Source organism: Pseudomonas sp. NPDC096950 (genome assembly GCF_044762525.1).
Lineage (GTDB): Bacteria > Pseudomonadota > Gammaproteobacteria > Pseudomonadales > Pseudomonadaceae > Aquipseudomonas.
Genome location: NZ_JBIWEL010000031.1, coordinates 33554 through 80226 on the forward strand (window position 1 = coordinate 33554; position 46673 = coordinate 80226).

Sequence of the window (46673 nt, forward strand, 5' to 3'; positions counted from 1 at the left end):
TTATTGAGGATATGAATGGTGTGGTGCGCGGCAAGCGCATTGAAAGCACCAGCCTCCACAAGGTTTACGAGAAAGGCATCAACCTGCCGGCCTCTCTATTTGCTCTGGATATCAATGGCTCGACGGTGGAAAGCACCGGCCTGGGCCTGGACATCGGCGATGCTGACCGAATCTGCTATCCAATCCCTGACACCCTGTGCAATGAGCCATGGCAGAAGCGCCCTACCGCGCAACTGCTGATGACCATGCACGAACTCGAAGGTGAACCTTTCTTCGCGGATCCCCGTGAAGTACTGCGTCAAGTTGTTGCCAAGTTCGACGAGATGGGCCTGACTATTTGCGCCGCATTCGAACTGGAGTTCTACCTGATCGACCAGGAGAACGTGAACGGCCGTCCACAGCCACCGCGCTCGCCGATCTCCGGCAAACGCCCGCATTCGACACAGGTCTACCTGATCGACGACCTCGACGAATACGTCGACTGCCTCCAGGACATTCTGGAAGGTGCGAAAGAGCAAGGCATCCCGGCCGACGCCATCGTCAAGGAAAGTGCCCCGGCGCAGTTCGAAGTGAACCTGCACCACGTGGCCGACCCGATCAAGGCCTGCGACTACGCAGTACTGCTCAAGCGCCTGATCAAGAACATCGCCTACGACCATGAGATGGACACCACCTTCATGGCCAAGCCTTACCCAGGCCAGGCGGGTAACGGGTTGCATGTCCACATCTCGATTCTCGACCGCGACGGCAAGAATATTTTTGCCAGCGAGGATCCCGAGCAGAACGCCGCACTGCGTCACGCGATCGGCGGTGTGCTCGAGACCCTACCGGCGCAGATGGCTTTCCTCTGCCCGAACGTCAACTCCTACCGTCGTTTCGGCGCACAGTTCTACGTGCCGAACTCGCCGTGCTGGGGCCTGGACAACCGTACCGTGGCGATTCGCGTCCCGACCGGTTCTTCCGATGCCGTGCGTATCGAACACCGCGTTGCCGGTGCCGATGCCAACCCGTACCTGCTGATGGCTTCGGTCCTGGCAGGCGTGCATCACGGCCTGACCAACAAGATCGAGCCGGGCGCGCCCGTGGAAGGCAACTCCTACGAGCAGAACGAGCAAAGCCTGCCGAACAACCTGCGCGATGCATTGCGTGAGCTGGACGACAGCGAAGTCATGGCCAAGTACATCGATCCGAAATACATCGATATCTTCGTGGCCTGTAAGGAAAGTGAGCTGGAGGAGTTCGAACACTCCATCTCCGACCTTGAGTACAACTGGTATCTGCATACCGTTTAAGCGGTTGCGGTAAAAAGGAACGCCGTGGGCTGATAAAGCCTGCGGCGTTTTTTTGTGCCTTCATTCTGTTGGACCGAGGTGACTGCTTCGCGAGCAGGCTCGCTCCCACAGGGGAAGGCATTTCAAATGTGGGAGCGAGCCTGCTCGCGAAGGCGTCCGACAAGACAACATCAAACCCTCCTCGTACAATGCCCCCTGCCCCGCAGGAGACGCCAATGACCCGCCCCGCCCCTATCCGCAAACCCCGCGCACGCAGCCAGGCGCGGATCGATTCGATCCTCGATGCCGCCCGCACCTTGCTGGCCGCCGAGGGCGTGGCCAGCCTGTCGATCTACAGCGTCGCCGAGCGCGCAGAGATCCCGCCGTCCTCGGTCTACCACTTCTTCGCCAGCGTCCCGGCCCTGCTCGAAGGGCTGACGGCGGATGTCCACGCCGCGTTCCGCGCCTGCCTGCAAGCACCCATCGATCACGACGCGCTCCACGACTGGCGCGACCTGTCGCGGCTGGTCGAGCAACGCATGCTCGATATCTATGACGAAGACGCCGCCGCCCGCCAATTGATCCTTGCGCAACACGGCCTGACCGAAGTGACCCAGGCCGACCGTCAACACGACCTCGAACTGGGTGATCTGATGCACACGCTGTTCGACCACCACTTCGAACTGCCGAGGCTGCCGATGGACGTCGACGTGTTTGCGTTGGCCATGGAATTGGGCGACCGCGTCTATGCACGTTCGGTGCAGCAGCACGGGCAGATCACGCCGCGCATGGCTGAGGAAGGGATGCGGGTGTTTGATGCGTATCTGGGGCTGTATCTGCCGCCCTACCTGCCAAAGCGCACCCTTTCGGCCTGAATTCTTTGCGGGCTTCACTGGCCTCTTCGCGAGCAAGCCCGCTCCCACAGTGGATCTTCAGTGAACATAGAATTTGTGTTCGGCACAAATCCCCTGTGGGAGCGGGCTTGCTCGCGAAGGCCGCACCGCCAAACTCACTGAATCACACGCATAAAAAACCCCGAAGGGCTAAACCCTCCGGGGTTGTCGTTGGCGCACGCCCTTACAACTTGGCGATCGACACCTCGGTGGATTTCACGAAGGCGATCACTTCGCTGCCGACCACCAGCTCCAGTTCTTTCACCGAACGGGTGGTGATCACCGAGGTCACGATGCCGGATGCAGTCTGAACGTCGATTTCCGACAGCACGTCACCCAGCACGATTTCCTTGATCGAGCCTTTGAACTGGTTACGAACGTTGATGGCTTTGATAGTCATGATGTTGATTCCTGTCAGTTGAGGTGAGGCGTGAGTTATTGAGCCCAACGCAGTTGCGTAGGCAATGGTGAAACGGGTTCGGGTTCCGGCGGTTGGCCGGGCAGTGACAGCACGCGATTGAGGACTTCGGTTTCCAGCGCCGCCAGCCGATGGGAGCCGCGGACTCGAGGACGCGGCAGTTCCACTTGCAGGTCGAGGCCGACTTCGCCGTCTTCGATCAGGATCACCCGATCGGCAATCGCCACCGCTTCACTGACGTCATGGGTCACCAGCAACACGGTGAAGCCGTGCTGTTGCCAGAGCCGCTCGATCAGTTGCTGCATTTCAATTCGGGTCAGGGCATCCAGGGCGCCCAAGGGTTCGTCCAGCAGCAGCAAGCGCGGTTGGTGGATCAGCGCGCGAGCCAGGGCCACACGTTGCTTCTGCCCACCGGACAGCGCGGCTGGCCACTCATTCGCGCGATCTGCCAGGCCCACCGACTCCAGCGCTTCCAGAGCTTGTGGCCGCCAGTTGCCCTTGAGCCCGAGGCCGACGTTGTCGATGACCTTCTTCCACGGCAGCAGACGCGCTTCCTGGAACATCAATCGCGTGTCTTCCCGGGCATCGCTCAGCGGCGCGGAACCGGCGAGCAATTCGCCGCCCGTGGGTTTGTCGAGGCCGGCGAGCAAGCGCAGCAAGGTACTTTTGCCACAGCCGCTGCGACCAACCACGGCCACGAATTGCCCGGCCGGAATGTGCAGGTCGATCTCGCGCAGCACTTGCCGCGAGCCAAAGGTCTTTTGCAGCTTGCGCACCGCCAGCGGAATTCCGCGCAGCAGGCGTGGAGGTTGTTGAGCGGTCATGCGGCACCTCCTTTAACGACCTGATACGCCGGATGCCAGCGCAGCCACACACGTTCCAGTCCACGGGCCGCGAGGTCTGCCAGTTTGCCGAGCACCGCGTACAACAGAATCGCCAGCACCACCACGTCGGTCTGCAAGAACTCCCGGGCATTCATCGCCAGGTAGCCGATGCCGGAACTGGCGGAAATGGTTTCCGCCACGATCAGCGTGAGCCACATGAACCCGAGGGCGAAGCGCACACCGACCAGAATCGAAGGCAGCGCCCCCGGCAAAATCACCTGGCGGAACAGGCTGAAACCGGACAAGCCATAACTGCGCGCCATCTCCACCAATGCCGGATCGACGTTGCGGATGCCGTGATAAGTGTTCAGGTAGATCGGGAACAATGTGCCCAACGCCACCAGGAAAATCTTCGCCGACTCATCGATGCCGAACCACAGGATCACCAGCGGAATCAGCGCCAGGTGCGGCACGTTGCGGATCATCTGCACCGAACTGTCGAGCAGGCGTTCGCCCCATTTCGACAGGCCGGTGATGAAACCCAAGGCCAGGCCGATGCCGCCGCCGATGGAGAAACCGAGCGCCGCACGCCAGCCGCTGATGGCCAGGTGAGTCCAGATTTCGCCGCTGCGCACCAGGCTTACGCCAGCCTCGATCACCGCAATCGGCGCCGGCAGAATCCGTGTCGACAACCAGCCCGCCGACACCGACAACTGCCACACCGCCAGCAACAGGACCGGCAACGCCCAAGGCGCGAGGTTGTGGATAATTCTTTTCATGGCGGCGCCTCAGCTCTGGGACGCGGCTTTGGGAAGAATGTCGTTGGCCACCATCTCGCCGAACGGGCTGACGAAGTTCGCGCCTTGTGGCTGTTCCGGACGTTGCACGTCAATGTGCGGGAACAGCAACTCGGCCACCCGATACGCCTCTTCCAGGTGTGGATAACCGGAGAAGATGAACGTGTCGATGCCCAGGTCGGCGTATTCCTTCATGCGTGCGGCCACGGTCGGACCGTCGCCCACCAGCGCCGTACCGGCACCGCCACGCACCAGGCCGACACCGGCCCACAGGTTGGGGCTGACTTCCAGATTGTCGCGACTGCCGCCGTGCAGTGCGGCCATGCGTTGCTGGCCGACCGAATCGAAACGCGACAGCGAAGCCTGGGCCCGAGCGATGGTTTCATCGTCCACATGGGAGATCAGTCGATCCGCCGCTGCCCAGGCTTCTTCGTTGGTTTCACGCACGATCACATGCAGGCGAATGCCGAAGCGCACGGTGCGACCGAACTTCGCGGCTTTGGCGCGCACTTGTTCAATTTTCTCGGCGACGGCGGCCGGTGGTTCACCCCAGGTCAGAACCATCTCGACCTGTTCGGCGGCCAGGTCTTGCGCCGCTTCCGAAGAACCACCGAAGTACAACGGCGGACGTGGTTGCTGGACCGGCGGATAAAGCAACTTCGCGCCTTTCACGCTGATGTGCTGACCGTCGTAATCCACGGTTTCGCCTTCCAGCACCCGGCGCCAGATGCGGGTGAATTCCACCGAGGCTTGATAGCGCTCTTCGTGGCTGAGGAACAAACCGTCGCCGGCCAATTCATCCGGATCACCACCGGTTACCAGGTTGAACAGCGCACGACCGCCGGACAAACGATCCAGGGTCGCCGCCTGCCGCGCCGCGACCGTCGGGGAAATGATCCCGGGGCGCAGGGCAACGAGGAATTTCAAACGCTGGGTCACCGGGATCAGCGACGCGGCCACCAGCCACGAGTCTTCGCAGGAGCGACCGGTGGGAATCAACACCCCGCCGAAACCCAGGCGATCCGCTGCTTGGGCGATTTGTTGCAGGTAACCGTGGTCAACGGCGCGAGCGCCTTCGGCGGTGCCAAGGTAATGGCCGTCGCCGTGGGTAGGCAGGAACCAGAAAATATTAAGGCTCATGGAGTGGTCTCCTTAGGAATTCGAATTACTGCGCTTTGGCAACGGCCGCCGGTGGCGTCCAGATCACGTCTTTGATGCTGAGCGGCTTCGGAATCAGCTTGAGCTGGTAGAAGCTGTCGGCGATTTTCTGTTGGGCGGCGACCACTTCAGGCGTGAGGAACAGCGCGCCGTAGCCCTGGCGTTTTACCGAGGTCAGGGTGATGTCCGCCGGCAGGCCGAGCAGTGGCGAAACCTGTTTGGTCACGTCTTCCGGGTTGGCTTTGGACCATTCGCCGACGGCGCGCACTTCATCGACGAGGGTCTTGATCACCTCGGGATTTTTCTGCGCGTAAGGCTTGGTCGCCAGGTAGAACTGATGGTTATCGACGATGCCTTGGCCATCACGCAGGGTGCGTGCTTGCAGTTGCTGTTCGGCGGCAGCCTGGTACGGGTCCCAGATCACCCAAGCATCGACACTGCCACGCTCGAACGCGGCGCGGGCATCGGCGGGCGGCAGGAATACGGTCTGGATGTCGGTGTATTTGAGGCCGGCATCTTCCAGCGCACGGACCAGCAGGTAGTGCACGTTGGAGCCTTTGTTCAGGACGACTTTCTTGCCCTTGAGGTCCGCGACGGATTTGATCGTCGAGTCCTTCGGCACCAGGATCGCTTCGCTGTGCGGCGCTGGCGGTTCGTAGGCGACGTAGAGCAGATCGGCACCGGCGGCTTGCGCGAAGACCGGCGGTGTTTCACCGGTGACGCCGAAGTCGATCGAGCCGACGTTCAGGCCTTCGAGCAGTTGCGGGCCGCCGGGGAACTCTGTCCATTGCACGTCCACGCCTTGGGCGGCGAGGCGTTTTTCCAGCGTGCCCTTGGCCTTGAGCAGCACCAGGGTGCCGTACTTTTGATAGCCGATGCGCAATGTCTCGGCTTGTGCTTGGGAAATAACGCCGAAGGACACAGCCGCCACAAACAGAGCGACCAGACCACGACGCAAAATGACAGTGCGCATAGCGCTCTCCTATTTGCTGTTGGGTTTTGGCTGCACCTGCTTGGCCGTTGGCGGCTGAGTAAGGTGAGTACTTCGAATTCAGATGTGGCTTGAGTGGTGGCTTAGATGCTCCAGCGCGCACTCAGCAAACGTTCGTTCAACAGGTGCGGGTCGATCGGCTTGGGCCGTCGTGCCATGGCGCTGAAAAACAGCTCCAGCGATTCATTCAGTCGTTGTTCCAGCTCCGGCGCCAATTGCGCCTGGGCACTGCCTTCGCCGTAGGCAATCTGGCTGTCCACAGCGAAAATCCCGTGGAGCATCTCCTGGGCTTTCAATGCCGACAGCACCGGTTTGAGCGCGTAATCCACCGCCAGCATGTGGGCGATGCTGCCGCCAGTGGCCATGGGCAACACCACCTTGTGGGCCAGGGCGCGCTCGGGCAGCAAGTCCAGTACGGTTTTCAACGCGCCGGAAAACGACGCCTTGTAGACCGGCGTGGCAATCAGCAGGCCGTCGGCGTTTTCAATCTGTTGCAACAGGTCGATCACCTTCGGACTGTCGAAGCGTGCATGCAGCAAGTCTTCGGCCGGGAAGTCCCGTACCTGATAACTCACCACTTCCACCCCTTGTTCTTGCAACCAGCGCTGCGAACGCTCCAGCAACACCCCGGAACGAGAGCGTTGGCTGGGGCTGCCACCGAGTGAGACGACCAGCATTCAGGTGATTCCTTGAGCGGTGTGGGCGATTCGCAATGTGCGATCTCGCGTCGATGGAGTGACCTTAACAGGTGATTTATATATCCATAAATCATATTTATTCATTTGGTTATTCTTTGTAGGTCTATGCGAATCATCATATCCCGGACAAAAAAATAGGCCGTAAGAACGGCCTGAAATCCCCTGCTTTGTGGATGCGTTTCAAATCTGAATTTTGCGATGTTTGCCAAGGCCCCTTCGCGAGCAGGCTCGCTCCCACATTTGTAATGCATTCCATTGTGGGAGCGAGCCTGCTCGCGAAGGCGGCATCAGCCACGCCGCAATGCATGGTTTAACGATTCGGCTGCGGCGTCAGGCGCAGGTACGGCTTCACCGCGCGATAACCCTTCGGAAAGCGTTTCTTGATTTCGTCTTCGTCCTTGAGCGACGGCACGATCACTACTTCGTCACCGTCCTGCCAGTTGGCCGGGGTGGCCACTTTGTAGTTGTCGGTGAGTTGCAGCGAGTCGATCACCCGCAGGATTTCATGGAAGTTGCGACCGGTGCTGGCCGGGTAGGTGATGGTCAGCCGAACCTTCTTGTTCGGGTCGATCACGAAAAGTGAGCGCACGGTCAAGGTGTCGTTGGCGTTCGGGTGAATCAGGTCGTACAGGTCTGAAACCTTGCGATCGGCGTCGGCCAGGATCGGGAAGTTGACGAGGGTGTTCTGGGTTTCGTTGATGTCTTCGATCCACTTGTGGTGCGAGTCCACCGGGTCGACCGACAGCGCGATGGCTTTGACGCCACGGTTGGAAAATTCATCCTTGAGCTTGGCGGTGAAGCCCAGTTCGGTGGTGCACACCGGAGTGAAGTCCGCCGGGTGGGAAAACAGCACGCCCCAGCTATCGCCCAGCCATTCGTGGAAACGGATGGTGCCGGCGCTGGAATCCTGTTCGAAATCGGGGGCGATATCGCCAAGTCTGAGGCTCATGGTGCTGCTCCTGGTGAGTGCTTGTTGAGCTCAACTGTGCCTGCATTCCGATTGAATTAAAAAGAATAAATATCGATTTATTTAGATCATAAATGAATATTAAAGATCTGTTCACTGGACCTGCCCGGCCATCGCGACGAACATCGCCCACAAGGTTCGAGAAGGCCTTGAGTAGCTGCAAAAGAGGGGCAATTTCAGGGCGGGATTACGGGGGTGACTCCGCCTTGAAAACGCAAAAGCCCCGCCCGGCGAGGTGCCGGGCGGGGCTTTATTTACGCAGGCTGACTGGAGCGCGCTATTACAACAGCGGGATCGAGTAGCTGACGATCAGACGGTTTTCGTCTTGGTCGCGCTGGCCTGGGATGTCGTTGCGCCACATGGCGTTTTTCCACATGAAGCCCAGGTTTTTCAGCGGGCCTTCCGGCACAACGTAAGCCAGGGTCAGGTCGCGTTCCCACTCGGAACGGCCGTTGCCCGAAACACCACCACCGGCAGTCACGGTGTCGATGTTGTCGCCACGCAGGTAAACAACACCAGCGGTTGCGCCTGGCAGGCCAACTTTGGCGAAGTCATACGAGTAGCGTGCTTGCCAGGTTTTCTCGCCGGCACGGCCGAACTTCTGGATTTGCATGTCGGTGATAGTGTAGTTCGACGAACCGTCGCCCTGGTTCAGCCAAGGGAAGTCGCTGCTGCCGTTGCTGACCTGGTAACCGCCACCGAAGGTGTGACCGGCCACCGAGTACAGGAACAGGCCGCTGTACAGGTTGTTGTCGACTTTACCGCGACCGCTTGCAGCACCCGAGTAGTTACCGCTGCTGTAGTAGGCAGGGGTATTACCGTTGGCGCCGTCGTCACGGCTGTTGAAGTAACGCAAGTCAGACTTCAGCACGCCCGGGCCGATAGCCCAGTTGTGAACCAGACCCAGGAAGTGTTGCTTGTAGAAATCTTCCAGGTTGCCGTAGTAGTACTGGGCAGTCAGGTCTTTGGTGATTTTGTAGTCACCGCCGCCGTAGATGAACTTGTTGCTGTCGCGACCGCTGATGGTCGGGCTGTTCGCGCCGCCAATGGACAGTTGCTCGTTGTTGCTGGAGTTACGACCTTTCACGGATTCGATCTGACCGCCAACCAGCGTCAGGTCTTTGATATCACCGGAAGTGATCTGGCCACCCTGCCAGGTTTGTGGCAACAGACGACCGTCGTTGGTCACGATAACCGGGTTCTTTGGCTGCAGAGTGCCCAGCTTCAGTTCGGTCTGGGAGATCTTGGCTTTGGCAGTCAGGCCCAAGCTGGAGAAGTTATCAACCGCTTCGCCGTTAGACTTGCTTGGGAAAACCGTGCCGCCGTACGAAGTAGCGGTAGCGCCGTTGGTGCCGCCGCCCGAATCCAGGCGAATACCCAGCAGGCCGATGGCGTCGATACCGAAGCCGACGGTGCCTTGGGTGTAGCCGGAGATGAAGCGCAGGTCAAAGCCTTGGCCCCATTCTTCGTTCTTGCTTTGAACGCCAGCGTTCTTGTTGGCAGTGGTGCCAGCAGCGCTGTCACGGTTATCGGTGTTGATGTAGAAGTTACGCAGACCCAAGGTAGCCTTGCTGTCTTCGATGAACCCCGCGGCGCCTGCCTGCTGCGCCAAAACCCCTACGGCCACAGCCAGGGCCAAGGTGGACTTATTCATGTTTCGCTCCTCTCGTTTCTAATTCTTGTGTTCCTGGTCCCGGGTCGAATGCCCTGGATCCTAAGATGCGCGATTAGCGCCAGACCGTGACTGACAAGTCAATCGTAACCTTGTGTGTCTACGACCAAGGTCTAATCGCCGTGATTTGGTCCCTGCAGGGTAATGAATTCCTCATAAACCCAAAAAGAATTATTTCATTCTTTTTCATACCGCAATGGAATATAGCCCGACACTGCAAAACCGCACCGAGATATCCCGTATCGGCTCATAAGCTAATTACTAAATGGTATTTGTTGGCCTTTTTTTAGATCGATTAGCTTTGACGCATCTTACATACGTCAATCCCTATCGAAAAGGCGACGCCATCATGGCCAAACGCGCACTATCCAGTCAAATTGTTACAGTTTGTGTATCGGTTTTATTTTCTTTTGGTGCTCAGGCGGCCAACCTCACGGTGGGTTATCAAACCGGTATCGACCCGAGCAAAGTCCCCCAGTCTGATGGCGTTTACGAGAAAACCATTGGCCAGAAAATCGACTGGCGCCGGTTCAACAGTGGCCCGGAAGTCGTCACCGCCATTGCCTCCGGCGACGTGCAGATTGGCAACCTCGGCTCGAGTCCCCTCGCCGCAGCCGCTTCGCGCAACCTGCCGATCGTGGCCTTCATCGTGTCGGCCCAGATCAACGCCGCCGAAGCCTTGGTGGTCCGCAACGGCAGCGGCATCGATAAACCGGAAGATCTGATCGGCAAGACCATTGCCACGCCTTTCGTTTCAACGTCCCACTACAGCCTGCTCGGCGCGCTGAAGCACTGGGGCCTGGATGCCTCGAAAGTCAAAGTGGTGAACCTGCAACCGGCGGAAATCGCCGCGGCCTGGAAGCGTGGCGACATCGACGGCGCGTTTGTCTGGTCGCCGGCCCTGGGGGAAATTCGCAAGACCGGCAAGACCTTGACCGATGCCGCACAGGTTGGCCAATGGGGTGCGCCGACCTTTGAAGTCTGGGTCGCTCGCAAGGATTACGCCGAGAAGCATCCGGAGGTGGTGGCCAAATTCGCCAAGGTCACCCTGGACTCCTTCGCTGACTATGCCGCCCATAAAGAGAGCTGGACCGCCGACTCGGTGCCTGTACAGAAAATCGCCAAATTGACCGGTGCCAATGCCGTCGATGTACCGGAGTTGCTGGCCGGCTCGACCTTCCCGGACGCGAAAGCCCAACAGACCACCGCGCTGTTGGACGGCGGCACGGCCAAGGCGATTGGCGAGACGGCGAAGTTCTTGAAGGAGCAAGGCAAAGTAGAGACGGTACTGCCGGATTATTCGCCGTATGTGAGCGCGAAGTTCGTCACGGAGTAACACCGCCTTCCTGTGACGATCGTTCCCACGCTCTGCGTGGGAATGCAGCCCGGAACGCTCCGCGTTCCATCCGAACCCGAACGCGGAGCGTCCGTAGAGGCATTCCCACGCAGAGCGTGGGAACGATCGATTACAGGGTTTTTTCGAAGATCTTCGAATTACGCTGATAGTTGTACAGCGACGCCCGCGCCGACGGCAGGCGCTCGACGCTGCTTGGCTCGAAACCACGCTCGCGGAACCAGTGCGCGGTCCGGGTCGTCAGCACGAACAAAGTTTTCAACCCTTGGGCTCGGGCGCGGGTTTCGATGCGCTCGAGCAATTCATCGCCGCGCCCGCCATGGCGATATTCCGGGTTCACCGCCAGACAAGCCAACTCCCCGGCATCCGAATCGGCAATCTGATACAGCGCCGCGCACGCGATGATCATGCCTTCGCGCTCGACCACGCTGAACTGCTCGATCTCGCGCTCCAGCACTTCCCGGGAACGACGCACCAGAATCCCCTGCTCTTCCAGCGGGCTGATCAGATCCAGCAAACCGCCGACGTCTTCAATCGCCGCTTCACGCACCAGTTCGAATTGTTCCTGGGCCACCAACGTACCGCCACCGTCACGGGTGAACAGTTCGGTCAGCAGCGCGCCGTCTTCGGCGTAGCTGACGATATGGCTGCGCGCCACGCCGCCACGGCAGGCTTCAGCCGCCGCATCCAGCAGCTCGCCCTGATAGTTGCTGCCCAGGCGTTGCAGATGCGCCGGCACTTGTTGCGGACGCAACTCGCGGACCAGACGACCGTTTTCGTCGATCAAGCCCAGGTCGGCGCCGAACAGCAGCAATTTGTCGGCACCGAGGTCGATGGCCGCGCGGGTGGCGACGTCTTCACAGGCGAGGTTGAAAATCTCACCGGTCGGCGAGTAACCCAGCGGCGACAACAGCACGATGGAGCGCTCGTCCAGCAAGCGATTGATACCTTTGCGATCAACCCGGCGCACTTCGCCGGTGTGGTGATAGTCGACACCTTCCAGCACACCGATCGGCCGCGCCGTCACCAGGTTGCCGCTGGCTACCCTCAGGCGCGAGCCCTGCATTGGAGACGAGGCCATGTCCATGGACAGCCGCGCTTCGATGGCGATGCGCAATTGGCCGACCGCGTCGATCACGCATTCCAGGGTCGCGGCATCGGTGATGCGCATGCCGTGGTGGTAATGCGGGATCAGGCCGCGCGCAGCGAGGCGGGTTTCAATTTGCGGACGGGAACCGTGAACCAACACCAGTCGCACGCCGAGGCTGTGCAACAGCACCAGGTCGTGGACGATATTGCCGAAGTTCGGATGCTCCACACCGTCGCCGGGCAGCATGACGACGAACGTGCAATCGCGGTGGGCATTGATATAAGGAGACGCGTGACGAAGCCAATTAACGTATTCGGGCATGAACCTGGGCCTGTAATAAATAGCAGCCAAAAAATGGGTGAACCATAAAACGCACAACGGGCTGGTGGTTATCGTCGGAACAGGCTTGGCGACACGCGAGCTCTCCTCATGAATACGGGTTGGGGCACTGGCAATTTATACCGTTCAGTCAGTCAACACACAAAGCCCTGTGGGAGCGGGCTTGCTCGCGAAGAGGCCAGACCAGTCAACATTGATGCTGAATGTAAGACCGCCTTCGCGAGCAAGCCCGCTCCCACATGGGGTTTCGCTTAGCTGGCTGGCATCGAGACTTTGGCCGGTGTCAGGCAGTAATGTTCAATCAATTGACGTAATAGATGCACGGTAGGCTGCAAACGTGACATTTCGAGGTATTCCCCCGGTTGGTGAGCGCAAGCGATGTCGCCCGGGCCGAGCACCAGTGTTTCGCAGCCAAGGCGCTGAAGATAAGGCGCTTCCGTGCCGAACGCCACTGCTTCGGCGCGATGACCGGTGAGCTTTTCCGCGACCAGGACCAATTCCGCGTCCTCGGCTTGCTCGAACGGCGGCACTTCGGGGAACAGCGGCGCGTAATCGATCTTCACCTGATGCCGTTCGGCAACCGGTTTGAGCCTTGCCAGAATTTCCGCACGCAGGACTTTGGGGTCCATGCCCGGCAACGGCCGCAGGTCGAATTCCAGCGAACACTGGCCGCAGATGCGGTTGGGGTTGTCGCCACCATGAATGCAGCCGAAATTCATCGTCGGGGTCGGCACGCCAAACTGCGGATTGCGGAATTCGCGCTGCCACAACAGACGCAAGCCACGCAGTTCGCCGATGGCATCGTGCATGGCTTCGAGAGCGCTATGGCCCAGGCGCGGATCCGAGGAATGGCCGCTCTGCCCTAGGATGTCGATGCGCTCCATCATGATGCCTTTGTGCATGCGGATCGGCTTGAGCCCGGTCGGCTCGCCGATCACCGCCGCCCGGCCCAGCGGACGCCCGGCTTCGGCCAAGGCGCGAGCCCCAGACATCGAGCTCTCTTCGTCGCAAGTGGCGAGGATCAGCAACGGTTGCTTGAACGGCTGGTCGAGCAACGGGATGACCGCTTCGATGGCCAGGGCGAAAAAGCCCTTCATGTCGCAACTGCCGAGGCCCACCCAGCGGCCGTCAACTTCGGTCAGCTTCAAAGGATCGGTCTGCCACAACGCGCCATCGAACGGCACGGTATCGCTGTGCCCGGCCAGCACCAGGCCGCCAGGGCCCGAACCGAAGCTGGCGAGCAAATTGAATTTGCCGGGGCTGACCTGCTGGATATCGCAGGCAAAACCCAAATCGCCGAGCCAGGTCGCCAGCAAATCGATCACCGGCCGGTTGGTCTGATCGAGGCTCGGCTGGGTACAGCTGACGGACGGCGCAGCGATCAGCGCAGCGAACTGATCTTTCATGGACGGCAAAGGCATCGCTGACTCCAAATCCCGAATTGAGGTCCATCATAGAACCATCCGGTGACAGGAATAAACCGCCACGGACCCTATCGCGAACGAGTCCTGTACACTGCACGACCTTGGCAGCCACACATTCCCCCGGCTGCGCTCCCGATCCTGGATTTTCCGGCCATGCAGAAAGAAACCGAAATCAAACTCCGCGTCAGCCGCGAAACCCTCGCCGCCCTGCGCGAGCACCCGCTCCTGAAAAAACGCAACAAAAGTGGCTGGGAACGCCGTGAGTTGATGAACCAGTACTTCGACACGCCTGAGCGCGACCTGGCCCGCGCCAAGGTTGCCCTGCGCCTGCGCCGCGATGGCGAAGAAGTGATTCAGACCCTCAAGACCCGTGGCCAGAGCGTTGCCGGTCTGTCCGAGCGTAACGAATACGATTGGAACCTGCCCAAAGCCAAGCTCGACGTGAAGAAACTCGACGGCGAATGCTGGCCTGAAGAGCTGGCCGAGCTGGACAAGAAAACCCTGAAAGCCATCTTCACCACCGATTTCGTGCGTGAACGCGCGGAAATCGCCTGGGGCCGCGGCAAGACCAAAGTGGTCATCGAAGCGGCGCTGGACTTCGGTCACGTCGTAGTCGGCAAGCAGAAAGAAGAAATCTGCGAACTGGAACTGGAACTGCGCGAAGGCGAACCCGGCGCCCTGCTGGAACTGGCCGCCGAACTGGCCGCGACCCTGCCCCTGATGCCGTGTGACATCAGCAAGGCCGAGCGCGGTTACCGTTTGTACGACGCCAACAGCTACTCGCTGAGCCTGCCGGCGCCGCAGATCACCGCCGAAATGCCACTGGACGACGCTTTCGCCGCCCTGAGCTGGCACTTGCTGGGCAGCAGCCAGCGTCTGGCTGAACAGTATCGCTTCAATGGCCACTGGCGTTTGCTGCAGGACTGGGTCGAAAACCTCGGTGAACTGCGCGCGCTGTTGAGCAGCCTCGGCCAAGCCGCACCGCGTCAGTCGACTCACGATTTGCGGATTGCGCTGGACGCCTTGCTGGAAGACTGGCGTCCGCTGGTCCAGGCTGGCCTGGACGACGAAGACGTGCGCAAAGCCGCGCCGGAGCAGTTCCTTGAAGAACTCGAAGACCCGCGTTGGGGCCTGTTCTCGCTGAACACGTCGCGCTGGTTGTTGGCCCGCACCTGGGCTGCCGACCGCAACGTGCGTGGCAACCGCCAGGGCGCGGCGCAATTGGCCAACTGGTTGCCGCGCCTGCTGGGCGAGGAAGCCACGTCGCTGCAATTGCAACGCTACCAGCAACAGCCGGAAGACCTGGCCGAGCAACTGCCGCGCATCGAACGCATCCAGGCCTGGATGCACCACGCCCGCGGCGTGCTGGACATCCCGGAAATGGATCGCCTGTACGGCGAACTGAACAAACTGGCGCAACTGGCCAACGAGCCGATCACCGACGAAGCCCTGGATGCGCGTAAGCAGCAGGCTATCGCCGTGTATCAGAATCGTGCCTGGAAAATGTTGCTGCGCATGTAACACCGCCTTCGTGAGCAAGCCCGCTCCCACATTGGAATGCATTCCCCTGTGGGAGCGGGCTTGCTCGCGAAGAGGCCCGCACGGTCACCGCAAAACCTCAGACCGGCAAACTCGTCGTGGACTTGATCTCCGACAACGCCACAATCGAATTCACCTCCTGAATCCCCGGCACCATCGACAGCTTCTCAAAGAAGAACCGCTCATACGCCTCGATGTCCGCCGTAACGATCCGCAGCAAAAAATCCACCGACCCCATCAGCACATAACACTCCAGCACTTCAGGAAAGCCGCGAATCGCCTCGGTGAACTCGGTGAAGTTCGAACGCCCGTGGGCGTTGAGTTTGATCTCGGCAAAAATCTGCGTGTTCAGGCCGATTTTCTTGCGATCGAGCAACGTCACCTGCCCGCGAATGATCCCCTCCTCCTTCATCCGCTGGATCCGCCGCCAGCACGGCGACTGCGACAGCCCGACCTGTTCGGCGATCTGCGCGCTGGAAAGCGAAGCGTCCTCTTGCAGCAACGCGAGAATCTTGCGGTCATAGCCATCCAGCTCGGCATGCATAGAAAAACCCTTGATTGATCACTTGTTGAATCAAACGATTCGATAAATCGGCAATACGATCGATCATAGCCAAGAAATGCCCGGCACCGAATGTAAAAATTCCTCCAATGATTTTGGAGAACGACCATGCCGCATCTAGAAGCCGTGAACACCCCAACGACCCGCGCCGATGCCTGGAACGCCAGCAATGCCCATTGCCGCGTGCAATACCAACTGCTGGCCGAGGCCGAACCGGATTTGCTGTGCCGCGCACTCAACCTGTTCGCCTTGCAGTTCCTGACCCCGGAGCAGGTCAACGTGCAGCGCATGGATGATCTGTTGTCGATCGACATCGTGATCGACGGCCTGAGCTGGCACCGCGCCGCCGTGATCGCGGAAAAACTTCGTAACCTGATCAGCGTCTGCTCGGTGAACCTGCAAAGTGCCGAGGCGACTTGGGATGAGCAGGCTCAAGCGGCCGGCTGAAAGAACTGGAAACGGCTTCGTCGGGTAGTGGCCCAACGGTCAGCGGCTCCGCGACTATCCTTTGCACACTGCGGTCTAGATCGCTGTTTGCAGGATTGTTCAAAAGGAACCCGCATGTCCGTTCAACTTGCCACACAGGACCGCTGGCTGGATCTCAATGATTTGCTGCGAGAACTGGTCGCCCAAGGCTTTATCAACCAGGATTGCGCCGAACTCGCGCTCAACGCCCGACGCCGGCACGCCGCCAATGGCCAGTTGCACCCGTTGGAGTTTATTGCCAGCCAACACCTCGACGACCTCAGCCGTCCCGGCAAACACCTGGACCTGGAAAGCCTGACCCTGTGGCTGTCGCAACAGGCCGGCCAACCTTATTTGCGCATCGATCCGCTGAAGATCAACGTCGCGGCCATCACGCCGTTGATGTCCTACGCCTTCGCCCAGCGCCACAAGATTCTCGCCGTCTCCATCGACCGCGACGCCGTGACCGTGGCCAGCGCCCAGCCTTACGTCACGGGTTGGGAAGCCGATCTGACCCACGTATTGAAGCTGCCGATCAAACGCGTAGTGGCCAACCCGGCGGACATCCAGCGCTTCAGCGTGGAGTTTTTCCGCCTGGCCAAATCGGTCACCGGCGCCACCAACGCGGATCAACAGACCAGCACCCTGGGCAACTTCGAACAACTGCTCAACCTCGGCGCCAGCGACCAGGAGCCGGACGCCAACGACGCGCACATCGTCAACATCGTCGACTGGCTGTTCCAGTACGCGTTCCAGCAGCGCGCCAGTGATATCCACATCGAACCGCGTCGCGAGCAAGGTACCGTGCGGTTTCGCATCGACGGCGTGCTGCACAACGTCTATCAATTCCCGCCCCAGGTGACCATGGCCATCGTCAGTCGCCTGAAAAGCCTGGGCCGGATGAACGTCGCCGAAAAACGCAAACCCCAGGACGGCCGGGTCAAGACCAAGACCCCGGACGGCGGCGAAGTCGAACTGCGGCTGTCGACCTTGCCCACCGCGTTTGGCGAAAAAATGGTCATGCGGATCTTCGACCCGGAAGTGCTGCTCAAGGACTTTGATCAACTGGGCTTCTCCGCCGACGACCTGCGCCGCTGGCAAGACATGACCCGCCAGCCCAACGGCATCATCCTGGTGACGGGGCCGACCGGTTCGGGCAAGACCACCACGCTCTATACCACCTTGAAAAAACTGGCGACGCCGGAGGTGAACCTCTGCACCATCGAGGACCCGATCGAAATGGTCGAGCCGGCCTTCAACCAGATGCAGGTCCAGCACAACATCGACCTGACCTTCGCCGCCGGGGTGCGCGCGTTGATGCGGCAAGACCCGGACATCATCATGATCGGCGAGATCCGCGACCTCGAAACCGCCGAAATGGCGATCCAGGCCGCGCTCACCGGTCACCTTGTGCTCTCGACCCTGCACACCAACGACGCACCGAGCGCCATCAGCCGCCTATTGGAACTCGGCGTGCCGCATTACCTGATCAAGGCCACGGTGCTCGGGGTCATGGCCCAGCGTCTGGTCCGCACCTTGTGTCCGCACTGCAAGGCACCGCTGACCCTCGGCGAAGACGATTGGCAAACCCTGACCCGGCCCTGGCAGGCACCACTGCCGAACAACGCCCACCGCGCTATCGGCTGCCTGGAATGCCGCGACACCGGCTATCGCGGCCGCGCCGGGGTCTACGAAATCATGCAACTGACGGACAGCGTCAAAGCGCTTATCACTCCCGATACCGACCTGCTGGCGATACGACGCCAGGCGTTCAAGGAAGGCATGCGCAGCTTGCGATTGTCCGGGGCGCAGAAAGTGGCGGCGGGGCTGACGACGATTGAGGAGGTATTGCGGGTAACGCCGCAGAGCGAGCAGAAATGAAACCTTTTATGTCTCCTGATGATGCAAGGGGCGACTAACCGGTTCTGCTGGCCGACCTGCGCCGCTACACTCCTGCCATCGCCAATACATCAACAGGGAATCGTTATGCAGATCGGTAGTGTGCTTTTACTCTTCGTCGGGCTGGTCGTCGCCATTCTGTTCATGGGTTTCAAGGTCGTGCCGCAGGGCTATCAGTGGACAGTCGAGCGTTTCGGGCGCTACACCAACACCCTCAAGCCGGGCCTGAACATCATCATTCCGGTGATGGACCGCATCGGTCGCAAGATCAACGTGATGGAAAGCGTGCTGGATATTCCGCCCCAGGAAGTCATCACCGCCGATAACGCCACGGTGCAAATCGATGCGGTGTGTTTCTTCCAGGTGGTCAACACCGCCCAAGCCGCTTACGAGGTGAACAACCTCGAGCACGCCGTGCGTAACCTGCTGCAAACCAATATCCGTACCGTGCTTGGCTCCATGGAGCTGGACGCGATGCTCAGCCAGCGCGACAACATCAACGAAAAACTGCTGCGCACGGTGGATGAAGCCACGGCACCGTGGGGCATCAAGATCACCCGGATCGAAATCAAGGACATCAGCCCGCCAGCGGACTTGATGGCCGCGATGTCCGGCCAGATGAAAGCCGAGCGGATCAAGCGTGCGCAAATCCTCGAAGCCGAAGGCTTGCGGGCCGCCGCGATCCTCACCGCCGAAGGCAAGAAGCAGGCGCAGATCCTGGAGGCCGAAGGTGGTCGCCAGGCCGCTTTCCTTGAAGCCGAAGCCCGGGAACGTCAGGCCGAAGCCGAAGCCAAGGCGACTCAGGTGGTGTCCGAAGCCATTGCTGGCGGCAACGTGCAGGCGGTTAACTACTTCGTTGCGCAGAAGTACATCGATGCCTTGGGCAAACTGGCCTCGGCCAACAACAGCAAAGTGATCCTGATGCCGCTGGAGGCCAGCTCGATGATCGGCGCTGTCGGCGGCATCGGCGAAATCGTCAAGGCCACGTTCGATAACAAGAAAGCCTGAGGCGCGCCATGTGGGCATTCCTGCAACATCTGTCGTTCTGGGACTGGCTGGCGTTCGGCACAGTGTTGCTGATTCTTGAAGTGTTCGGCGCCGGCGGCTATTTGCTGTGGATCGGCATGGCGGCGGCAGCGGTTGGCGTGCTGACCTTTGTACTGCCCGGCCTGTCCTGGGAGCTGCAATTCCTGCTGTTCGGCCTGCTCTCGATCGCCACCGCGCTGTACTGGTGGCGACGCCAGCGCAGTGCCGTGCGAGAGAGCGACCAGCCGAACCTGAATTTGCGCGGCCAGGAACTGATCGGTAAAACCTTTGTGGTGCATGAGGCGATTGTCGACGGTCGCGGCAAGATAAAAGTCGCCGATGGCGTGTGGATGGCGCGCGGGCCAGACGCCGCGCTGGGTAGCCGGGTTCGGGTGGTCAGTCAGCAAGGGGCGATTCTGCTGGTGGAACCGGCTGACTGAGCGGTCATGGAACTCGATTGGGTAAATGACGATCCAACCCCGTAGTTAACCCCCAGTGGAGTCACCCATCATGCGTCTCAAACTTGCTGTCGCTACCCTTGCCTTGCTGTCTCTCCCCGTTGGTTCAGCAATGGCCGACAGCTTTTGGCGTAACGTCATTTCCTCCGGCGCAACCACCGGTTCGACCTACCTGACGTTCAAGGATCACAAACTGATCGTCGCGGCCCAGGACGATGCCGGCAGCTTCGTCGCCAGTGACGGCGGCATCCGCGGCCCTTACCTGGAAGCTGCAATGCAGAAAGTCCGCGCCGACAACCCGGGCCTGCAAGCCACGGACATGGAACTGGCGAATGCGATCCTGGCGAAGAATGCCGTCGCTTCGGACTAAGCCTCACAGATGTAGAAATGCCGCTCATATGAGCGGCATTTTTTATGGGCCAGAAAAACTGCAGTGCACTTTCCTACAACGGTGAATGCCAAAACCCCGGCAGCTAGTCGAGGATTCGTCGGCTGACTGAGGGCGGCTCTGATATCAGCGCCCGGTGTGTGAACCCAAACTTTGTCGATTTGAATTTTCCACACAAGCGAATCGACACCCATGAATAAAACCACCCTGTCTTTACTGCTGCTGGCAGTGGCGTTCAGCAACGTGTCCCATGCCGAAGGCCCGTACGGCTCGGTAAAACTCCAGAGTGTCCAGCAAGACCTGGGAAACTCCCTGCTCACCAGTCCAAGGGTCAGTCATCGAATCGTCAGCCCGGACAGCAACAAGGACGTCGGTGGCTCCGTGGCGCTGGGCTATGGGTTCAAGGGCGATTGGCGTCTGGAAGCGGAATACAGCATCAAGCAGGATTCGGAGTTCAAGAGTCACTGGGCGCCGTTCAATGCCAACGTCAACAACATGCAAGTCTCATCCAAGCGCCTGATGCTCAACGGCTACAAGGACTTCCCGCTGAACGCCTACCTGTCGTTGTACGCGATGGCCGGTGTAGGCGTGGCGAACATCAATTCCGAAGGGTATCAATCCAACCCTTCGCGCCGGTTCGCCAACAACAGCCAGAACAATTTCGCTTATGCCCTCGGGGTTGGAGCAGACCTTAAGCTCAATCAACAAATCACCCTAGGCACTGGTTACCGCTATGTCGATATGGGCGACATTGAAACCGGCAACAACACCTTCGCCAACCGCATCAATGCCCGGGACGAACAACTCAAGGGCAAGTTGCGGGAGCAGAATCTGTACGTCGAGGCGCGGATGGCGTTCTGATTTTTGGAGCCGCGTAAAAACCTACTGTGGGAGCGGGCTTGCTCGCGAAGGGGCCGTGCCAGTCAACACATAGACCGACTGACACACCGCTTTCGCGAGCAAGCCCGCTCCCACATTGGTCAGGTGTTGCCCGGTAGATCAGCGGTAATCATCCACCGGCACACACGCGCAAAACAGGTTGCGGTCGCCGTAGACGTTATCCACACGGTTCACCGCCGGCCAATATTTATGGGCCTTGGTGTGCGCGTCCGGCGTCACCGCTTGCTCGATACTGTACGGCCGCTCCCACACCCCGATGATGTCGGCCAAGGTATGTGGCGCGCGTTTCAGCGGGTTGTCCTCGGCGTCCCAGTTACCGTTTTGCACTTCGGTAATTTCCGCGCGAATACTCAGCATCGCACCGATAAAACGGTCCAGTTCAGCCTTGGATTCGCTCTCCGTAGGTTCGACCATCAACGTCCCCGGCACCGGGAATGACATGGTCGGCGCGTGGAAACCGTAATCCATCAGGCGCTTGGCCACGTCCTCTTCGCTGATGCCGGTCAACACCTTGAGCGGCCGCAGATCGAGGATGCATTCGTGGGCCACCCGCTCGTTGCGCCCGGTGTAGAGCACCGGAAAGGCGCCGGACAAATGCTGCGCCAGGTAATTCGCCGCCAGAATCGCCACCTCGCTGGCATCCGCCAGTTGCGGCCCCATCATGGCGATGTACATCCAGCTGATCGGTAAAATGCTCGCACTGCCCCACGGCGCAGCGCTGACCGCGCCGTTCTGCGGTTGCGGGCCGTCAATCGGCACCACCGGGTGATTGGCCACGAACGGCGCCAAATGCGCACGCACGCCAATCGGCCCCATGCCAGGCCCGCCGCCACCGTGGGGAATGCAAAACGTCTTGTGCAAGTTCATGTGGGATACATCGGCACCGATGTCCGCTGGCCGCGCCAAACCCACCTGGGCGTTGAGGTTGGCACCATCCATATAAACCTGGCCGCCGTGGCTGTGGATAACTTCACAGATTTCGCTGATGCCTTCCTCATACACACCGTGAGTCGAAGGATAAGTCGCCATCAAGCAGGCGAGTTTGTCCCCTGCCGCCGAGGCTTTGTCCTTCAAGTCATCCAGATCGACATTACCCGCCTCATCGCACTCGACGATCACCACCCGCATCCCGGCCATTTGCGCTGAGGCCGGGTTGGTGCCGTGGGCCGAGGATGGAATCAAACAGATATCCCGGGCGCCTTCATGGCGGCTTTCGTGATATTTGCGGATCGCCAGCAACCCGGCGTATTCGCCTTGGGCGCCGGAGTTCGGCTGCATGCAGATTGCATCGAAACCGGTGATCGCGCAGAGCCAACGTTCCAGTTCCTCGATCATCAGCCCATAACCCACCGCCTGCTCTTTCGGTACGAACGGGTGCAGGTTGGCGAATTGTGGCCAGGTGATCGGGATCATCTCGCTGGTGGCGTTGAGTTTCATGGTGCAGGAGCCCAGCGGGATCATCGACTGGTTCAGCGCCAGGTCCTTGTTCTCCAGTTGTTTGAGGTAACGCAGCATCTCGGTTTCGCTGTGATGGGCGCTGAATACGGGATGACGTAGATAAGGCGAGGATCGCAGCAAGCCGTCAGGAATGCCGGAAACCAGGGTTTCGGCGTCGAGTTCATCGACGTTGAGCCCATGATCCGCACCAAGGAACACATCGAACAGCTTCGCCACGGTGCTTTCGTCACACGTCTCATCCAGGCTCAAGCCCAGTTGCCCGCGCCCGAGAATGCGCAAATTGATCTGCGCCGCCCGGGCGCTTTCGATGATCGCTGTTTGAGCACCGCCAACTTCAAGGGTCAGGGTGTCGAAGAACTGTTGGTTGAGGCGGGAAATGCCATGGCGCTCCAGGCCGGCGGCGAGGATGCAGGTCAGCCGATGCACTCGCTGGGCAATCCGTTTCAACCCTTCCGGGCCGTGATAGACCGCGTAGAAACTGGCGATATTGGCCAGCAACACTTGGGCGGTGCAGATGTTCGAGTTGGCCTTCTCCCGGCGGATATGTTGCTCGCGGGTTTGCAGGGCCATGCGCAGGGCGACGTTGCCGCGGGCATCTTTCGACACGCCGATGATCCGGCCCGGAATCGCCCGTTTGTACTCATCGCGACTGGCAAAAAACGCCGCGTGGGGCCCGCCATAACCCATGGGGACGCCGAAACGTTGGGATGAACCGAACACCACGTCAGCGCCCAATTCCCCCGGAGGCGTCAGCAACAACAGGCTCAGCAGATCGGTCGCGACGCAGGCCAGCGCTTGCTGGGCATGCAGGTGATCGATCAATGGCCGCAGATCGCGGATCTCGCCGTGGGTGTCGGGGTACTGCAGCAAGGCGCCGAATACCTGGTGCTGTTTCAAGTTATCCACAGCGTCGATGATCAACTCAAAACCGAAGCCTTCGGCCCGGGTCTGGACCACGGAAATGGTCTGTGGATGGCAATTCTCATCGACGAAAAACAGATTGCTCTTGGACTTGGCGACCCGTTTGGCCAGGGCCATGGCTTCCGCCGCCGCCGTGGCTTCATCCAGCAGCGAGGCGTTGGCCAGTTCCAGGCCTGTGAGGTCGATGGTCAGTTGCTGGAAGTTGAGCAGCGCTTCGAGCCGGCCCTGGGCAATCTCCGGTTGATAAGGCGTATACGCGGTGTACCAACCGGGATTTTCCAGCACGTTGCGCAGGATCACGGCTGGCGTGAGGGTGCCGTGATAACCCATGCCGATCAGGCTGGTCCAGACCTGATTCTGCTCGGCATAGCCGCGCAGTTTGGCCAGTGCGGCTTCTTCGTCGAGGGCTGGCGGCAGGTCCAGTTCGCGGTTGAGGCGAATGCCCGGCGGCACGGTCTGCTCGATCAATTCGACCCGACTGCCAAGACCGAGGCTGTCGAGCATCGCCTGCTGCTCGGCGGCATCGGGGCCCAAGTGGCGGCGCAGGAAGACATTCGGATCGCGTAACTGGCTCAAGGACGGCAACTGGGACATGACGGGCTCTCTCTTGACTGGCGCTCAACGTCGATGCAACACGGTCAAACCAGCATAGCAGCCGATACCCGAGCGGATGGCGTGGCGCCTTCGGACAATCCCGAGCATCATGTTCGGCGCCTACTTAACGTCCGCTATCGGGTGTCTATTGTTTATGAGCCAACTGCCATTTCTGCCGTTTTCCAAGCCCGTCATCGATGAAGCCACGATTGCCGCGGTCGGCGACGTGCTGCGTTCGGGCTGGATCACCAGCGGCCCCAAGGTCCAGGCCTTTGAAGCGCAACTCTCGGAATTCTTCGGCGGGCGCCCGGTGCGCACGTTCAACTCCGGCACCTGCACCATGGAAATCGCCCTGCGCATTGCCGGTATCGGGTCGGGAGATGAAGTGATCACCACGCCGATTTCCTGGGTCGCCACCGCCAACGTGATTCTGGAAGTCGGCGCCACCCCGGTGTTTGCGGATATCGACCCGGTCACCCGCAACATCGATCTGGACAAGCTGGAAGCCGCGATCACGCCGCGCACCAAGGCGATCATTCCGGTGTACCTCGCCGGGTTGCCGCTGGACATGCATCGGCTGTATGCGATCGCCAAAAAACACGGTTTGCGGATTGTCGAAGACGCCGCCCAAGCCTTGGGTTCGAGCTGGAACGGTCAACGCATCGGCGCCACCGGTGATTTCGTGTCGTTCAGTTTCCAGGCGAACAAGAACGTCACCTCCTCGGAGGGCGGTTGCCTGGTGCTGAACACGCCTGAAGAAGTGCGACTGGCGGAGAAGTACCGTTTGCAGGGCGTCACCCGAAATGGTTTCGATGGACTGGACGTGGATGTGCTGGGCGGCAAGTTCAACATGACCGATGTCGCGGCGGCGATTGGCCTGGGACAATTTGCGCATATCGAGGCGATCACGGCTCATCGGCGTGAGCTGGCGCGGCACTATTTCGCGTGTTTCGGTGCGGATTTCGAAGCGCAGTACGGTGCGCAATTGCCTCCGGCGGATTTCGAGAACAGCAACTGGCACTTGTTCCAACTGGTGCTGCCAGAACGCAAGGACGGCCAACCGGCGCGGGCTACGTTCATGGAGCAGATGCAGGCACTGGGTATTGGCATCGGCTATCACTACCCGCCGATCCACCTGCTGAGTCTTTACCGCGAGCGCGGTTTCAAGGAAGGCCTGTTTCCGGTGGCCGAACGGGTCGGTCGCCTGATTGTTTCGTTGCCGATGTTTACCACCATGAACAAGGCGGATGTCGAGCGGTCGGTGCAGGCGGTCAAATCGGTGCTGAAGCTATAAACACCTGTGGGAGCGAGCCTGCTCGCGAAGGCGGTGTGTCAGTCAACATCTACATCGACTGATACTGCGCTTTCGCGAGCAGGCTCGCTCCCACATGGGGGTTTTGCAGGGCGGAGGTTATTCGCCGATAGCGGCTTTGTAGCCTGCCGCATCCAGCAGTTTGTCCAGCTCAGCCGGGTTGCTTGGCTTGAGTTTGAAGATCCAGGCACCGTACGGGTCGGTGTTCAGCGCTTCAGGCGAACCGCTCAGGTCTTCGTTGATCGCGATCACTTCACCGCCAATCGGCGAGTAGATGTCGGACGCGGCTTTAACCGACTCAACCACACCGGATTGATCGCCGGCAGCAAACACTTTGCCGACTTCGGTCAGTTCAACGAACACCACGTCGCCCAAGGCTTCCTGAGCGTGATCGCTGATGCCCACGGTGACGGTGCCATCGGCTTCCAGACGCGCCCATTCGTGACTTTCGGCAAAACGCAGGTCGGCAGGGATATCGCTCATGTTCTGTGTCCTCAAGAAAAATGTCAGCGGTCGTTGCCCGCCAGAAAAGGTTTAGATCAAGGTTTTGCCATGGCGTACGAAGGTCGGTTTGACCACTCGGACCGGGTACCACTTGCCACGGATTTCCACTTCTGCGCGGTCGGCGGTCGCCATCGGCACGCGCGCCAGTGCAATCGACTTGCTAAGCGTAGGAGAGAAACTACCACTGGTGATCTCCCCTTCGCCAACATTGGCGATGCGGACCACTTGATGAGCGCGCAAAACCCCGCGCTCTTCAAGGACCAGACCGACCAGTTTGTGCTGTACGCCGCCGGCCTTCTCGGCTTCCAGGGCCGCACGCCCGATGAACTGGCGCGTAGCCGGCTCCCAGGCAATGCTCCAGGCCATATTGGAGGCCAGCGGTGAGACATCTTGATGAATGTCTTGCCCGTAGAGGTTCATTCCGGCCTCGACGCGCAAGGTATCCCGGGCGCCAAGACCGATGGGCGAAATGCCGGCGCCCACCAGATCGTTGAAGAAACCCGGCGCCTGACTGGCCGGCAGCACGATTTCCAGGCCATCTTCGCCGGTGTAACCGGTGCGCGCGATAAACCAGTCGCCGTCGAACTGACCTTCGAAAGGTTTGAGCATCTGAATGAGGTTGCCACGGGACTGCGTGACCAGCTCGGCGATCTTATGCCGGGCGTGGGGACCTTGAATGGCCAGCATCGCCAACTCGGAGCGCTCAAGCAGGCGCACATCGAAGCCGTCGAGATGAGCCTGCATCCAGGCCAGGTCCTGATCCCGGGTAGAGGCGTTGACCACCAGCCGATAGCCGTCTTCGAGACGGTAGACGAGCATGTCGTCGACGATACCGCCGCGCTCGTTGAGCATGGTGCTGTACAAGGCACGGCCAGAGCTGTGCAAGCGTTCGACGTCATTGGCCAGCAAGTGCTGGAGCCAGGCCTTGGCCTGGGGGCCGTCGACATCGATCACGGTCATGTGGGATACATCGAAAACCCCGCAATCGCGACGCACCTGGTGGTGTTCCTCGACCTGCGAGCCGTAATGCAGTGGCATATCCCAACCGCCAAAATCGACCATCTTCGCGCCGAGGGCGAGATGAAGGTCATACAGAGGCGTACGCTGTCCCATGGGTTTCTCCTTCCGGGCGTGGCGAAGGTGCGGACAAGCACTGCACGGGTTGAAAGCCTTGAAATAGAAGGCCTTCAGCCGATTTCAGCTACCTGATCTGTCAGACGGACCGCACCGAATGCCGCGCATTGTAGCCGCAAGGTGTAGGACTGGCACCTAGGCGTTTCGATGCGCCGAACGTCGAATCAATCCGATGACCGGTAACAGTCCGACCAAAACCAGGGTCAGGGCCGGCAACGATGCCCTCGCCCACTCCCCTTCGCTGGTCATTTCAAAGATGCGAACCGCCAGCGTGTCCCAGCCAAACGGGCGCATCAGCAGGGTCGCGGGCATTTCCTTGAGCACATCGACGAACACCAGCAACGCCGCGCTCAAGGTGCCCGGCAGCAAAAGCGGCAGATACACTTTGAAAAACAGTCGTGGCCCACTGACGCCAAGGCTACGTGCCGCTTCGGGCAAAGAAGGCCGTATTCGCGCCAGGCTGCTTTCCAGCGGCCCATAAGCCACCGCGATGAAACGCACCAGATAAGCCAATATCAGCGCTGACAGACTGCCCAGCAGCAATGGCTTGCCCGCACCGCCGAGCCAGCCCGACAGCGGAACGACCAGTTCGCGATCGAGGTAACTGAAGGCCAACATGATCGACACTGCCAGCACCGAGCCGGGCAAGGCGTAACCGAGGTTGGCCAGGCTGACACCGGAGCGGATCGCCCGGGTCGGCGCGAGGCGTCGGGCAAATGCCAGCAACAGGGCCACGCTGACGGTAATCAGCGCGGCCATACCGCCGAGGTACAGGGTATGGACGATCAGCCCGGCGTAACGCTCATCCAGATCGAAGCGCCCGCGCTGCCAGAACCACACCAGCAGTTGCAGCATCGGAATCACGAAGGCGCAGGCGAACACCAGACCGCACCAACTCATCGCCGCCAACGCCTTGATGCCGCGCAGGTGATACAACGCCTTGACCCGTGGTCGCTCGTTGCTCGCCCGATTGGCGCCACGGGCACGGCGCTCACCGTACAACACGACCATCACCACCAGCAGCAACAGGCTGGCCAGTTGCGCGGCGGTCGAGAGGCTGAAGAAGCCGTACCAGGTCTTGTAGATGGCGGTGGTGAACGTGTCGAAGTTGAACACCGACACCGTGCCGAAATCCGCCAGGGTCTCCATCAACGCCAACGCCACACCGGCGCCAATGGCCGGGCGCGCCATGGGCAATGCCACGCGCCCGAACGCTTGCCACGGCGATTGCCCAAGGACTCGGGCGGCTTCCATCAGACCTTTGCCTTGGGCCAGGAATGCGGTGCGCGCCAACAGGTAAACGTAGGGGTAGAACACCAGCACCAGCACGAGGATCACGCCACCGGTGGAGCGCACTCGCGGCAATCGCAGCCCGCTGCCGAACCATTCGCGCATCAGGGTTTGCACGGGACCGGCGAAATCCAGCAGGCCGACGAAGACAAACGCCAGCACGTACGCTGGAATCGCGAACGGCAGCATCAACGCCCAGTCCAACCAGCGTCGGCCGGGGAATTCGCAGAGGCTGGTGAGCCAGGCCAGGCTAACGCCCAACAGCGTCACGCCGACACCGACACCCAGCACCAGGGTCAGGGTGTTGCCCAGCAGGCGTGGCATCTGGGTGTCCCAAAGGTGGGACCAGATTTGTTGATCGATGGTTTGCCAAGAGAAAAACAGCACGCTCAGGGGCAGCAGGACCAGCGCGGCGATGGCGAAGACCAGAGGGTACCAGCGGCGTTGGACGGGGTGGGCCAAGGCAAAAACTCTCGTTTTAAATGATTGTGCCCACGCTCTGCGTGGGCACACATCTTGTGACGCTCCGCGTCACGCTTCGATGCGGAGCGTCGGTGGATGCATTCCCACGCAGAGCGTGGGAACGATCAATACCGCCGAACTCAGTTCCAACCCGCCCGATCCATCATGCGGATCGCTTCCGCCTGACGCTTGCCGGCAATTTCCACCGGCAAGGTATCGGCGACAAACTTGCCCCAGCTCGCCACTTCCGCCGATGGTTGCACCGCCGGGTTGGCCGGGAATTCCTGGTTCACATCGGCGAAGATCTTCTGCGCTCCCGGCGTGGTCATCCATTCCACCAAGGCCTTGGCCGCTTCCGGATGCGGCGCATGCTTGGTCAGGCCGATACCCGACAGGTTGACGTGCACGCCACGGTCGCCCTGGTTCGGCCAGAACAGCTTCACCGCCAGGTCCGGCTTCTGCTTGTGCAGACGGCCGTAGTAGTAGGTGTTGACGATGCCGACGTCGCACTGCCCGGCGTTGATCGCTTCCAGCACCGCGATGTCATCGGAGAACACATCGGTGGACAGGTTGCTCACCCAGCCCTTGAGGATCTGTTCGGTTTTATCCGCGCCGTGAACTTCGATCATGGTGGCGGTCAGCGACTGGTTGTAGACCTTCTTCGCCGTGCGCAGGCACAGGCGACCTTCCCATTGCTTGTCGGCCAGGCCTTCGTAAGTGGTCAGCTCACCCGGCTTCACGCGATCCGTGGAATAGGCGATGGTCCGCGCCCGCAGGCTCAGGCCGGTCCAGGCGTGGGATGCGGCGCGATACTGCAAAGGAATGTTGGCGTCGATGGTCTTGGAAGTGAACGGCTGGAGGATGCCCATCTGCTCGGCCTGCCAGAGGTTGCCGGCATCGACGGTGAGCAGCAGGTCGGCGGTGGCGTTTTCGCCCTCGGCCTTGATGCGCTGCATCAGCGGCGCTTCCTTGTCGGTGATGAACTTCACCTGCACACCGGTTTTCGCGGTGTAGGCATCGAAGACTGGCTTGATCAGCTCGTCGATACGCGAGGAGTAAACCACCACCTCATCGGCGGCCTGGGCGGCGGTGCTGCCGATCAGGGTCAGGGCCAGTGCAGTCAATAGACGCTTCGGTGCCAACATGGGAGCGGTCTCGATTGAAAAATGAGGCCAAATGATAAGGACTCACATTTGCCAGCTCAATCGAACAGTTTGCGGAGGAGTTACCAGATGTTGCACAGCCAGACATTGAGGGTGGATGTGCCGCCGTCCTCGCGGGCAAGCCCGCTCCCACAAGTGATTCTCAGTGTTCACAAAACCAGTGTGGGAGCGGGCTTGCCTGCGAAGAGGCCATTAGCCACACCGCAAATCTCAAGCCTTGGCCAACGCCGGCAAATCCCCGGTCAACCCCAGCGCCTCGCGCACAAACAACGCCTTGGCCTCCGGCAGTTGCTCGACGATCTTCAACCCGGCATTGCGCAACCAGCGCACCGGCAGCGGATCGGCCTGGAACAGGCGCTCGAAACCTTCCATCGCCGCCATCAACGCCAGGTTGTGCGGCATGCGCCGACGCTCGTAGCGGCTGAGGACTTTCACATCCGCCAAACGCTCGCCGCGTTCCGCCGCTTGCAGCAACACTTCAGCCAGCACCGCCGCATCGAGGAAACCCAGGTTCACGCCCTGCCCGGCCAGCGGGTGGATGGTGTGCGCCGCATCGCCGATCAGCGCCAGGCCTTCAGCCACATAACGCTTGGCATGGCGCTGCCGCAGTGGCACGCACAATCGCGGATCAGCGCTGAGCACCGTACCCAGACGGCCCTCGAAGGCTCGCTCCAGTTCGCGGCAGAAACCTTCGTCATCCAGCACCATCAGGCGTTCGGCTTCACTCGGCGTAGTGGACCAGACGATCGAACACCAATCCTGCTGACCGTCCCGTTCCAGCGGCAAAAATGCCAGCGGACCGTTATCGGTAAACCGCTGCCAAGCGGTCATTTGATGGGGGTTGGAACTGCGCACGCTGGTCACAATGGCGTGGTGCATATAGTCCCACTCACGGGTCGCAATACCGGTCAGGCGCCGCACCGCCGAGTTGGCACCGTCCGCCGCGATCACCAGTGGCGCGCGCAAGGTGCGGCCATCGGCCAGAGTCAGCAGCCAGTCATCGCCGGAGCGGCGCATCTGCTCCAGGCGCGCATTGGCCAGCAGGCCGAGATCGCAGTCGTGCAAGCGATCCAGCAAAGCGTCCTGCACCACGCGGTTCTCGACGATATGCCCCAGCACATCGGCGTGCACACTGGCCGCCGAAAAATGAATTTGCCCGGTGCCGCTACCGTCCCAGACGTGCATGTCGGTGTAGGGGCTGCTGCGCCGATTGGCGATGCCGTCCCACACACCGAGGCGTTCAAGAATGCGCTGGCTGGCGGCCGATAAGGCACTCACCCGCGGCTCGAAAGTCGCTTGAGCGTCGAAGGGTTTGACGCTCATGGGGCTGCCGTCCAGCAGCAGGACTTCCAGCCCACTGTCCTGCAACGCCAGCGCCAGGGCGCTGCCGACCATTCCGGCCCCGACAATCAGCAGATCTGCGCGCATTTCCATGCTTTAAGCCTGTCTCGCTTGCGGCTTGAGCCGCACGTAAAGGGTTTTCCCGACCCGCGCCACCAAGGTGCCGGCGCCGTCGTGAATATCGACCTGCAACTGCGGCAGGTATTTTTCGCCACTTGCCGTCTGCCGGCGGATCTCGTCGAGCAAGGTTTCGTCGATGTTGAAGCGGGCGAACACCGGGCCTTTGCCCGGTGCAATGAAATCGATGTCGGCGGCCTTGTCCCAGACGATGTACCGGTGCCCGAGGTTTTCCATCAGCATCAGCATGTAGAACGGATCGACCATCGAATACAGGCTGCCACCGAACTGGGTGCCGACGTAATTGCGGTTGTACCAGCCCAGGCCCATGGACACCTTGATGTCCCGGAAGTCATCGCTGATGTGCCGAACCCGCACCCCGGCGCCGAGGTACGGCGGGTAGAACGTCATGACCCAGCGCATCAACCGCGCCTTGCCGAATTTTGCAGTCAGCCACTTAAGCATCCGGGCGAGTACCCAAACCCATGGCCTGGCGGGCGAACCAGCGTTTGGCCGGCGGCAACAGGTCGAGGCCGAGCAGGCCAATATTGCGGCCCAGGGACACCAGCGGCTGGGTGCTGCCGAACAGGCGCGTGACCTGATCGGAGAAGCCCACGGTCAGGTTCTGATCCATGCGTTGGCGCTCGCGATAAGCCTGCAACGTCGCAAAGTCGTCGGGCGAGGTTTCGCTGGCCAACAACGCATCGGCCAAGGCCTGAGCATCGCGCAAGGACAGGTTGAAACCCTGCCCCGCAATCGGATGCAGGCTGTGGGCGGCGTTGCCGAGAATCGCCAGGTGCGGACGCACCTGCTCTTCGGCCTCGATCAAAGTCAGCGGGTACAAGTGCCGCGCGCCGACCTGTTTCAACGTGCCGAGACGATAACCGAACACACCCTGCAACTCGCTGAGGAAGCTCTTTTCATCGAGGGCCGCCAGCCGTTGCGCGTCCATGCCCAGTCGGGTCCAGACCAAGGCGCAACGGTTGTCCGGCAATGGCAACAACGCCATCGGGCCGTCATCGGTGAAACGTTCGAACGCCATGCCGTTATGGGCTTCGCTCGGTGTGATGTTGGCGATCAGCGCGCTCTGGTTGTACGGGCGCTTCTTGATGCCGATCCCCAGTTGCTCGCGCAGGCCGGAACGGCCGCCATCGGCGAGTACCGCAAGGTCGCATTCCAGGGTGGTTTCATCGTTGAGGGTCAGGCGATACCCATCGGTCAGCGGCTCCATGCGGACGACTTCCGCCGGGCAACGCCAGCTGACCACATCCTTGTCCAGGCCTTGCCAGAGACATTGACCAAGCCAGGCGTTTTCCACCACATAACCGAGAGCAGGAACGCCCTCTTCCATCGCCGACAGTCGCGCCGTGGAAAAACGTCCACGGTCGGATACATGAATCTGCTTGATCGGCTCGGCGCGGCGGGAGATTTCCTGCCACACGCCCAACCGTTGATAAATCTGCCGGGCGCCATAGGACAGCGCCGAAGAACGGGCGTCGTAGCTCGGTTGATAGGTGTCGCCGGGGGCGAACGGCTCGATCAGCACGATCTTCCAGCCCCGGGCCTTGGCCCCAGCCTGCAACGCCAACGCCAGACTGGCGCCGACCAGGCCGCCACCGATGATTGCCAGATTGACTCGACTCATGCCGCTTGTGTCCGTGCTTGCGCCATCAAGGCCTCGATCTCGGCGACCGTTTTCGGCACGCCTTTCGTCAGGATTTCACAACCGGTCTTGGTCACTACCACGTCGTCCTCGATACGCACGCCGATGCCGCGCCATTTCTTCGCCACGTTCTGATTATCCGGGGAGATGTAGATCCCCGGCTCAACCGTCAGCGCCATACCGACTTCCAGCACGCGCCATTCGCCGCCGACCTTGTACTCGCCGACGTCATGCACATCCATGCCCAGCCAATGGCCGGCGCGGTGCATGTAAAACGCCTTATAGGCTTCGCTGGCGATCAACTCGTCGACGTCGCCCTGCAACAGGCCCAACTTCACCAGCCCGGCGGTAATCACCCGGACCGTGGCTTCGTGCGCCTGATTCCAATGCTTGTTCGGGGCAATCTCCGCAAACGCTGCTTCTTGCGACGCCAGCACCAACTCGTAGATCGCTTTCTGCTCCGCTGAATACTTGCCGTTGACCGGCCAGGTGCGGGTGATGTCGCTGGCGTAGCAATCGATCTCGCAACCGGCATCGATCAGCACCAGGTCGCCATCCTTGAGCACCGCGTCATTTTGCTGGTAATGCAGGATGCAGCTGTTGCGCCCCGAGGCGACGATCGAACCATACGCCGGCATCTTCGCCCCGCCCTTGCGGAACTCGTAATCGAGCTCGGCTTCCAGGCTGAATTCATGCAACCCGGCACGGCTGGCCTGCATCGCGCGGATATGCGCCTGGGCGGAAATCCGTGCGGCTTCGCGCATCACCTTCACTTCTGCCGCCGATTTATACAGGCGCATGTCGTGAAGCAGATGATCCAGGGCAACGAATTCGTTCGGCGGCTGGGCGCCGAGGTGCGCTTTAGAGCGGATCACATTGATCCAGTCCATCAGGTGCCGGTCAAATTCCGGATTGCTGCCCATGGCCGAATACACCCGGTCGCGCCCTTCGATCAGGCCCGGCAGGATGTCGTCGATGTCGGTGATGGGGAACGCGTCGTCGGCGCCAAAGTCGCGGATCGCGCCTTCCTGGCCGGCGCGCAGACCGTCCCACAATTCCCGTTCGGCGTTGCGTTCGCGGCAAAACAGCAGGTATTCGCCGTGCTCACGGCCGGGCATCAGAACGATGACGGCTTGAGGCTCGGGGAAACCGCTGAGGTACTGGAAGTCGCTGTCCTGGCGGTAGACGTGCTCGACGTCGCGGTTGCGGATGGCCACCGCGGCGGCGGGCAGGATCGCGATGCTGTTGGGTTCCATCTGCGCCATCAAGGCCTTGCGGCGACGACTGTATTCCGATTTCGGGATATGAATCATGGGCAGATGGCGTTCCCTGGCAGGCGATTAATGCAACGACGGTTTGGCAGCAGCCGGCTCGGCAGGTTTCTTGGTTTCGGTGAACAGCAGCAGCGGCGCGACGCGCAGGTACTCCATGACTTCCATGTAGTCGCTTTCGCCGTCGTCGGATTCTTCCAGAGCGTCTTGCACCTGGGCGATGGCGGCCAGATCCTGCAGGACCTCGGTCGCTTCAGTGCTCAGGGCGTTGTCGCGGTAGGTCAGACCGAAACCGGCGAGGAAGCCCTGGCACCATTGGCCCAGTGCGGCAGCGCGATCGGCCAGCGGTGCGTCGTCGGTTGGCAGCAGCAGGACGACGGTCATGTCGTCGCCGGTCAACTCACCCTTGACCATCTCTTGCAGGCCGATCAGGGCGTTGCGAACGTTGTCTTGTGGCTCGCCTTCGAGCAGCTCGCCGGCATCGGACAGCCAGCTGTCGGCTTCGAAGCCGGCACCGGCGCAACTGCGGCCGAGCAACAGGCCATGCAGTTCGGCAGGCGAGACGTTATGACCGCTGGAAGTCAGCAGGGTGGCGAAGGCTTGGTACGGGGAATTCTGAATGGGCATGGGCAGCTAGGCGCCAGACGGCGCTATGTCTAGAATGAAGGCCTTGTATCCTACATCGACAGACTCGCCAAGACTATTAAAGGCTGTCCGCCAGCTATCACCCATCAGACTCAATCTCAGTGGACACAATGGAAGACACCGATCTGCAAGCGCTGATGGCGAGACTCGAGCTGCTAATTAGCCGAGTCGAGCAACTAAAGAGCCAAAATGGACTCCTATTAGCTCAGGAAAAGACCTGGCGCGAGGAACGCGCTCACCTCATTGAAAAAAACGAAATCGCCCGGCGTAAGGTCGAGTCGATGATTTCGCGCCTCAAGGCCCTGGAGCAAGACTCATGAGTTCAAGCAATAGCGTAACCGTGCAGATCCTCGACAAAGAATATTCGATCATTTGCCCCCAGGAAGAGCGCAGCAACCTGGTGAGTGCCGCCCGTTACCTGGACGGCAAGATGCGCGAAATCCGCAGCAGCGGCAAAGTCATCGGTGCCGATCGCATCGCCGTGATGGCCGCGCTGAACATCACCCACGACCTGTTGCACAAGGAAGAACGCCCGGACGTACAGGCCAGCGGTTCGACCCGTGAGCAGGTTCGCGACTTGCTCGATCGTGTCGATCTGGTGCTCGCGACCGATCCGGACGTCACCAAGGGCTGAAACACGAAACCGCTTGGGGTATACTCGCGTCACTCCCTGGGGTGCTTGCCAGTTGACCACGTCCCTGAGCCGATTCGCACTACCCTGGAGGCTGCACGTTGGGCTGGTGTGCATGTCCGCTAGACGGAAAGCCTTAAAGCCTACTGCATCTTCCACCTTGAACTTTCGGGTTCAAGGGCTAAGTCAGCAGCGGTTCATCCGGGGAGCCTGATTCCAGTCCGATGCCGGTTTAAATACCGGCATCGGCTTTTTTACGGGTACGCTTTGTGTATTCGTCCTGCCGAAGCTGAATCCATGACCGAACCTGCGCTGCTGCCCCGCCCGCAACTTCGACGCATGCTGCGCAAGGCCCGCCGCGCACTGACACCCAGTCAGCAACGCCAGGCCGCTCGCGGGTTATACAAGCAATTGGCCCAGCACCCGCTGTTTCGCCGCGCCAGACATATCTCTCTTTATCTGCCCACCGACGGTGAAATCGACCCGCGTCTGCTGTTGCGTGCCGCGCAACGACGGGGCAAGGCGACTTATCTGCCGGTTTTAAGCGCCTGGCCGCGAACCAAAATGGTGTTCCAGCACATTCGCCCCGGCGAAAAACTCAAACCCAACCGCTTCCGCATTCTCGAACCACGGGCCAACCTTGCCCGGCAACGCAAAGTATGGGCGCTGGACCTGGTGTTGTTGCCATTGGTAGGTTTTGATGACGTCGGCGGACGCCTGGGAATGGGCGGTGGTTTCTACGACCGGAGCCTGGCGTATCTGGCGCGGCGCAAAACCTGGCGCAGGCCGACGTTATTGGGGCTGGCCCATGAATGTCAGAAGGTCGAACGATTGGCTCAAGCGAGCTGGGATGTGCCGTTGCAAGGAACGGTGACCGACAAGGCGTGGTATTTCGCAGGCTAGACGCCACCGGGATCAGCGGCGTCCGGAAGAGGTTCAGCGCTTGAAGGCTGACGGCTGTTGTTGCTGCGCGATCTCGATCGGCGCGTCGGTCTTGTTACTCCACAAGCTTTGGGCATAGCCAGTGGTCACGACGCCGAGGCCGAACAAAATAACCAAAATCCATAGTAAATCCGGTTTGCGTTTCATCGATTGCCCCCCAAAGGCACATCAACACGATGACAGCAGCGGTTTCCGTTGTAGGCCGTGCAGCAGCGTCAAGCTTAGAAGGCCGGCATTTTGCGACAACGTGAACCGACACGCAAACACTGGCGTCAACCGACTGTCGGTTTGTCATAAAATTGCCCGACAACTTGCCCACCCACCTCGCAAGGAGCAAAAACCATGGCTTATTGGCTGATGAAATCCGAGCCCGACGAGCTCTCGATCAAAGACCTCGAGAAGCTTGGAAAAGCGCGCTGGGACGGGGTTCGCAACCAGGCGCGTAATTTCCTGCGGGCGATGGCGGTAGGCGATGAGTTCTTCTTTTATCACTCCAGCTGCCCGGAGCCGGGGATTGCCGGGATCGGCAAGATTGTCGAAGCGGCCTATCCAGACCCGACGGCACTAGAGCCTGAGAGTCATTACTACGACCAGAAGGCCAGTCCCGAGAAAAATGCCTGGACCGCGATTGATGTCGCGCATGTCGAGACGTTTGCCAAGGTGCTGAAGCTGGATTATTTGAAGCAGCAGACGGCGCTGGCGGAAATGCCATTGGTGCAGAAAGGGTCGCGGTTGTCGGTGATGCCGGTGACCGCCGAGCAGTGGGCGGCGGTGATTGCGTTAAGGCCTTGAGCCTTGCATCGACTGGGTAAATGCCTTCGCGAGCAAGCCCGCTCCCACAGGGATTGCGCAGATTCCCTGTGGGAGCGGGCTTGCTCGCGAAGAGGCCCGCCCGGACAACGAATGCCTTACTGAATGATCAGGTTGTTAAACAACAAATCCTCAACCACCGGCTTGCCGGTTTCGTCATTCATCACTTGCTGGGTCTGCTTCAACGCTTCCTGACGCAGCTTTTCCTTGCCCTCGACGCTGTTCATCGCCTCGGTGGTCTGCTGGGTGAACAACGCCACCAGTTGATTGCGAATCAACGGTTCATTGGCCTTCACCAGTTTGGTCGCTTCCTCGCCGGTGACCCGCAACGCCACGTCAGCCTTGAAGACTTTCAACTTCGGCGTGCCATCCAACCCGTAGTTGCCCACGAACGGCGGGCTCAGGGTCAGGTAGCTGACTTTCGGGGCTTCGCCTTCTTTGGCGGCTTCTTCGGCCATCGCTGCCATGGGCAGAGACAGGGCCAGCATCAACATGATCCACGCTTTCACAATTCGCTCCTTATCCGGTTTGCGGCCTAGCATATCGACCCGCCGCGCAAGCACAAGCTTATGGCTGGTTATCAGGGCCGGGCATGCTCGTTGACCCAACGACTCACACACCTACACTTATCGGCCATCACTCCCAAAGGAATAGCCCTGATGAAAGCCGTGCTATGCAAAGCCTTCGGCCCCGCCGAATCGCTGGTGCTGGAAGACGTTGCCAGTCCTGTCGCGAAGAAGAACGAAATCCTGCTGGACGTGCACGCCGCCGGGGTCAATTTCCCGGACACGCTGATCATCGAGGGCAAATACCAGTTCAAGCCGCCCTTTCCGTTTTCCCCGGGCGGCGAAGCGGCGGGTGTGGTCAGCGCGGTGGGCGAAAAGGTCAGCCACCTCAAGGTCGGTGACCGGGTCATGGCCCTGACCGGTTGGGGCAGCTTCGCCGAGCAAGTCGCGGTGCCAGGCTACAACGTGCTGCCGATCCCGCCATCGATGGACTTCAACACCGCCGCCGCTTTCAGCATGACCTACGGCACCTCGATGCATGCCCTCAAGCAACGGGCCAACCTGCAACCGGGCGAAACCCTGCTGGTGCTCGGCGCATCCGGCGGTGTTGGCCTGGCCGCCGTGGAAATCGGCAAAGCCATGGGCGCCCGGGTGATCGCCGCTGCCAGCAGCGCTGAAAAACTCGCCGTGGCCAAGGCCGCCGGCGCTGATGAACTGATCAACTACAGCGAAACCAGCCTCAAGGACGAAATCAAACGCCTGACCGACGGCCAGGGCGCCGACGTGATCTACGACCCGGTCGGCGGCGACCTGTTCGACCAGGCCGTCCGCGCCATCGCCTGGAACGGTCGCCTACTGGTGGTGGGCTTCGCCAGCGGACGCATCCCGGAATTCCCGGTGAACCTCGCGTTGCTCAAAGGCGCAGCGGTGGTCGGCGTGTTCTGGGGCTCGTTCGCCCAGCGCCAACCCCAGGACAACGCGGCGAACTTCCAGCAATTGTTTGGCTGGTTTGCCGAAGGCAAGCTGAAGCCGCTGGTGTCGCAGGTGTATCCGCTGAGTAATGCGGCCCAGGCGATCAATGATCTTGGCCAGCGCAAGGCTGTGGGCAAGGTTGTGGTTCAGGTTCGCTGAGCCTGACGAAACGATCCGGCCCGTAGACGCTATTGGCCGGATCGCTTCTTCTTTATATGAAGGATACTTCCGCAAACACCGTGCTATTTCGAGCCGCGAGCCGCACGAAGCCCTATCGGTAACCTTTCCCACACCGCCCTTCACTTATACCTGAGCGACATGTTCATAAAGGAACACACGATCTCCAACATTTCCGCTGTTTTGCCAATGCGAACCGGTGCTATTTTCGGTAACGAAACTGTAACATTCGCATCCGCAGTCAAAACAAGAAATTTGGAGCTCTTGAATGTTTGCTTTCTTTCGACCTGCCGCACATCAGGCTCCCCTGCCTGAAGAAAAAATAGACAGCACCTACCGACGCCTTCGCTGGCAGATCTTCGCCGGGATTTTCATTGGCTACGCGGGTTACTACCTGCTGCGCAAGAACTTCACCCTGGCGTTCCCCGACCTGATTGCCCAAGGCTATACAAAGGGTCAACTGGGTGTGGCGATGTCGGCAATTGCGATTGCCTACGGTCTGTCCAAGTTCCTGATGGGCATCGTGTCCGACCGTTCCAACCCGCGTTACTTCCTGCCCTTTGGCCTCGTGGTGTCTGCCGGGGTGATGTTCGTTTTCGGTTTCGCACCGTGGGCGACGTCCAGCGTAACCATGATGTTCATCCTGTTGTTCATCAACGGCTGGGCGCAAGGCATGGGCTGGCCACCGAGCGGGCGGACCATGGTGCACTGGTGGTCGCAGAAAGAACGCGGTGGCGTGGTGTCGGTCTGGAACACCGCGCATAACGTTGGCGGCGGCTTGATCGGCCCGTTGGCGATTCTCGGCATGGGCTGGTTCAACGACTGGCACAGCAAGTTCTATGTACCGGCCGCCGTTGCGCTGCTGGTCGCCGTGTTTGCCTTCATTGTGATGCGCGACACCCCGCAATCGACTGGCCTGCCGCCGATCGAGAAGTACAAGAACGATTACCCGGAAGGCTACGACGCCAGCCACGAAGAAGAATTCAGCGCCAAGGACATCTTCGTCAAATACGTGCTGCGCAACAAAATGCTCTGGTTCATCGCCCTGGCCAACGTCTTCGTCTACTTGCTGCGCTACGGCATCCTGGACTGGGCACCGACCTACCTCAAGGAGGTCAAGCACTTCGACTTCGACAAGACCTCGTGGGCTTACTTCCTGTACGAGTGGGCAGGCATTCCCGGCACGCTGCTGTGCGGCTGGATGTCGGACAAGGTCTTCCGTGGCAACCGTGGCCTGACCGGCATGGTGTTCATGGCGTTGGTGACCGTTGCAACGATCGTGTATTGGCTGAATCCGCCAGGTAACCCGATGATCGACATGATCTCGCTGTTCGCGATCGGCTTCCTGATCTACGGCCCGGTGATGCTGGTGGGCTTGCAAGCGCTGGAACTGGTACCGAAGAAGGCCGCCGGCACCGCCGCTGGTTTTACCGGTCTGTTTGGTTACTTGGGTGGTTCAGTCGCGGCCAGTGCACTGATGGGCTACACCGTGGACTATTTCGGCTGGGATGGCGGCTTCATCCTGCTGGTGGCCGCTTGCTTGCTGGCGATGGCATTCCTTGCACCCACTCTGGGGCACAAGCAAGTCGTCAGTCAGACCCGCGAAGAAGCAATCGCCTGATCGGCTTTTGATTTACAGCGCTTGAGCCGCGCCTCCAGATTCCGGTCTGGCATGGCGTGGCTACGCAGGGCGTTGGCGGTCTGCTCGACATAATCGCGAGTCGTGCCGTAACGCCCGCAAGCGCTTTCGAATACCTGGCTCAGCACGTGATCCGGCAAGTTGCCGGCATAGCTGGGCAGGTGCCGCTCCAAAACGAATCCCAACGCCTGAACCTGGCTTCCGTCTTCGAGACGGCAGTTGAGCCAGTGTGGGCGATAGGACGGGAATGGCATTTCGCGCTGCCACAAGGCATAGAGCGATGCTTCGAGTTGTTCTTCGGGCAAACGATAGGCGAAGCCGCTGCAGGAACCACCGCGATCCAGGCCAAACACCAGGCCCGGTACTTCCGGCGTGCCGCGATGTTCGTGGGACCACAGGTACAAACCGCGATGGTAACCGTGCACTCGGCCGCGCACTCGCTCCACCGCCGGGCATTCCGGGCGCCAGATCAGCGAACCGTAAGCAAACAACCAGACCGGCCCACCCTTGTGGCGCGCCATGGTCGATTGCATCGAGCTAAGCAATTGTTCGTGCGTAAGCTGCGGCCCCAGATCGAGCCGCGGAGGGTAAGCCAGGTTCAGAAAAGCAGATTCAATGGCGCTCATGGCGAATAGCGTTCAGCTCCCCGCGGATAAAGAATTACTTAATAGAACGCACCGCTGTAACAATAAGGCACATAAGTTTTAAGGCAATTTAAGTGCCATGGCACAGTTCTTAAATAATTGCCTATATGGCATATAACCTACCGGCATTTATATAAATCTATAAATACCGATCGGCTATATAGGGAGTTATAACGATTAAGACCGTGGATCAAGATCGCGGCGCGTAAGCAAATACGTCAGCGCGCATCTGATGCGCATCCATCCCCGCCTCAACCAACGCATCCAGCGTGCCGTAGACCATGGCCGGCGAGCCGCTGGCGTAGACATGCAGCGATTTCAAATCAGCAAAATCCTCGCACACCGCCTCATGCAGCATCCCGCAGCGCCCTTCCCAACCGCATTGATCGCTGACGACTTTATGCAGGAACAGATTGGGCAGCTTCAGCCATTCGTCCCAATGTTCGATTTCATAAAAGTCTTCGGGACGGCGCACGCCCCAATACAGATGCACCGGATGCTTGAAACCGGTGGCGCGACAATGTTCGATCAGGCTGTGAATCTGGCCCATGCCGGTGCCGGCGGCGATCAGCACCAACGGCCCGTCCGGCAGCTCGGCCAAATGCGTATCGCCAAAGGGCATTTCGATGCGCACCATGGCGTTGCGTTGCAACTGGTCGATCAGGCTCAGCGCACTGCTTTCGCGCGCCAATACGTGGATTTCCAGGTCGCGCCCGGCATGGGGTGCCGAGGCCAGGGAGAACGCGGACTTCTCACCGTTCTCGCGCTCGATCATCAAATACTGACCGGCGTGATAGCGCGGTGGCTTGCCGGCCGGTGCCCGCAGGTGAACCCGAAAGGTGTCCCCGCCAACGTCCCTGCATTCAATGACCTGACACGACAAGCTGCGCACCGGCAGTTCTCCCAGCGCGAGCACGCCATCCCACAGCACAATGCAGTCTTCCAGCGGCTCCGCTATGCAAGTGTAGAACTCGCCGTGGTCACGCACATTGCCGGCCTGTTCGACCCGGCCTTCCACCAGCAACGCCGCGCAGACATGGCAATTGCCGTTGCGGCAGCTTTGCGGGCATTCATAGCCCAGCCGCCGCGCGCCATCGAGAATCCGCTCGCCGGGCAATATCTCAAGCACCGCTCCGGAGGGCTGCAAGGTTACACGCATCAATCTATTCCTAACTGATTCCAGATGGCATCGATCCGTTTGGTCACGGCTTCATCCTTGACGATCACCCGGCCCCACTCGCGAGTGGTTTCGCCGGGCCATTTATGCGTGGCATCGAGCCCCATCTTCGACCCCAGGCCAGACACCGGCGAGGCGAAGTCGAGGTAGTCGATCGGCGTGTTATCGATCATCACCGTATCGCGCTTGGGGTCCATGCGCGTGGTGATGGCCCAGACCACGTCGTTCCAGTCTCGCGCGTTGATATCGTCGTCAGTGACGATAACGAACTTGGTGTACATGAACTGTCGCAAAAACGACCAGACACCGAGCATTACCCGCTTGGCATGGCCGGGATACGACTTCTTCATGGTCACGATGGCCATGCGGTACGAGCAACCTTCAGGCGGCAGGTAGAAGTCGGTGATCTCCGGGAACTGCTTCTGCAGGATCGGCACGAACACTTCGTTCAGCGCCACGCCGAGAATCGCCGGCTCATCCGGCGGACGGCCGGTGTAGGTGCTGTGATAGATCGGTTTGATCCGGTGAGTAATGCGTTCGACGGTAAACACCGGGAAGCTGTCGACTTCGTTGTAATAACCGGTGTGGTCGCCGTACGGACCTTCGTCGGCCATTTCGCCCGGATGAATCACGCCTTCGAGGATGATTTCGGCGGTGGCCGGCACTTGCAGGTCATTGCCACGGCACTTCACCAGTTCGGTGCGGTTGCCGCGCAACAGACCGGCGAAGGCGTATTCGGAGAGGCTGTCCGGCACCGGCGTCACGGCACCGAGGATGGTCGCCGGGTCAGCGCCCAACGCCACGGACACCGGGAATGGCTGGCCAGGATGCTTCTCGCACCACTCGCGGTAATCCAGCGCGCCGCCACGGTGGCTCAGCCAGCGCATGATGACCTTGTTGCGGCCAATCACTTGCTGACGGTAGATGCCGAGGTTCTGGCGATCCTTGTTCGGGCCTTTGGTGACGGTCAGGCCCCAGGTGATCAGCGGGCCGACGTCGCCGGGCCAGCAGGTCTGCACCGGCAGCATCGCCAGGTCGACGTCGTCGCCTTCGATGACCACTTCCTGGCACACCGCGTCTTTGACGACTTTCGGCGCCATGGCGATGATCTTGCGGAAGATTGGCAGCTTGGACCACGCATCCTTCAAGCCCTTCGGCGGCTCGGGCTCCTTGAGGAACGCCAGCAACTTGCCGATTTCCCGCAGCTCGCTGACCGCCTCGGCACCCATGCCCATGGCCACCCGCTCGGGAGTGCCGAACAGGTTGCCGAGGACCGGAATGTCGTAGCCGGTCGGGTTCTCGAACAGCAACGCCGGGCCCTTGGCCCGCAGCGTGCGATCACAGACTTCGGTCATCTCCAGCACTGGAGAGACAGGGACATGGATGCGTTTCAACTCTCCGCGCTGCTCAAGCTGCTGCACGAAATCCCGAAGATCCTTGAATTTCATTGATGATGGCACCCGTAAAATAGGCGTACATCCTACCTGCTCTGCCGGCCGCTGGCAGCTTATCGCTGCTTACTTGGCCGCATTCACGTTGCCATTGCCGACTGTGGCTTGGGCCTGCAAGCGCATGAACAGTGGCTCAAGCACCGGCGCCACGAAGCGCGCGCCGATCTCCGACAGGTGATTGTCGTCGGTATACAGCGAGTGACCGTTGAGTTCGACCCGGCACAGACCCGCGTCATCACACAGCAACGGCGCCGGATCCACCACCGATACCCCTGAATTGTTGGCTGCCAGTTGCGCGAACAATTGGCTGATGAAGGCTTGGCGCTTGAAGTGCTCCGTCACTGCCAGGCCGACGTCATCCGTCGGCCGATGCAACATGGCCAGGCGCGTCAGGCGATACGGCGGGCTGAACTGCTGCAGCGGTGCTTCCTTGACCAGCCAGACGCGATGCCCGCCATTGCGCAGTTGCCGGATGGTCGCCTGCAAGCCTTCAGCCAAACGCTGCTCGGCGGCGGGACGCTCATATCGGCCATGGGAATCGCGCAGCGCATGGCCCAGATCGCCTTTCACATCACCATACAAATACAGGCTCCAGCGCGCGACCAGCACCACATCCCCCACCGCTTGCGGCTTCAATGCCTGCTCGATCCGACGGTTGAACCGGGCGCATTGCTGATCGTGCTCAAGCCCTTCAACCGGAATGCAGCCCGGGGAACTGGCGAGGATCACGCTGACACCATGCTTCTGCGCGCCATCGTCGAAGACCGGGATCAGCGCCGTGGCATGGCTGTCGCCCCAGACCAGTGCTTTTGGCGCAGTGGGCGCTGACGTTCCGTAGTGACAGAACAGCTTGTCGTCAGGGGTTTTGTCGTCGGCCAGGCAGCGCATCAATTCCGGCCGCCACTCCTTGCCTTTGGCGTACTGCAACGCCTGATCAGACAGGCGCGAGGGCAAGCCATCGGTCCAGCGCAATGCCTGGCCGGCCAGGCCGAGCACCAGTACACCGCAACCGGCCGCAATCAGAATCTGCCGACGTCCCGCCAACAACCGACGCTCGCGGAACGGGGTCTCGACGAAGCGCCACGACAGATAACCGAGCACCAGCGTGAGCAAAATCAGTCCCGCGACCTCCACCGGCCCCGACTCGGCGACGCTGGCATAGCTGGCGAACACAAACACTGGCCAATGCCACAGGTACCAGGAATAGGAAATCAACCCGAGGCCCACCAACACACGACTGGCCAGCAACCCACCGACCAGCGTCTGCCGATGTCCGTTGGCCCAGATCAGCGCGATCACACCGAGGGTCGGCAACAGCGCCGCGGCACCGGGGAATGGCGTGCTTCTGTCGTAGGCAAACACCGCCAGCAAAATCAGCCCGAAGCCGAACAGGCTGACGGCTTGCGCCCCGGCCGTGGTCAGGCGCCAGTGGCTTCTGGGCGCCACCGCCAGCATCGCGCCGGCCAACAGCTCCCAGGCGCGCATCGGCAACAGGAAAAAGGCTTTTTCAGGATGGTGCGCCACGGCCCAGACACTGAGCCCAAACGACACCAGCAACACGCCGAACAATGCCAGCCGCCAGTGCTTGAGGCGACTCGACAGCACCGTCAGCAACAGCGGGAAGACAATGTAGAACTGCTCTTCAACCGCCAGCGACCACGTGTGCAACAACGGCTTCAGATCGGAAGCCACATCAAAATAGCCATCCTGGCGCATGAACAGGATGTTGGACACGAACATCACCTGATAGCGCACCGAGCGCCCCAGCTCTTCGTAGTCCTTGGGCGCCAGCAGGAACCAGCCCACCGCCAATACCGCGAGAATCATCACAAACAGCGCCGGCAGGATCCGCCGGGCACGCCGGGCCCAGAAATCGACAAAGCTGAAACGCCCGGCCTGACGCTGGTTCCAGATGATCGAAGTGATCAGGTAACCGGAAATCACGAAGAAGACGTCAACACCAACAAAACCGCCGGTAAAGCCAGGAACGCCAAAATGGAACAACACTACCGCGATCACGGCGATTGCCCGCAAGCCGTCGATATCCCTTCGATAAGCAAGTGTGCTCATAAACAGAAAATGCCAGTCAGATTAAAGTTCTGGGCTCGTCGGCCCATTTCGTTTGTGTACAGACCAACCCTAGTCGCAAACCTCCCCTTTTTTTTGCAAAAAAAAATGGCGCCCCGAAGGACGCCATTTTTAGCGGTTGAAAACCGTCTTACTTACGCTTCATCGACAAGAAGAACTCGTCGTTGGTCTTGGTCGTTTTCAGCTTGTCGACCAGGAACTCGATGGCAGCGATTTCGTCCATCGGGTGCAGCAGCTTGCGCAGGATCCACATGCGCTGCAACTCGTCGTCGGCCGTCAGCAACTCTTCGCGGCGGGTGCCGGAACGGTTGATGTTGATGGCCGGGAAAACGCGTTTTTCAGCGATGCGGCGATCCAGAGGCAGTTCCATGTTGCCCGTGCCTTTGAATTCCTCGTAGATCACTTCGTCCATCTTCGAGCCGGTTTCAACCAGCGCGGTGGCGATAATGGTCAGCGAGCCGCCTTCTTCGATGTTCCGCGCGGCGCCGAAGAAACGTTTCGGTTTCTCCAGGGCGTGGGCATCGACACCACCGGTCAGTACCTTGCCGGAGCTCGGGATCACGGTGTTGTAGGCGCGAGCCAGACGGGTGATGGAGTCGAGCAGGATCACCACGTCTTTCTTGTGTTC

Annotated in this window: 44 protein-coding genes, 1 other RNA gene and 1 pseudogene; 18 read left to right on the forward strand and 28 right to left on the reverse strand. The window is 60.3% G+C overall.

Features of this window, described 5'->3' with window-relative positions:
• Both ACIQY3_RS30645 and ACIQY3_RS30650 read left to right on the forward strand, forming a co-directional pair.
• Positions 1-1292, forward strand: a 1292-nt coding sequence (locus ACIQY3_RS30645) for a glutamine synthetase family protein (RefSeq protein ID WP_403027467.1), incomplete at its 5' end; no start/stop codon positions are given.
• Positions 1293-1507: 215 nt separating this feature from the next.
• Positions 1508-2146: a TetR/AcrR family transcriptional regulator gene (locus tag ACIQY3_RS30650; RefSeq protein ID WP_403027470.1), complete on the forward strand. Its 639-nt coding sequence runs from the start codon at positions 1508-1510 to the stop codon at positions 2144-2146.
• A 202-nt stretch (positions 2147-2348) separates the two neighbouring features.
• On the opposite strand, the gene ACIQY3_RS30655 is transcribed toward ACIQY3_RS30650, so the two are convergent.
• The 8 genes from ACIQY3_RS30655 to ACIQY3_RS30690 all read right to left on the reverse strand — a co-directional run bounded on the left by ACIQY3_RS30655 (position 2349) and on the right by ACIQY3_RS30690 (position 9671).
• Positions 2349-2564 (reverse strand): molybdopterin-binding protein, encoded by a 216-nt coding sequence (locus tag ACIQY3_RS30655; protein WP_003229256.1) that lies wholly within the window; start codon positions 2562-2564, stop codon positions 2349-2351.
• Positions 2565-2599: 35 nt separating this feature from the next.
• The gene (gene ssuB, locus ACIQY3_RS30660) at positions 2600-3406 is read right to left on the reverse strand and encodes an aliphatic sulfonates ABC transporter ATP-binding protein (RefSeq protein WP_403027473.1); all 807 of its coding nucleotides are present in this window, start codon (positions 3404-3406) and stop codon (positions 2600-2602) included.
• Positions 3403-4185: an aliphatic sulfonate ABC transporter permease SsuC gene (gene ssuC, locus ACIQY3_RS30665; RefSeq protein WP_403027477.1), complete on the reverse strand. Its 783-nt coding sequence runs from the start codon at positions 4183-4185 to the stop codon at positions 3403-3405. The genes ssuB and ssuC overlap by 4 nt, the downstream gene beginning before the upstream one ends.
• Positions 4186-4194: 9 nt before the next feature.
• A complete protein-coding gene (gene ssuD, locus ACIQY3_RS30670) occupies positions 4195-5343 on the reverse strand; it encodes an FMNH2-dependent alkanesulfonate monooxygenase (protein WP_403027480.1) in 1149 nt (382 codons plus the stop codon).
• A gap of 25 nt (positions 5344-5368) precedes the next feature.
• A complete protein-coding gene (locus tag ACIQY3_RS30675; RefSeq protein ID WP_403027483.1) occupies positions 5369-6334 on the reverse strand; it encodes a sulfonate ABC transporter substrate-binding protein in 966 nt (321 codons plus the stop codon).
• 101 nt (positions 6335-6435) lie between these two features.
• A complete protein-coding gene (gene ssuE / locus ACIQY3_RS30680) occupies positions 6436-7029 on the reverse strand; it encodes an NADPH-dependent FMN reductase (protein ID WP_054044585.1) in 594 nt (197 codons plus the stop codon).
• A gap of 331 nt (positions 7030-7360) precedes the next feature.
• Positions 7361-7999, reverse strand: a complete 639-nt coding sequence (locus tag ACIQY3_RS30685) for a peroxiredoxin (protein WP_054044587.1) — start codon at positions 7997-7999, stop codon at positions 7361-7363.
• Between the two features lie 298 nt (positions 8000-8297).
• Entirely contained in the window at positions 8298-9671 is a 1374-nt protein-coding gene (locus ACIQY3_RS30690; protein ID WP_403027487.1) for an OprD family porin, read from the reverse strand.
• A gap of 367 nt (positions 9672-10038) precedes the next feature.
• Here ACIQY3_RS30690 and tauA point away from each other — a divergent pair, with 367 nt between their 5' ends.
• The gene (tauA, locus tag ACIQY3_RS30695; protein ID WP_403027490.1) at positions 10039-11025 is read left to right on the forward strand and encodes a taurine ABC transporter substrate-binding protein; all 987 of its coding nucleotides are present in this window, start codon (positions 10039-10041) and stop codon (positions 11023-11025) included.
• Positions 11026-11155: 130 nt separating this feature from the next.
• On the opposite strand, the gene argA is transcribed toward tauA, so the two are convergent.
• Together argA and argE are read right to left on the reverse strand one after the other, a co-directional pair.
• Positions 11156-12454, reverse strand: coding sequence for an amino-acid N-acetyltransferase (gene argA, locus ACIQY3_RS30700; RefSeq protein WP_123509749.1), 1299 nt, complete (start codon positions 12452-12454; stop codon positions 11156-11158).
• 269 nt (positions 12455-12723) lie between these two features.
• Positions 12724-13893 carry an acetylornithine deacetylase gene (argE, locus tag ACIQY3_RS30705; RefSeq protein ID WP_403027494.1) on the reverse strand — a complete coding sequence of 390 codons (1170 nt, stop codon included), beginning with the start codon at positions 13891-13893 and terminating at the stop codon, positions 12724-12726.
• Positions 13894-14049: 156 nt separating this feature from the next.
• On the opposite strand from argE, the gene ACIQY3_RS30710 reads away from it, so the two are divergent.
• A complete protein-coding gene (locus ACIQY3_RS30710; protein ID WP_403027497.1) occupies positions 14050-15417 on the forward strand; it encodes an inorganic triphosphatase in 1368 nt (455 codons plus the stop codon).
• A gap of 97 nt (positions 15418-15514) precedes the next feature.
• On the opposite strand, the gene ACIQY3_RS30715 is transcribed toward ACIQY3_RS30710, so the two are convergent.
• The gene (locus tag ACIQY3_RS30715; RefSeq protein WP_121733342.1) at positions 15515-15979 is read right to left on the reverse strand and encodes an Lrp/AsnC family transcriptional regulator; all 465 of its coding nucleotides are present in this window, start codon (positions 15977-15979) and stop codon (positions 15515-15517) included.
• A 126-nt stretch (positions 15980-16105) separates the two neighbouring features.
• Here ACIQY3_RS30715 and ACIQY3_RS30720 point away from each other — a divergent pair, with 126 nt between their 5' ends.
• The 6 genes from ACIQY3_RS30720 (at position 16106) to ACIQY3_RS30745 (ending at position 21094) form a co-directional block, all read left to right on the forward strand.
• Positions 16106-16444: a hypothetical protein gene (locus tag ACIQY3_RS30720; RefSeq protein ID WP_403027501.1), complete on the forward strand. Its 339-nt coding sequence runs from the start codon at positions 16106-16108 to the stop codon at positions 16442-16444.
• A gap of 114 nt (positions 16445-16558) precedes the next feature.
• Positions 16559-18343: a GspE/PulE family protein gene (locus ACIQY3_RS30725; RefSeq protein ID WP_403027504.1), complete on the forward strand. Its 1785-nt coding sequence runs from the start codon at positions 16559-16561 to the stop codon at positions 18341-18343.
• Positions 18344-18448: 105 nt separating this feature from the next.
• A complete protein-coding gene (locus ACIQY3_RS30730) occupies positions 18449-19369 on the forward strand; it encodes an SPFH domain-containing protein (RefSeq protein WP_403027506.1) in 921 nt (306 codons plus the stop codon).
• An 8-nt stretch (positions 19370-19377) separates the two neighbouring features.
• On the forward strand, positions 19378-19827 hold the full coding sequence (locus ACIQY3_RS30735; protein ID WP_054616991.1) for an NfeD family protein: 450 nt from the start codon (positions 19378-19380) through the stop codon (positions 19825-19827).
• 67 nt (positions 19828-19894) lie between these two features.
• Entirely contained in the window at positions 19895-20215 is a 321-nt protein-coding gene (locus tag ACIQY3_RS30740; protein ID WP_178129183.1) for a DUF2388 domain-containing protein, read from the forward strand.
• Between the two features lie 210 nt (positions 20216-20425).
• Positions 20426-21094, forward strand: coding sequence for an outer membrane protein (locus ACIQY3_RS30745; protein WP_403027509.1), 669 nt, complete (start codon positions 20426-20428; stop codon positions 21092-21094).
• Positions 21095-21232: 138 nt separating this feature from the next.
• Here ACIQY3_RS30745 and gcvP read toward each other — a convergent pair whose 3' ends face one another.
• Entirely contained in the window at positions 21233-24106 is a 2874-nt protein-coding gene (gene gcvP / locus ACIQY3_RS30750; protein WP_403027511.1) for an aminomethyl-transferring glycine dehydrogenase, read from the reverse strand.
• A 154-nt stretch (positions 24107-24260) separates the two neighbouring features.
• Here gcvP and ACIQY3_RS30755 point away from each other — a divergent pair, with 154 nt between their 5' ends.
• Complete coding sequence (locus tag ACIQY3_RS30755) at positions 24261-25400, forward strand: DegT/DnrJ/EryC1/StrS family aminotransferase (RefSeq protein WP_403027514.1); 1140 nt, start codon at positions 24261-24263, stop codon at positions 25398-25400.
• A 117-nt stretch (positions 25401-25517) separates the two neighbouring features.
• Here ACIQY3_RS30755 and gcvH read toward each other — a convergent pair whose 3' ends face one another.
• The 9 genes from gcvH to ACIQY3_RS30800 form a co-directional block, all read right to left on the reverse strand.
• On the reverse strand, positions 25518-25901 hold the full coding sequence (gene gcvH, locus ACIQY3_RS30760; protein ID WP_054044613.1) for a glycine cleavage system protein GcvH: 384 nt from the start codon (positions 25899-25901) through the stop codon (positions 25518-25520).
• A 51-nt stretch (positions 25902-25952) separates the two neighbouring features.
• Complete coding sequence (gene gcvT / locus ACIQY3_RS30765) at positions 25953-27035, reverse strand: glycine cleavage system aminomethyltransferase GcvT (RefSeq protein WP_403027518.1); 1083 nt, start codon at positions 27033-27035, stop codon at positions 25953-25955.
• 156 nt (positions 27036-27191) lie between these two features.
• Positions 27192-28808, reverse strand: coding sequence for an ABC transporter permease (locus ACIQY3_RS30770; protein ID WP_403027521.1), 1617 nt, complete (start codon positions 28806-28808; stop codon positions 27192-27194).
• 140 nt (positions 28809-28948) lie between these two features.
• Complete coding sequence (locus ACIQY3_RS30775) at positions 28949-29953, reverse strand: extracellular solute-binding protein (RefSeq protein ID WP_403027524.1); 1005 nt, start codon at positions 29951-29953, stop codon at positions 28949-28951.
• A 228-nt stretch (positions 29954-30181) separates the two neighbouring features.
• The gene (locus tag ACIQY3_RS30780; protein WP_403027550.1) at positions 30182-31399 is read right to left on the reverse strand and encodes a 2-octaprenyl-3-methyl-6-methoxy-1,4-benzoquinol hydroxylase; all 1218 of its coding nucleotides are present in this window, start codon (positions 31397-31399) and stop codon (positions 30182-30184) included.
• A gap of 9 nt (positions 31400-31408) precedes the next feature.
• Positions 31409-31894: a DUF4442 domain-containing protein gene (locus ACIQY3_RS30785; protein WP_403027526.1), complete on the reverse strand. Its 486-nt coding sequence runs from the start codon at positions 31892-31894 to the stop codon at positions 31409-31411.
• The gene (ubiH, locus tag ACIQY3_RS30790) at positions 31887-33074 is read right to left on the reverse strand and encodes a 2-octaprenyl-6-methoxyphenyl hydroxylase (protein WP_403027529.1); all 1188 of its coding nucleotides are present in this window, start codon (positions 33072-33074) and stop codon (positions 31887-31889) included. The genes ACIQY3_RS30785 and ubiH overlap by 8 nt, the downstream gene beginning before the upstream one ends.
• Positions 33071-34405 (reverse strand): Xaa-Pro aminopeptidase, encoded by a 1335-nt coding sequence (gene pepP / locus ACIQY3_RS30795; protein ID WP_054044627.1) that lies wholly within the window; start codon positions 34403-34405, stop codon positions 33071-33073. Before pepP ends, ubiH begins: the two co-directional genes overlap by 4 nt.
• A gap of 27 nt (positions 34406-34432) precedes the next feature.
• Entirely contained in the window at positions 34433-34990 is a 558-nt protein-coding gene (locus tag ACIQY3_RS30800; protein WP_163910752.1) for a YecA family protein, read from the reverse strand.
• Positions 34991-35118: 128 nt separating this feature from the next.
• Between ACIQY3_RS30800 and ACIQY3_RS30805 the strand changes: the two genes are divergently transcribed.
• The 4 genes from ACIQY3_RS30805 to ACIQY3_RS30820 all read left to right on the forward strand — a co-directional run bounded on the left by ACIQY3_RS30805 (position 35119) and on the right by ACIQY3_RS30820 (position 36542).
• A complete protein-coding gene (locus tag ACIQY3_RS30805) occupies positions 35119-35328 on the forward strand; it encodes a TIGR02449 family protein (RefSeq protein ID WP_007942437.1) in 210 nt (69 codons plus the stop codon).
• Complete coding sequence (locus tag ACIQY3_RS30810) at positions 35325-35642, forward strand: cell division protein ZapA (RefSeq protein ID WP_007942435.1); 318 nt, start codon at positions 35325-35327, stop codon at positions 35640-35642. Before ACIQY3_RS30805 ends, ACIQY3_RS30810 begins: the two co-directional genes overlap by 4 nt.
• Before the next feature lie 30 nt (positions 35643-35672).
• Positions 35673-35851, forward strand: a non-coding RNA gene (gene ssrS / locus ACIQY3_RS30815) — 6S RNA.
• Between the two features lie 85 nt (positions 35852-35936).
• Positions 35937-36542, forward strand: a complete 606-nt coding sequence (locus tag ACIQY3_RS30820; RefSeq protein WP_403027533.1) for a 5-formyltetrahydrofolate cyclo-ligase — start codon at positions 35937-35939, stop codon at positions 36540-36542.
• A 33-nt stretch (positions 36543-36575) separates the two neighbouring features.
• Here the strand turns inward: ACIQY3_RS30820 and ACIQY3_RS30825 are convergent, their stop codons facing one another.
• On the reverse strand, positions 36576-36728 hold the full coding sequence (locus tag ACIQY3_RS30825; RefSeq protein WP_008024268.1) for a hypothetical protein: 153 nt from the start codon (positions 36726-36728) through the stop codon (positions 36576-36578).
• 195 nt (positions 36729-36923) lie between these two features.
• Between ACIQY3_RS30825 and ACIQY3_RS30830 the strand changes: the two genes are divergently transcribed.
• Positions 36924-37373, forward strand: a complete 450-nt coding sequence (locus tag ACIQY3_RS30830) for an EVE domain-containing protein (RefSeq protein ID WP_403027535.1) — start codon at positions 36924-36926, stop codon at positions 37371-37373.
• Between the two features lie 116 nt (positions 37374-37489).
• Here ACIQY3_RS30830 and ACIQY3_RS30835 read toward each other — a convergent pair whose 3' ends face one another.
• Positions 37490-37900 carry a flagellar basal body-associated protein FliL gene (locus ACIQY3_RS30835; RefSeq protein WP_403027538.1) on the reverse strand — a complete coding sequence of 137 codons (411 nt, stop codon included), beginning with the start codon at positions 37898-37900 and terminating at the stop codon, positions 37490-37492.
• A gap of 150 nt (positions 37901-38050) precedes the next feature.
• On the opposite strand from ACIQY3_RS30835, the gene ACIQY3_RS30840 reads away from it, so the two are divergent.
• Together ACIQY3_RS30840 and glpT are read left to right on the forward strand one after the other, a co-directional pair.
• The gene (locus ACIQY3_RS30840; protein ID WP_054044635.1) at positions 38051-39028 is read left to right on the forward strand and encodes an NADPH:quinone oxidoreductase family protein; all 978 of its coding nucleotides are present in this window, start codon (positions 38051-38053) and stop codon (positions 39026-39028) included.
• Between the two features lie 286 nt (positions 39029-39314).
• Positions 39315-40667 carry a glycerol-3-phosphate transporter gene (glpT, locus tag ACIQY3_RS30845; protein WP_403027541.1) on the forward strand — a complete coding sequence of 451 codons (1353 nt, stop codon included), beginning with the start codon at positions 39315-39317 and terminating at the stop codon, positions 40665-40667.
• Here the strand turns inward: glpT and ACIQY3_RS30850 are convergent.
• The 5 genes and pseudogenes from ACIQY3_RS30850 to rho form a co-directional block, all read right to left on the reverse strand.
• Positions 40640-41311, reverse strand: coding sequence for a gamma-glutamylcyclotransferase (locus ACIQY3_RS30850; protein ID WP_213937904.1), 672 nt, complete (start codon positions 41309-41311; stop codon positions 40640-40642). The two genes, glpT and ACIQY3_RS30850, sit on opposite strands and share 28 nt — an antisense overlap.
• 208 nt (positions 41312-41519) lie before the next feature.
• Positions 41520-42488, reverse strand: a complete 969-nt coding sequence (locus tag ACIQY3_RS30855; protein WP_054044648.1) for a CDP-6-deoxy-delta-3,4-glucoseen reductase — start codon at positions 42486-42488, stop codon at positions 41520-41522.
• Positions 42488-43954 (reverse strand): 4-hydroxy-3-polyprenylbenzoate decarboxylase, encoded by a 1467-nt coding sequence (gene ubiD / locus ACIQY3_RS30860; RefSeq protein ID WP_054044650.1) that lies wholly within the window; start codon positions 43952-43954, stop codon positions 42488-42490. The genes ACIQY3_RS30855 and ubiD overlap by 1 nt, the downstream gene beginning before the upstream one ends.
• Before the next feature lie 69 nt (positions 43955-44023).
• Positions 44024-46027 (reverse strand): acyltransferase family protein, encoded by a 2004-nt coding sequence (locus ACIQY3_RS30865; RefSeq protein ID WP_403027546.1) that lies wholly within the window; start codon positions 46025-46027, stop codon positions 44024-44026.
• A gap of 148 nt (positions 46028-46175) precedes the next feature.
• A pseudogene (gene rho / locus ACIQY3_RS30870) lies at positions 46176-46673 on the reverse strand (transcription termination factor Rho); the annotation flags it as partial.

Bases quoted from the DNA above. Each gene is read 5' to 3' on its own strand.
- ACIQY3_RS30650 (WP_403027470.1), top strand. From the start codon at position 1,508: ATGACCCGCCCCGCCCCTATCCGCAAACCCCGCGCACGCAGCCAGGCG.
- ACIQY3_RS30655 (WP_003229256.1), bottom strand. From the start codon at position 2,564: ATGACTATCAAAGCCATCAACGTTCGTAACCAGTTCAAAGGCTCGATC.
- ssuB (WP_403027473.1), bottom strand. From the start codon at position 3,406: ATGACCGCTCAACAACCTCCACGCCTGCTGCGCGGAATTCCGCTGGCG.
- ssuC (WP_403027477.1), bottom strand. From the start codon at position 4,185: ATGAAAAGAATTATCCACAACCTCGCGCCTTGGGCGTTGCCGGTCCTG.
- ssuD (WP_403027480.1), bottom strand. From the start codon at position 5,343: ATGAGCCTTAATATTTTCTGGTTCCTGCCTACCCACGGCGACGGCCAT.
- ACIQY3_RS30675 (WP_403027483.1), bottom strand. From the start codon at position 6,334: ATGCGCACTGTCATTTTGCGTCGTGGTCTGGTCGCTCTGTTTGTGGCG.
- ssuE (WP_054044585.1), bottom strand. From the start codon at position 7,029: ATGCTGGTCGTCTCACTCGGTGGCAGCCCCAGCCAACGCTCTCGTTCC.
- ACIQY3_RS30685 (WP_054044587.1), bottom strand. From the start codon at position 7,999: ATGAGCCTCAGACTTGGCGATATCGCCCCCGATTTCGAACAGGATTCC.
- ACIQY3_RS30690 (WP_403027487.1), bottom strand. From the start codon at position 9,671: ATGAATAAGTCCACCTTGGCCCTGGCTGTGGCCGTAGGGGTTTTGGCG.
- tauA (WP_403027490.1), top strand. From the start codon at position 10,039: ATGGCCAAACGCGCACTATCCAGTCAAATTGTTACAGTTTGTGTATCG.
- argA (WP_123509749.1), bottom strand. From the start codon at position 12,454: ATGCCCGAATACGTTAATTGGCTTCGTCACGCGTCTCCTTATATCAAT.
- argE (WP_403027494.1), bottom strand. From the start codon at position 13,893: ATGCCTTTGCCGTCCATGAAAGATCAGTTCGCTGCGCTGATCGCTGCG.
- ACIQY3_RS30710 (WP_403027497.1), top strand. From the start codon at position 14,050: ATGCAGAAAGAAACCGAAATCAAACTCCGCGTCAGCCGCGAAACCCTC.
- ACIQY3_RS30715 (WP_121733342.1), bottom strand. From the start codon at position 15,979: ATGCATGCCGAGCTGGATGGCTATGACCGCAAGATTCTCGCGTTGCTG.
- ACIQY3_RS30720 (WP_403027501.1), top strand. From the start codon at position 16,106: ATGCCGCATCTAGAAGCCGTGAACACCCCAACGACCCGCGCCGATGCC.
- ACIQY3_RS30725 (WP_403027504.1), top strand. From the start codon at position 16,559: ATGTCCGTTCAACTTGCCACACAGGACCGCTGGCTGGATCTCAATGAT.
- ACIQY3_RS30730 (WP_403027506.1), top strand. From the start codon at position 18,449: ATGCAGATCGGTAGTGTGCTTTTACTCTTCGTCGGGCTGGTCGTCGCC.
- ACIQY3_RS30735 (WP_054616991.1), top strand. From the start codon at position 19,378: ATGTGGGCATTCCTGCAACATCTGTCGTTCTGGGACTGGCTGGCGTTC.
- ACIQY3_RS30745 (WP_403027509.1), top strand. From the start codon at position 20,426: ATGAATAAAACCACCCTGTCTTTACTGCTGCTGGCAGTGGCGTTCAGC.
- gcvP (WP_403027511.1), bottom strand. From the start codon at position 24,106: ATGTCCCAGTTGCCGTCCTTGAGCCAGTTACGCGATCCGAATGTCTTC.
- ACIQY3_RS30755 (WP_403027514.1), top strand. From the start codon at position 24,261: ATGAGCCAACTGCCATTTCTGCCGTTTTCCAAGCCCGTCATCGATGAA.
- gcvH (WP_054044613.1), bottom strand. From the start codon at position 25,901: ATGAGCGATATCCCTGCCGACCTGCGTTTTGCCGAAAGTCACGAATGG.
- gcvT (WP_403027518.1), bottom strand. From the start codon at position 27,035: ATGGGACAGCGTACGCCTCTGTATGACCTTCATCTCGCCCTCGGCGCG.
- ACIQY3_RS30775 (WP_403027524.1), bottom strand. From the start codon at position 29,953: ATGTTGGCACCGAAGCGTCTATTGACTGCACTGGCCCTGACCCTGATC.
- ACIQY3_RS30780 (WP_403027550.1), bottom strand. From the start codon at position 31,399: ATGCGCGCAGATCTGCTGATTGTCGGGGCCGGAATGGTCGGCAGCGCC.
- ACIQY3_RS30785 (WP_403027526.1), bottom strand. From the start codon at position 31,894: ATGCTTAAGTGGCTGACTGCAAAATTCGGCAAGGCGCGGTTGATGCGC.
- ubiH (WP_403027529.1), bottom strand. From the start codon at position 33,074: ATGAGTCGAGTCAATCTGGCAATCATCGGTGGCGGCCTGGTCGGCGCC.
- pepP (WP_054044627.1), bottom strand. From the start codon at position 34,405: ATGATTCATATCCCGAAATCGGAATACAGTCGTCGCCGCAAGGCCTTG.
- ACIQY3_RS30800 (WP_163910752.1), bottom strand. From the start codon at position 34,990: ATGCCCATTCAGAATTCCCCGTACCAAGCCTTCGCCACCCTGCTGACT.
- ACIQY3_RS30805 (WP_007942437.1), top strand. From the start codon at position 35,119: ATGGAAGACACCGATCTGCAAGCGCTGATGGCGAGACTCGAGCTGCTA.
- ACIQY3_RS30810 (WP_007942435.1), top strand. From the start codon at position 35,325: ATGAGTTCAAGCAATAGCGTAACCGTGCAGATCCTCGACAAAGAATAT.
- ACIQY3_RS30820 (WP_403027533.1), top strand. From the start codon at position 35,937: ATGACCGAACCTGCGCTGCTGCCCCGCCCGCAACTTCGACGCATGCTG.
- ACIQY3_RS30825 (WP_008024268.1), bottom strand. From the start codon at position 36,728: ATGAAACGCAAACCGGATTTACTATGGATTTTGGTTATTTTGTTCGGC.
- ACIQY3_RS30830 (WP_403027535.1), top strand. From the start codon at position 36,924: ATGGCTTATTGGCTGATGAAATCCGAGCCCGACGAGCTCTCGATCAAA.
- ACIQY3_RS30840 (WP_054044635.1), top strand. From the start codon at position 38,051: ATGAAAGCCGTGCTATGCAAAGCCTTCGGCCCCGCCGAATCGCTGGTG.
- glpT (WP_403027541.1), top strand. From the start codon at position 39,315: ATGTTTGCTTTCTTTCGACCTGCCGCACATCAGGCTCCCCTGCCTGAA.
- ACIQY3_RS30850 (WP_213937904.1), bottom strand. From the start codon at position 41,311: ATGAGCGCCATTGAATCTGCTTTTCTGAACCTGGCTTACCCTCCGCGG.
- ACIQY3_RS30855 (WP_054044648.1), bottom strand. From the start codon at position 42,488: ATGCGTGTAACCTTGCAGCCCTCCGGAGCGGTGCTTGAGATATTGCCC.
- ubiD (WP_054044650.1), bottom strand. From the start codon at position 43,954: ATGAAATTCAAGGATCTTCGGGATTTCGTGCAGCAGCTTGAGCAGCGC.
- ACIQY3_RS30865 (WP_403027546.1), bottom strand. From the start codon at position 46,027: ATGAGCACACTTGCTTATCGAAGGGATATCGACGGCTTGCGGGCAATC.